Source organism: Streptomyces sp. NPDC029041 (assembly GCF_040637515.1).
Classification (GTDB): domain Bacteria; phylum Actinomycetota; class Actinomycetes; order Streptomycetales; family Streptomycetaceae; genus Streptomyces.
In genome coordinates, this window is sequence record NZ_JBEZWO010000012.1 from 171,101 (window position 1) to 222,171 (window position 51,071).

The following is a 51,071-nucleotide window of genomic DNA, read 5'->3' on the forward strand; positions in this document are numbered from 1 at the left end:
TATTAAAAACAACACCACGCAGTGCGCGGCCCGGCCCGGGGCGGGCTCCGTGACCTCGGCCGGGCCCCACCCCACCCCCCCCCCCCCGCGGCCGCGCCCCGCGCCCCGAAGGGGCGCGGGGAACTGCGCGACCAGCCACACAGGACCCGCACCCGCCCACGGCGATGAAGTGGCACCCACCCCCGCGGCCCCCTCCCGCCCGCGTCCGACCGGTCGGTCAAGAAACAGCAGGTCAGCGCTGGTTGACGTATGAGATCATGGCCGACCTTGCCGGTCCGACTCGGGGAACAGGCGCGATCATCATGAAGAACGTATCGACGGCGCTGACCATGCAGGACGCCATCCTCACCCTGCAGAAGTACTGGAGCGACAACGGCTGCATGATCACGCAGCCGCTGAACACCGAGGTCGGAGCCGGTACGGCCAACCCGGCCACGGCACTGCGGGTACTGGGTCCCGAGCCGTGGAGCGTCGCCTACGTGGAGCCGAGCGTGCGGCCCGACGACTCGCGTTACGGCGAGAACCCCAACCGCCTCCAGACCCACACCCAGTTCCAGGTGATCCTCAAGCCCGACCCGGGCAACCCGCAGGAGCTGTACCTGGGCAGCCTCCGGGCCCTCGGTGTCGACCTGAACGCCCACGACGTGCGGTTCGTCGAGGACAACTGGGCCTCTCCCGCCCTCGGCGCCTGGGGGCTGGGCTGGGAGGTCTGGCTGGACGGCATGGAGATCACCCAGTTCACCTACTTCCAGCAGGTCGGCGGCGTCGCCCTGGACCCGGTGTCAGTGGAGATCACGTACGGGCTCGAACGCATCCTGATGAACCTTCAGGGCGTGTCCCACTTCAAGGACATCGCCTACGCGCCGGGGATCACCTACGGCGAGGTGTTCGGGCAGAGCGAATACGAGATGAGCCGCTACTACCTCGACGACGCCGACATCGACACCAACCACCGGCTGTTCGAGTCGTACGCGGCCGAGGCCCGTCGCCTGCTGGACCTGGAGCTGCCCGTACCGGCGTACACGTACGTGCTGAAGTGCAGCCACACCTTCAACGTGCTCGACGCGCGCGGGGCGATCAGCACCACCGAGCGGGCCAAGGCGTTCTCGCTGATGCGCGGGCTGACGCACGAGACGGCCAAGCTGTGGGAGCGGCGCCGGGCAGCGCTGGAGCATCCGCTCGGGCTCGCGGCGGCGCCGGCTCCGGCCGAGCGGGCCATGCTGCCCAAGGTGCCCGGCGTCGAGACGCTGCTGTTCGAGATCGGCGTGGAGGAGCTGCCGTACGCCGACGTCCCCGCCACCACCGAGGCGGTGCGCGAGTCGGTCACCGCCAAGCTCGCCGCGACCCGGCTGGGACACGGCGCGGTCAACGTGATGGCCACACCGCGCCGGATTGTGATCACGGTCGACGGCGTGCAGCCGCGCGAGCGCGACACCATGCGGACCGTGCGCGGGCCCAAGGTCGTCGCCGCCTACAAGGAGGGTGCCCCGACGCCCGCGTTGCTGGGCTTCGCCCGCAGCCAGGGCGCCGAACCGGCCGACGTGCGGGTCGTGGAGGCCAACGGGGTCGAGTACGTGGCGGTCACCCGTCACGAAGAGGGACGTCCGGCCGTCGAGGTGCTCAGCGAGCTGCTGGCCGAAGTCGTCTCCGGGCTGCGGGCCGGGCGCAACATGCGCTGGAGCGACCCGGGGCTGTCGTTCTCGCGTCCCGTGCGCTGGCTTCTCGCGCTGCTGGGGCGCACCCCGCTGCCCGTGGTGGTCTCCTCCCTGTCGGCCGGCGACACCACGCGGGTGCAGCGGCAGGCGCCCTACCCGGAGGTCCGGGTGACCTCCGCCGAGGGCTACCCGCACTTCCTGCACATGCACGGCATCCTGCTCGACCGCGAGGCCCGGCGCGGCGCGGTCGTGCGGGGCGCCCTGGAGGCGGCGGCCGAGGTGGGCGGGCGCATCGACGTGGAGGACCAGGCCGGGCTGATCGACGAGATCACCGACATCCTGGAGTTCCCGTACGCCGTGCGGGGCTCGTTCGACGAGCGCTACCTCGAACTGCCCGCGAGTGTCCTGACCACCGTGATGCGCAAGCACCAGCGCTATCTGCCGGTGCTGGACGGCGACCGGCTCATGCCGCACTTCGTGACCTTCGCCAACGCCCTGTGCGACGACGACGTGGTCCGGGCGGGCAACGAGGCGGTGCTGCGGGCCCGTTACGAGGATGCCGCGTTCTTCTGGCGGGCGGACCTGAAGGTGGCGCCGGAGGAGTTCCGGCGCCGGCTGGACAAGCTGACCTTCGAGGACAGGCTCGGCACGGTCGCCGACCGCGCCGTCCGGCTCGCCTCCCTCGCCCAGGACCTGGCCGGCCGGGCCGGGCTCCCGGAGGAGTCGGTGGAGGTCGTGCGGAGGGCCGGCGCGCTGGCCAAGTTCGACCTGGCCTCGCAGATGGTGATCGAGTTCTCCGGCCTGGCCGGGGTCATGGCCGAGGAGTACGCCCGCCGGGCCGGGGAATCCGCCGAGGTCGCCCGCGCACTGGCCGAGATGGAGCTGCCCCGTTCCGCCGGTGGCGCCCTGCCGACCGGGGACGCGGGGGCCGTGCTGTCCCTCGCCGACCGGTTCGACCTGGTGACGGGTATGTTCCTGATCGGCGCCGCGCCGACCGGGAGCTCCGACCCTTATGGGGTGCGCCGGGCCGCGATCGGGCTGCTCAACGTGTTGCGGAGCGTGCCCGCCGTGGCCGGGGTGCGGGTCAGCGAGGGCCTGCGCGCGGCCGCCGTACGGTATGCCGCGCAGGGCGTCGAGGTGCCCGCCGAGCGGGTCGCCGAAGCCGCCGAGCTCATCACCCGGCGCTACGAGCAGCAGCTCACGGACGCCGGGCACGAGCACCGGCTCGTCCAGGCCGTCCTGGTGTGGGCCGACCGGCCCGCCCACGGCGATCGCACGCTCGCCACGCTGGAGCGGCACATCGGCAGCGAGGCGTTCGAGGCGCTCGCCGCCGCTTTCCAGCGGGTGGTGCGCATCCTGCCCGAGGGCGGTGTCGAGGCGGCCGACGGGTCCCTGCTGACCGCTCCCGCCGAACTGGCACTCGCCGAGAGCGCGCAGGCCGTGCGTCAGGCGCTGCAGGGACGGGAGGACGATCTCGGCGCGTTGATCGAGGTCTCCGCTCCCCTGGTCGAGGCGATCGGAACCTTCTTCGAGGAGGTGCTGGTCATGGACCCCGATCCTGCGGTCCGGGCGGCACGTCTGGCGCTGCTGACGGACGTGGCGGGGCTGGCGCGAACGACGCTGGACTGGCAGGTGCTGTAGGGCTGCGGGTCGCGAGGGACGTTTCACGTGAAACGCGCTGTTTCACGTGAAACACCGCCCTGCCGCGGAGGTCAGACCGCCATGAGGGGAGCGCCGGAGCGCCACTTCAGGACCTTGTCGAAGCTCACCACGGCTCCGCCCCGGCCCGGTTTGTTGCCGATGTGGACATGGTCGGCGAGCTCCTCGATGAGGCACAGCCCCCTGCCGTTCTCCGCGTCGGAGTGCGCGGGACGGATCGGCGGGCGGGACGGGCCGGCGGAGGCCGCGGGGAAGCCCGGGCCCGCGTCGGCGACCTCGATCCGGCACCTCTCGCCGTCGAGGTACGCGGTGACCCGGTACGCCTCCGAACCAGGGCCGCGCCCCGAGGCCCCACCATGCTCCACGGCGTTCGCGCACGCCTCGCTGAGGGCGACGGAGAGGTCGTAGGAGATGTCCGGGTCGACGCCCGCGGTCTCCATCGTGCCGATCAGGAGGCGGCGGGCGAGCGGCACGCTCGCAGCTTCGCGCCGCAGATGGAGTGACCACCAGATGCTCATGCTCCAGCCTCCTGGCTGCGGCTCGACATACCGTTACGTATTGCCCCGAGTCCCCCTGCGTAAGCGTGAAGTTGACGTGAGGCCGCCCATACGGCGGATGCGCGCTGGTCCTGATCGGTGTATATGGGGGGAAGGTATCGGCGCATCCGGGGGCGCGCGGGGCCAGAGCGTGATGTTCCGGTCGTAGGGCACCTTGTGGACCTGCCGCACGAGGCCTGCGGAGCCAGTGCGATGATGAGCCCGCCATGACTGCCCCCCACGCGCGCGCGACGCGCTCCGGACACACGCTCCGGATCCTGCGGGCCGCGGTGTTCGCCGCGGTCTGCGTCGTGCTGGCCGGGGCAGGTCACGCGCTCGCCTCCTGCGACGGCATCCCGCTGTGGACGCTGGGCGCCGGATTTCTCGGAGTGGCGGCGGTGGCTGCTCCGCTCGCCGGACGGGCGCGCTCGCTGGCGGGGATCACGGCGCTGCTCGCGGTCGGCCAGACGCTGCTGCACACGCTGTTCGGCCTCGGCCAGCACGGCACGGCCGCCGTCACGTCCTCGGCACCGACAGGTGGGAGTGACGCCGCGCTGGTCCAGCAGGCCGCGCGGTTCGTGTGCGGCACGACGGCGGCGGCGATCAGCCCGGCGCAGGCCCACAGGATCCTCACCGACGCCCGGATCCAGCCGCCTACGGGTGCGCACACGCATCCGGCCGCGGACGCCGTGTCCGGATCGTCGGCCTCGCTGTGGCCGTCCCTGCCGATGCTGCTCGGCCACCTTCTCGCGGCGCTCGCCGCAGGCTGGCTGCTGCGCCACGGCGACCTGGCTCTGCTGCGGCTCACCGAGCTCTCGGCACAGGGAGTCGCCGAGGGGGCGCTCATGCGCTCCCTGCGGGCCGCTCTCGCCCTGGTCCGCGCCCTGCGCGCCGGGCTTCCGGGAGCCCCGGACCTTGGTCCGCGCCCGGCGCACATCACCCGGTCCACGCCCCCGATGCCTCGGACGGCGGCGCTCCAGCACTCGGTGATCCGGCGCGGCCCGCCCACGACCACGGTTTCCGCAGCCGCACTCGCCCTCGCCGCCTGACGCGACCGCGACCACCACCACTCCGCTCCCACGGAGGAGGGGCCGCCGTCGTGCGGAACGCGCGTGTGCGCGCCCCCTCCTTCCACATCCAGACCGACTCACAGCGGAGTGCCCCTTCCATGAAGGCTTCCCGTATCGTCGCGGCCGGTGCCGCCGCCGGTATCACCGTTCTCGCCCTGTCCGCCCCCGCCTTCGCGCACGTCACCGTGCAGCCCGAGGGCACGGCCGCCAAGGGCGGCTACGCGGTCATCGACTTCAAGGTCCCCAACGAGCGCGACGATGCCTCGACGACCAAGCTCGAGGTCAACTTCCCGACCGACCACCCGCTGGCCTCCGTCATGCCGGAGCCCATGCCGGGCTGGAAGATCGAGGTCACCAAGTCCAAGCTGGACAAGCCGCTGGAGATGCACGGCGAGAAGATCACCGAGGCCGTCACCAAGGTCACCTGGACCGCCGACGGCAAGGGCATCGAGCCCGGCTACTTCGAGAAGTTCCCGCTCTCCGTCGGCCAGCTGCCCGAGGACACCGACCAGCTGGCCTTCAAGGCCCTGCAGACGTACTCCAACAAGGAGGTCGTCCGCTGGATCGAGGTGCCGCAGAAGGGCAAGGAGGAGCCCGACAACCCGGCCCCCGTGCTGGAGCTGGCCGCTGCCTCCGAGGACGGCCACCACGGCGCGGCCGCCGACGAGGACTCCGGCTCCGCGCCGGCCGAGAAGACCTCCGCCGACACCACCGCCGCCGACTCCTCCGCCGACACCGACACCACCGCTCGGGTCCTGGGCATCGTCGGCATCGTGGTCGGCGCGGCGGGTGTCGCCTACGGCGTGCTCGCCGGGCGCCGGCGGTCCGACGCCTGAGGCTGCTTCCGTTGACGGCGCGCGCCGGGCCCCCGCTTCCGGGCGGGGCCCCCGGTGCGCGCCGGGTCACCGACATCTGGGACATTTTTCTATGCGCACCAAGACCTTCGCCGCGGCCGCACTGCTCGCCGCCGCCTCCCTGACCCTGACCGCCTGCGGCAGCGGCGACGCCGGCGACAAGCCCGTCTCCGTGGTGTCCGAGGAGGCCGGTTCCGACAAGGCCGCGACCGTCCTCGACAAGCCTTTCGAGAAGCCGGACCTCGTCCTCACCGACACGCAGGGCAAGAAGTACGACCTCCGCAAGGAGACCGCGGGCAAGCCCACGCTGATCTACTTCGGCTACACCCACTGCCCCGACGTGTGCCCCCTGACGATGAACAACATCGCCGTCGCCAAGAAGCAGCTGCCCAAGGCCGAGCAGGACGACCTGCGGGTCGTCTTCGTCACGACGGATCCCCGGCGCGACACCCCCGCCGAGCTCGGCAAGTGGCTCAAGGGCATCGACCCCCAGTTCGTCGGCCTGACCGGCGACTTCTCGACCATCCAGGCCGGTGCCCGCACGCTCGGCATCTCCATCGAACCGACGCGCAAGGACAAGAACGGCAAGCTCGTCTCCGAGCACGGCACCCAGGTCATCGCGTTCTCCCCGAAGACCGACGGCGGCTATGTGCTCTACGGCGAGGACGCCACCGTCGACGACTACACCAAGGACCTGCCCAAGATCGTCAAGGGGGAGAACCCGTGAGGCGTCGACTCCTCCCGACGGCCCTCGTCATAGCCGGATCCCTCGCTCTGGCGGGCTGCGGCGGCTCGGACTCCGGCGGCGGAAGCGGCTCGGGCAAGCCGGACCTCTCCGCCGGCTCCGCCTACATGCCGCAGCCGGTGTCCGACGACATGGCGGCCGGCTTCCTGACCGTCACCAACAAGGGCGGCGCCGCCGACGAGCTCACCTCGGTCACCAGCGATGTCGCCGGGCAGGTCACCGTGCACGAGACCGTCGACGGGGTCATGCAGGAGGTCAAGAGCCTCAAGATCCCCGCGGGCGGACGGCTGGAGCTGAAAAGCAGCGGCGACCACCTGATGTTCGAACAGCTGAAGAGCAAGCCGAAGGAAGGCCAGACGGTCTCCGTCGAACTGCACTTCGCGCACTCCGATCCGGTGAAGGTCACGATGCCGGTGAAGGCGCCGACCTACACCCCGAAGACCGGACACTGAGGGAGGGACCCTGTGACGCAGACCATCGCCCCCCGCGTCCGGACACTGGTGCTGCTGCTCCTGGCCGCGGCCTGCGCACTGCTCGCCGGAGCCGGCCCGGCCTCCGCGCACGCCGCGGTGACCGGCAGCGACCCCGCGCAGGGGGCGGTGGTCGACAAGGCCCCGGCCCGGATCTCGCTCACCTTCTCCGAGCAGGTCGCGCTGTCCGACGACTCACTGCGCGTACTCGACCCCGAGGGCAAGCGCGTCGACACGGCCAAGCCGGCCAACGTCAGCGGCACGACCTATGCCGTGCCGCTGCACTCGGGTCTGCCCGACGGCACGTACACGGTGGCCTACCAGGTCGTCTCGGCGGACAGCCATCCCGTCGCCGGCGCCTACACCTTCTCCATCGGCGCCCCCTCCAAGACTTCCGTGTCGGTCTCCGCGCAGTCGACGGACGACGGCGTCGTGGGCTGGCTCTACGGCCTCGGGCGGTACGTGTCCTACGCCGGGTTCATCGTGATGGCCGGCGGCGCCGCCTTCGTGCTCGCCTGCTGGCGGCGCGGTTCCGGGGTGCGGCCGGTGCAGCGGTACGTCGTCTCCGGATGGGTCGCGCTCACCGCGGCGACTCTCGCGCTGCTGCTGCTGCGCGGCTCCTTCACGGGCTCCGGGAAGGTCGCCGACGTCTTCGACCTCTCCCTGCTCGGGCAGGTGCTGCAGACCAAGACCGGCGCGGCCCTGGTGTCCCGGCTGCTGCTGCTCGCCGCGGCGGCCCTGTTCATCGCCGTGCTGTTCGGCGCGTACGACAAGCGGGAAGACGCCCAGGAGAAGCGGGACCTGACCTTCGGGCTCGCGATCGGCGGTGTCGTCGTGTCGGCCGGGCTCGCGGCGAGCTGGGCGATGTCCGAGCACGCCTCCGTCGGCCTGCAGGCGGGCATCGCCATGCCGGTCGACGTGCTCCATCTGCTGGCCGTCGCCGCCTGGCTCGGCGGACTCGGCGCGCTGCTGGTCGCCCTGTACCGCGCGCCCGCCGAGACGCCCGTCGACGCACCTGCGGTACGCCGCTTCTCCCAGGTCGCCTTCGGCAGCGTCCTCGCCCTGATCGCGACCGGGACGTACCAGTCCTGGCGTCAGCTCGGCTCCTGGTCGGCCTTCACCGACACCCTCTACGGCCGGCTCCTCCTCGCCAAGATCGCCCTCGTGGTCGTCCTGGTCGGCATCGCGTGGATCTCGCGCCGGTGGACGGGGCGGCTGGCGGAGACGACGCCGGTTGCCGTATCGGCAGAACGGCAGAAGGAGCCAGTCGGCGCGCGGGCGGACGGCGCGGAGGGCACGGGGGACGGCACCGGAGACGGGACAGTCGCTGTCACCGGCAACGGGGTGGCCCCCGGCGAAAGCGCGGATGACGCCGCGTCCGGCTCCAGCGCCGACACCGACGAGCAGCCCGACACCGCCGCCGACACCGAGCCCGCCGACACCGAACGCGCCGCTCAGCTCGCCCGGCAGCAGGCCGCCCGTGACGCCGCACTGCGAAAGCGGATGCGGGACGCCGATCCGAACCGCTTCGGGCTGCGCCGCTCCGTGCTGGCCGAGGCGGGTATCGCGGTCGTGCTGCTCGCCGTGACCACCGTGCTGACACAGACCGAGCCGGGACGCACCGAACAGGAGGCCAAGGCGGCCGCCTCGTCCTCCGCGTCCACCTCCGCCGACCCGGGCGCGTCCGGGGCGCTGACCCTGAACATGCCGTTCGACACCGGCGGCGAGGACGGCAAGGGCATCGTCACGATCGACCTCGACCCCGCACGCGTGGGCGACAACGAGATGCACGTCTACGTGGAGCGTCCCAACGGCCGGGCCTTCGACATCCCCGAGGTCAAGGTCGAGTTCACCCTGAAAGCCAAGGACATCGGGCCCCTGCCCGTCGTCCCCGACCACCTCGCGACCGGACACTGGTCGGCGAACGGAGTGCAGATCCCCATGGCCGGCGACTGGCAGGTCGACGTGACCGTGCGGACCTCCGACATCGACGAGGTCACCGTCTCCAAGAACGCGCAGATCGGCTGAACGACCATGCCCGACCAGTCCCTTCCGAAGACCCGCACCCCCGAGGCCGGCCCGGGGGAGAGCGAAGCGGCCCCCGCCCACGAGGGCATCTCACGGCGGCGGCTGCTCGGTACCGCCGGGGCCACCGGACTCGTCCTCGGCACGGCGGGTGCCGCCGTGGGGTACGCCGCCGCTCCCTCCGAAGCAGCCGCTCCGCTCACCTCCCTCGGCACGGGCCGGGCGATGTTTCACGGGAAACATCAGCCCGGCATCACCGACGGCCTCCAGGCACGTGGTCATCTCGTCGCCTTCGACCTCGCGGCGGGTGCCGGCCGCACGGAGGCCGCCGCGCTGCTCCGCCGCTGGTCGGAGACGGCCCGGCGGCTGATGGCGGGCGAGCCGAGCGCCCACGAGGACACGGACGTCGCCCGCGACGCCGGGCCCTCGTCGCTGACGATCACCTTTGGCTTCGGCCACAGCTTCTTCGCGAGGACCGGCCTGGAGAAGCAGCGTCCGGCCGCCCTGGACCCGCTGCCCGAATTCTCCTCCGACCGCCTCGACAAGAACCGCAGCAACGGCGACCTGTGGGTGCAGATCGGCGCCAACGACGCCCTGGTCGCCTTCCACGCCCTGCGCGCGATCCAGAAGGACGCCGGCCGGGCCGCGAAGGTGCGCTGGCAGATGAACGGCTTCAACCGCTCACCGGGCGCCACCTCCCACCCCATGACGGCCCGCAACCTGATGGGTCAGATCGACGGCACCCGCAACCCCAAGCCGTCCGAGTCCGACTTCGACCAGCGCATCTTCGTGCCGGAGCAGCCGGAGCAGGGGCAGCCGGCCTGGATGGCGAACGGCTCCTACGCCGTCGTACGCCGCATCCGCATGCTCCTGGACGACTGGGAGCAGCTCTCCGTCAAGGCGCAGGAGGACGTGATCGGGCGCCGCAAGTCCGACGGGGCGGCCCTGTCCGGCGGAACCGAGACGACGGCGATGGACCTGGAGAAGACGGACGCCGAGGGCAACCTGGTCGTCCCGGTCAACGCCCACGCCCGCATCACCCGGCCCGACCAGAACGGCGGCGCGGCGATGCTCCGCCGACCGTTCTCCTTCCACGACGGCATCGACGCCGACGGGGTGCCCGACGCGGGTCTGCTCTTCATCTGCTGGCAGGCCGATCCCCTGCGCGGCTTCGTGCCGGTGCAGCGCAAGCTCGACCGCGGCGACGCCCTGTCGCAGTTCATCCGGCACGAGTCGAGCGGACTGTTCGCGGTGCCGGGCGGTGCCGCGGAGGGAGAGTACGTGGGGCAGAAGTTGCTGGAGGGGTGAGAGTTCACCCTTGTGTGCGCTTGTGGGGGATAGGGCCTCCGCGGGCCCATTAGGGTGAGGTCATGCCAGCGAGCTACGCGTATCTCGGTCCTGAGGGCACCTTCACCGAAGTCGCCCTGCGCACGCTTCCCGAGGCCGCCACCCGGGAGCTCATCCCGTACGTGTCCGTCCAGTCCGCGCTCGACGCGGTACGCGCCGGCGAGGCCGAGGCCGCATTCGTGCCGATCGAGAACTCCGTCGAGGGCGGTATCACCACCACCCTCGACGAGCTGGTGGCAGGCGCGCCGCTGATGATCTACCGCGAGGTGCTGCTGTCCATCACCTTCGCGCTGCTGGTCCGCCCGGGCACGAAGCTGTCGGACATCAAGACCGTCTCCGCTCACCCGGCCGCGCAGCCGCAGGTGCGCAACTGGCTGAAGAAGAACCTTCCGGACGTGCACTGGGAGTCCGCCGCCTCGAACGCGGACGCCGCACGTCTGGTCCAGGAGGGGCAGTACGACGCCGCCTTCGCGGGAGAGTTCGCCGCCGCCCGCTACGGTCTGGAGGCCCTGGAGACCCAGATCCACGACGCGGAGAACGCCCAGACGCGGTTCGTGCTGGTGGGCCGGCCCGCCCGGCCCGCGGCGCCGACGGGCGCGGACAAGACCTCGATCGTGCTGTGGCAGCGCGACGACCACCCCGGTGGCCTGCGCGACCTGCTGGGCGAGTTCGCCACCCGCGGCATCAACCTCATGCTGCTCCAGTCCCGGCCCACCGGCGCCGGCATCGGCAACTACTGCTTCTGCATCGACGCCGAGGGCCACATCTCCGACCGCCGGGTGGCCGACGCCCTGGCGGGTCTGAAGCGGATCTGCCTGCAGGTGCGCTACCTGGGCTCCTATCCGCGCGCGGACATGCGGCCGGGCGAGGTGCAGCCGCCGCGGCTGGGGACGTCCGACGAGGAGTTCGCGGGGGCGGCGGACTGGGTCGCGCGGTGCCAGGACGGGCGTTTCTAGTCCGGCTTCCCGCCCGCTCAGAGCCGGTCACATCTGCTGATGGTCGTTATCCACAGAAGTTATCCACAGGTCCGCTTCTCGACCTGGGGACAAGTCGACAACGAAGCGCGCGTCAGTCGACAAATCGCCCTACAAGCCCCTGATGCGCCCACCGCTGGGCAGGTCACCCTTCGTCCACCGTTTCCCCTTGCGTAACCCTTCGGGGTGACCCACTTCCACTCGAAAGTGAGGGTAGAGGGGGTTTGTCATGGGAATTCTTGGGACGGTCCGACCATTCGGAGTGATCAATTCCGTAGTCCACAGATCTTCCACACAGCCTGTGGATAACTCTTGCCGGGATGTGAATCGCTGTGGACAACTGAAACCCAAGTCCCTTGCCGCCCAAGGGATTAGAGTCAAGCGGACGCCCGCCGGATGCCACGTTCCGGGGAGAGGCGCCTTCTTTATTGACACTGCGCGCAATTCACTCATAACGGTACGTAAGCCGCCAGCGGAATAGTGAGTCGTGGGCGGCCACCGCGCACCGGTAGCCTTGGGCGCGTGATTGACCTTCGCCTGCTCCGTGAGGACCCCGACCGTGTGCGTGCGTCGCAGCGCGCCCGTGGAGAGGACGTCGCACTCGTCGACGCCCTCCTGTCTGCCGACGAGCGGCGCAGGTCGTCCGGCGTCCGCTTCGACGAGCTCCGCGCCGAGCAGAAGGCGCTCGGCAAGCTCATCCCCAAGGCGGCCGGCGACGAGAAGGCCGAGCTGCTGAAGAAGGCGGGCCAGCTCGCCGCCGACGTCAAGGCGGCCGACGCGGACCGCGACGCGGCCGCCACCGAGACCCAGGAACTGCTCCAGCGGCTCGGCAACCTCGTGCACCCGGACGTGCCCGTGGGCGGCGAGGAGGACTTCGTCACCCTCGAGACGCACGGCACGATCCGCGACTTCGACGCCGAGGGCTTCGAGCCCAAGGACCACCTGGCGCTCGGCCAGCTCCTCGGCGCGATCGACGTCGAGCGCGGCGCCAAGGTCTCCGGCTCGCGCTTCTACTTCCTGACCGGCGTGGGCGCGCTGCTGGAGCTCGCCCTGGTGAACGCGGCGATGGCGCAGGCCACCGCGGCCGGCTTCACCCCGGTGCTGACCCCGGCGCTGGTCCGCCCCCAGTCCATGGCCGGTACGGGCTTCCTCGGCCAGGCCGCACAGGACGTCTACCACCTCGCCGACGACGACCTCTACCTGGTCGGCACGTCCGAGGTGGCGCTCGCGGCGTACCACATGGACGAGATCCTCGACGCCGACCGCCTCCCGCTGCGTTACGCGGGCTTCTCGCCCTGCTTCCGCCGTGAGGCCGGCTCGCACGGCAAGGACACCCGGGGCATCTTCCGCGTGCACCAGTTCGACAAGGTCGAGATGTTCTCCTACGTCGCTCCCGAGGACTCGCAGGCCGAGCACCAGCGCCTGCTGGAGTGGGAGAAGCAGTGGCTGACCTCGCTGGAGCTGCCGTACCGCGTGATCGACGTGGCGAGCGCCGACCTCGGCTCGTCGGCCTCCCGCAAGTTCGACTGCGAGGCGTGGATCCCGACCCAGGGCAAGTACCGCGAGCTGACCTCGACCTCGGACTGCACCGAGTTCCAGTCCCGCCGGCTGTCGATCCGCGTCCGTGAGGGCAAGCAGGTCCGCCCGCTGGCCACGCTCAACGGCACGCTGTGCGCCGTCCCGCGCACGATCGTGGCGATCCTGGAGAACCACCAGCAGGCCGACGGTTCGGTGCGCGTGCCCGAGGTGCTGCGTCCGTACCTGGGCGGCCGGGAGGTCCTGGAGCCGGTGGCGAAGTGAGCGACACGGCTTCCCCGGACGCCTTCCCGTACCGGCTCGTCGCCACCGACCTCGACGGGACGCTGCTGCGCTCCGACGACGCGGTGTCGCAGCGCACCCGTGACGCGCTCGCCGCGGCCACCGCGGCGGGCGCCGCGCACATCGTCGTCACCGGCCGCGCCGTCCCGTGGACGCGGCACATCCTCGACGACCTCGGCTACCAGGGCCTGGCCGTCTGCGGCCAGGGCGCAAAGGTCTACGACGCCGGCACGCACCGCCTGCTGACGTCGGTGACGCTGGACCGGCAGCTGGCCGGGGTGGCGCTGGCCAAGATCGAGGCGGAGGTCGGCCCGCTCCACCTGGCGGCGAGCCGCGACGGCCTCGACGGCGAGGTGCTGGTGGGCCCCGGCTACGCGGTCACGGGCAGCCTGCCCGCCACACCCTTCACGGACGCGTCGGACCTGTGGGCCGCGCCCCTGAACAAGCTGTACATCCAGCACCCGACGCTGTCCGACGACGAGCTCTGCGAGGCGGCCACGCGCACCGCCGGCGGTTTCGTCACCGTCACGATGGCGGGCGCGGGCATCGTCGAGCTGCTCCCCCTCGGTCTGTCCAAGGCGACAGGGCTGTCCCTGGCGGCCCGTCGGCTCGGTCTGAAGGCGGCCGACACGATCGCCTTCGGCGACATGCCCAACGACATACCAATGTTCGCCTGGGCCTCCTACGGCGTGGCCATGGCGGACGCCCACGAAGAACTGAAGGCGGTGGCCGACGAGGTGACGTCCTCCCACGACGAGGACGGGATCGCGGTGGTGCTGGAGCGACTGCTGGGCTGAACCCCGGGGTCCGGTGGGCAGAGCCCGTTGTTCAAGACCAGCGCTCAAGGCCCGATGCTCAGGGCTCGATGGTGCTCGGCGGAGGATGCACGGATCGAACGTGCGCGGGCCTTTCCGACCCGACCACGGTTTAGCAAACCGGTGCCTTACCACTCGGCCAATCCTCCGGGTGGGCGGCCCACGCGATGTGCGGTTCGCGTGCTCGAAGCGGCCGCCCCGGGCAGCTCCCCGTTACGGCGGGTTCCACGGAGGGGTAGTGGCTACTCCGGATCCCGCCGCCGGCTGCCCTGAAGGGAGCTGGACGTACTGCCGTGCATGGACATCGTCCCGCTCCTCTCCCAGACGGTGGCACCGGGCTGCACGCCCGGCCTCGACGACAACCACTCTGCCCGCCGGGCGAAGGGGAGGCCACCGAATTAATCGGCGGCCGGGTCCGGCAAGGCCGCGGTCCCATACCGCTAGCGCCTGCGCCATCTGCGGCGGCGGGCCTTGCTGAAGAACCAGCCCGCGGGCGGCTCGTCGGACCGCCAGGGCTGCGGCTCCGGTTCCTCGCGGCTCCACTTCGCGGCGAGCATCCGGGCCCGGGCGGACGGCTCGGAGGTTCCGGCGGAGCGTATGAAGTCCTCGTCCAGGACGACGGCGTCGAGTTCGTCCCGGGTGCCGTCACCGGCCCCGGAACCGTACGTGCCGCGGTCGTCGTACGGAGCGCTCTCGCTCGCCATTGCCGTCCTCCCAGCCGTCCAACTTCCTTTGCTCTTCCTCTACATCCCGTCGGCCCAGTGTGCCCCGGCGGAGATGAAGCCACCGTCAAGGCCGGGGCACGTCACTCCTCGCCCGCGAGCGTCAGGGAGCGCAGCTTCTGCCCGGCGTACCAGGTGGCCAGCACCGTGACGGCGACGAGCAGCACCGTCGCCGTGGTCAGGCCCACGTCCGAGGAGACCAGGTCTCCGCCGGACACCTTCTGGGCCACCGCCAGCGACCACTGCTGGACGCTCAGCGTGCGCGCGCCCGGCACCAGGGAGCCGAACAGGGCCTCCCAGACGAGCGCGTAGACGAGGCCGAACACCACCGCATGCCGGGAGACCGTGCCGAGCAGCAGGAACAGGGCCGCGTAGGCGATGGACGCGACCAGCGCGGCCACCGTGTAGGCGACGGCGACCTGCTGGCCGTTGCCGTTCAGGATGAAGCCGGCGATGAGCGTCGGCACCGCGGAGAACACCATCGTCACGGCGATCGCGACGATCAGCTTGGTGAAGATGATGGTCGGCCGTTTGATCGGCTTGGACAGCAGGTACACCACCGAGCCGTCGTCGATCTCCGGGCCGATCGCGCCCGTACCGGCGATGACGCCGATGATCGGCACCATCGTGGCGAGGGCGAGCCCGCCCAGCAGGTCGGACGCCGTCTGGTCGTCCGCTCCGGCCAGAGCGCGCACCGCCACGGCGATCACGATCAGCAGCATCGGCAGGGCACCGAGGATGAGGGCCCGGCGCCGGCCGAGCAGGGCCCGGTAGGTGAGCCGGGCGACTGTGGGGTCGTACATCAGGGCCTCCTACGCCGCGACGAGGTACGAGAAGACGGACTCGAGGGACTCGTCGGAGGGCGAGACCGTGAGCAGCCGGATGCCGTGGTCCCTGGCCACCCGGGGCAGCAGGGCCGTGAAACGGCCGAAGTCGACGGCCTGGATGCGCAGCGCGCCCTCGGCGAGGTCGACTTCGATGCCGGCCGTCGACGGGTCGGCGATCAGCGCGGCCGCGAGGGCGCGGTCGTCGCTGGAACGCACCAGGTAGCGGTGCGGCCGGTCGGTCATCAGGCGGCGGATCTTGCGGAAGTCGCCGCTGGCGGCGTGCCGGCCGGCGACGACGACCTCGATGTGCCAGGCGAGCTGCTCGACCTCTTCGAGGATGTGGGACGAGAACAGCACCGTGCGGCCCTCGTCGCCCATGCGGCGCAGCAGGTCCATCAACTGCATGCGCTGGCGCGGGTCCATGCCGTTGAACGGCTCGTCCAGCAGGAGCAGCGAGGGGTCGTGGACCAGGGCGGAGGCCATCTTCACGCGCTGGCGCATGCCCTTGGAGTACGTCTGGATCTTGCGGTCCTGGGCGTACTCCATCTCCACGGTGGCGAGCGCCTTCTGGGCCGCCTTGGCGCCCAGGCCGTGCAGTTCGGCGTTGGCCAGGACGAACTCCTTGCCGGTGAGGAAGTCGTACATCGCCTCCCGCTCGGGCACGACGCCGATGTGCTTGTAGATCTGCTCGTTGCGCCACACGGCCTGGCCGTCGAGGGTGACGGTGCCGGTGGAGGGGGCCAGGAAGCCGCCCATCATGTTGATGAGGGTGGACTTCCCGGCGCCGTTGGGGCCGAGCAGGCCGGTGACGCCGGGGCCGATGGTCATCGTGATGTCGTTGACGGCGACCACGTTGCCGAACCAGCGGGAGACGTGGTCGATGTTGAGCGTGGTCACAGTCCCACCTTCTTGTAGCGGCGCATCAGGAGGCCGTAGCTCGCCGCGATGAGGCCCAGGGCGACGAGGACGTAGACGACGCCCTCGGCGGTGCTCGGGCCCACCCCGCTGGGGGAGGCGGACGTCGCGCCCAGGAACGCGGACTGCACACCGTCGACGATCGTGATCGGCGAGAACAGCCCGATCCACGGCACGGCGTCGCCGCTGCCCTGGGCGTCGGCGATGGCCTGGAGGGTGGAGACCGCGCCGTAGGTGATGGTCAGCACGGCGATCACGGCCGCGATGCCGAAGCCGCGGCGCGGGGTGAAGGACGCGATGACCAGGCCGATGCCGGCGAACAGCAGTGAGAGCAGTGCCACGGAGACGAGTCCCTGAGCGAATCCCTTGGTCTGGTCGGCGAAGTCGAGCTTGGCCAGCAGCGCGCCCACGTAGAGCACGAGCAGGGGCGCCGCGGTGAGGATGAACAGCGCCGAGGCCAGTGCCGCGAACTTGGCACGGACGTAGTCGGCGGTCTCGATGGGCCGCGAGAAGTACAGCGGCACGGTCTTGAAGCGCAGGTCCCGCGAGACGGACTGGGGTGCCTGCGAGGCGACGTACAGGCTGATGACCGCCTGCATGACGATGGCGTTGCGCGTGTAGTCCAGCGGGAGGGCGTTGGCCTTGGTGGCGACCGCCACGGCGACGATGATGGCCGCGGGCACGCACATCACCACGAACAGCAGCATCGGCAGCACCTTGGACTTGACCGAGCGACCGAGGCCGTAGGAGCCGCGCAGGGACTGCGAGTACAGGGAGCGGCGGGCGTAGGCGCGGCCGAGGCGCGGGCCGTCGTAGTTGCGGTAGCCGATGTTGTGGATGCGGGTCTGGTCACCCGGTGCCGGGGCGGGTGCCCCCGTGGAGTGCTCAACCGCCATGGCCGACCGCCTCCTTCCGCTGCTCGCGTTCGTCGCTGCTGGTGAAGACCTCGGAGATGTGGTGCCGGCGCTGCTCCATGCGCACCAGGCCGAGACCGAGGTCCGCGATCACGTCCCGGACCAGGTCGTACGTCTCCTCGCCCTGCGCCGTCAGCAGCAGGACGTGGCCGGCGCCCGGCAGGCCGCTGCCGTCCTCGACGCTCACGCCGCGCGCGTGCAGCGCCTCGCGGACCGCCCGGGTGCCGTCCGGGTGCTCGTCGGTGTCGGTGACCTCGATGGCGAGGGTCGTGGTGGTCTGCGTGAAGTCCGTGGTGGAACTGGAGCGCAGGAGCTTGCCGCCGTCCACGACGACGACGTGGTCGCAGGTGCGCTCCAGCTCGCCCAGCAGGTGGGAGGTGACCAGGACCGAGATGCCGAAGTCGGTGTGGATGCGGCGGATCAGGCCGAGCATCTCGTCGCGGCCGACGGGGTCGAGGCCGTTGGTCGGCTCGTCCAGGAAGACCAGCTGGGGGTCGTGGACGAGGGCCTGGGCGAGCTTGACGCGCTGCTTCATGCCCGTGGAGTAGCCGCCGATGGGACGGTAGCGCTCCTCGTACAGGCCGACGTGGCGCAGGGTGTCGGCCGTGCGCTCGCGCGCGGCGGTGGGCGGCAGACCCGACATGCGCGCCATGTGGACGACGAACTCGGTGGCCGAGACGTCCGGCGGCAGGCAGTCATGCTCGGGCATGTAGCCGACCCGCTCGCGGATGGCGGCGCCCTTGGTGGCGACGTCGAGACCGAGCACTTCGGCGCGGCCCTCGGTGGCGGGGGACAGACCCAGCAGGATCTTGATCAGTGTGGACTTGCCGGCTCCGTTGGCTCCGACGAGTCCGGTCACACCGGGCCCGACGTCCACGGAGAGCCGGTCAAGCGCGGTCACCCGGGGGAACCGCTTGCTCAGGCTTTCGGTCGCGATCACAGTCACCCTCCGAAGGTAGGAGCCGTGCGCGTGGTGGGCATCACTCCGCAGAGCTGTCTTCGGGTCAACCCTGAGTATTACGGGCCCCTAGGGGAGCTGGTTCTTCGGAGTTACCACGGCCGGGAACCCCCTATTGACGAACTCTCTAACAACTGCCAGATTCGCCGGATGACGTTGCGGACGGGCGCGCGGGAGCGCAGGGTACGGACCGGCGAAGTCGAGCTGTGCGTGGCCGAGATGGGGGATCCCGAGCGGCCGACGGTGGTCCTGGTGCACGGCTACCCCGACAGCAAAGAGGTGTGGTCCGAGGTCGCCGGTCGGCTCGCCGGACGCTTCCACGTGGTGGCGTACGACGTCCGCGGCCACGGCCGGTCGACGGCGCCGCGACCGCTACGGGGCGGGTTCACGCTGGAGAAGCTGACGGACGACTTCCTGGCGGTCGCGGACGCGGTGAGCCCGGACCGGCCGGTGCACCTGGTCGGACACGACTGGGGCTCGGTGCAGGCCTGGGAGTTCACCACCGTGCAGCGCACCAGGGGCCGCATCGCCTCGTTCACCTCGATGTCCGGGCCGTCCCTCGACCACTTCGGCCACTGGATCGACCGGCGCCTGAAGCGGCCCACTCCGCGCCGGATCGGCCAGCTGCTCGGGCAGGGCGCCCGGTCCTGGTACGTCTGCCTGCTGCACACTCCCGCGCTGCCCGAGATGGCCTGGCGCGGCCCGCTCGGCAAGCGCTGGCCGCGGATGCTGGAGCGCGCCGAGAAGGTGCCCCGGGGCGACTACCCCACCGCCTCCCTGCCGTCGGACGCGGCCCACGGGGCCTGGCTGTACCGGGACAACGTCCGGCCCCGGCTGCGGACGCCACGCCCGGACGCGCACGCCCACGCGCCCGTGCAGATCATCACGCCTCTTGAGGACCGGTTCCTCTCGGAGCGGCTCCACGACGAACTGGAGCAGTGGGTTCCGCAGTTGACCCGCAGGACGATCCAGGCGGGGCACTGGGTCCCGCGGACCCGCCCCGACCGGCTGGCCGCCTGGATCGAGGAATTCGTGACGTCCGTCGAGAGCGGGAGGCCCCCGGTGGCGGCCACCGGAGAGCACGCCCAGCGGTTCGGCGGGCAGCTCGTGCTGGTCACCGGGGCGGGCAGCGGCATCGGGCGGGCGACCGCGCTCGCGTTCGCCGAGGCCGGCGCGCGCGTCGTGGCCGCCGACCGGAACGCGGAGGCGGCGGGTCGTACCGCCGAGTCCTGCCGTCTGCTGGGCGCCCCCGAGGCCTGGGCCGAGACGGTCGACGTCTCCGACGAGCAGGCCATGGAGAAACTCGCCGACCGGGTCACCACCGAGTACGGGGTGGTGGACGTCCTCGTGAACAACGCCGGGATCGGCCTGTCCGGTTCCTTCTTCGACACCACCCCGGAGGACTGGAAGAAGGTCCTCGACGTCAATCTGTGGGGTGTCATCCACGGGTGCCGGCTCTTCGGCCGTCGGATGGCCGAGCGCGGGCAGGGCGGCCACATCGTCAACGTGGCCTCGGCCGCGGCCTACCAGCCGTCCCGGGCGCTGCCCGCGTACAGCACCTCCAAGGCGGCCGTGCTGATGCTCAGCGAGTGCCTGCGGGCGGAGCTGGCCGGACGGGGGATCGGGGTGACGGCGGTCTGCCCCGGCATCGTGAACACGGCCATCACGTCCACGGCGCACTTCGCCGGGGTCGACGCCCTGGAGGAGAAGCGGCTGCGGAAGCGCGCCGCCCGCCTGTACCGGCTGCGGAACTATCCGCCGGAGAAGGTCGCCCGTGCGATCCTGCGGGCAGTCACGCGCAATGAGGCGGTGACCCCGGTGACGCCGGAGGCGCGGGGTGCGCGGTGGCTGTCACGGTGGGCGCCGGGGGCACTGCGGGGACTCGCGCGGCTGAAGCCGCCCATGTGAAGCGAGGCCCAAAACCCCTGCGCTGAAGGGAAGTTGTCCACAGAACCGCCCCTCCCCCTGTGGATAACCATACTTGGCTGTGGATCAAACCTCGGTACGGAAACTCGATCGCGTGATTCACGTCTCTCCCGCACTCTGGTGGGATGGACGAAAGACGCACCGTGAAGGTGTCGAAGTACCTGTCGAAGCATCTGCGCCACCAGCCGGAACACATCGGACTCACCCTCGACGAGGCCGGCTGGGTCGAGATCCACACGTTGATCGCCGCGGCCGCCGCGCACGGCTTCCGGTTCACCCGCGACGAACTGGACCATGTCGTCGCCACCAACGACAAGCGGCGTTTCGCCGTCGAGGGCACCCGCATCCGTGCCAGCCAGGGCCACAGCGTGGAAGTCGACCTCGGGCTCGCGCCGGCCACCCCGCCCGCGCACCTCTATCACGGCACGGTCGCCCGCAGTCTGGATGCGATCCGAGCCGAGGGACTCCGTCCGATGAACCGGCATGCCGTGCATCTGTCGCCCGACCGGGAGACGGCGACACGGGTCGGATCGCGCCGGGGGCGGCCGGTCGTGCTCGGAGTGGACGCCTCGGCCATGGACGCCGACGGCCACGTCTTCCACGTCAGCGCCAACGGGGTGTGGCTCACCCAGGCCGTACCGCCGCGCTACCTGCGCTTTCCCGGACCGCACTGACCTGATCTGTGTGACCGGACACTCAGGGTGACTGGTTTCACGTGAAACACGGGTGGCCCACCGGCCTCCCTTAGGCTCGGTGTCATGAGTCTGCGTCTGAGCACCGTGATCCTCCCGTACCGCCGCTGGCACGAAGGCGGCCGCGCGGCCTGGACGCGCGCCGAGCAGCTCGGATTCCACACCGCGTACACCTACGACCACCTGTCATGGCGCACCTTCCGCGACGGTCCGTGGTTCGGCGCCGTGCCGACCCTCACGGCCGCCGCGAGCGTCACCGACCGGCTGCGGCTGGGCACCCTGGTGACCTCGCCGAATTTCCGGCACCCCGTGACGCTCGCCAAGGAACTCATCTCCCTCGACGACATCTCCCGCGGGCGGGTCACGCTGGGCATAGGCGCAGGCGGCTCCGGCTTCGACGCCACCGCGCTCGGCCAGGAGCCGTGGACCCCGCGCGAGCGCGCCGACCGCTTCGCCGAGTTCGTCCCGCTGCTCGACCGGCTGCTCTGCGAGGACGCCGTCTCCTACGAGGGCGACTTCTACTCCGCCCACGAGGCGCGGAACATCCCCGGCTGTGTACAGCGCCCCAGGCTGCCGTTCGCGGTGGCGGCGACCGGTCCACGCGGGATGCGGCTCGCCGCCCGTTTCGGGCAGGCGTGGGTGACCACCGGCGACCCCAAGCTCTACGAGAACGGCACGCCCGAGCAGTCGGTCCAGGCCCTCCGCGGCCAGGCGGAGAGGCTCGACGACATCTGCGCCGAGGTCGGCCGGGACATGACCGATCTCGATCGGGTGCTGCTCACCGGTTTCACGCCGGACCCTGTCCGCCCGCTCCAGTCCCTGGACGCGTTCGTGGACTTCGCCGGACGGCATGTGGAGCTGGGCTTCACGGAGATCGTGATCCACTGGCCGATCCCCGACTCCCCCTTCGCCGCGGACGAGAAGGTCTTCGAGCAGATCGCGATGGAGGCGCCGGCGCAGCTGCGCTGAGGCGGCGGAACGCACTCCGGCCGCTTCGGCGGCACCTGCTCAGGGGCCCGTGGGGAGCGGCAGCTCGTGAGGGGCTCCTGGTGGGAGCGTTGTCCACTCACCTGTGCGGAGCCCCGCACGCCCGTGCGGGCATGTGCGGGACAATGGCCGGGTGACCTCAGCGACCCGACAGCCCGAGACCGCGGCCGAGACCCTCCCGCCGCGACTGATCGCCACCGACCTCGACGGCACTCTGCTGCGCGACGACAAGTCGGTGTCCCCGCGTACCGTCGCCGCACTGGCCGCCGCCGAGGAGGCGGGCATCGAGGTCTTCTTCGTCACGGGCCGGCCGGCCCGCTGGATGGACGTCGTCAGTGACCACGTACACGGCCACGGTCTGGCGATCTGCGGAAACGGCGCCGCCGTGGTCGACCTGCACGGCGGCCCCGGTGCCCACCGGTTCGTGAAGGTGCGGGAACTGGCCCGGGAGAACGCCCTGGACGCCGTACGGCTGCTGCGCGAAGCGGCACCGGGCACGGTGTACGCGGTGGAGCAGACCTACGGCTTCTACCAGGAGCCGGCGTACCCGAAGCTGCACATGGAGACACCGGACAGCCTCGCCCCGGCCGAGGAGCTGCTGGGCCCGGACCACCAGGCCGCCGCCGAGCCGGTGCTGAAGATCCTCGCCTACCACCCCGACATCGACCCCGACGCCTTCCTGACCCTGGCCCGCCTCGCCATCGGCGAGCGCGCCAGTGTGACCCGCTCCAGCCCCAGTGCCCTCCTCGAAATCAGTGGCCCGGGCGTGTCGAAGGCCAGCACCCTCGCCCTGTCCTGCGCCGAGCGCGGCATCTCGCACGAGCAGGTCGTCGCCTTCGGCGACATGCCGAACGACGTGGAAATGCTGACCTGGGCGGGCCGCTCGTACGCGATGGGCAACGCGCACCCCGACGTCATCGCCGCCGCCTCGGGCCGCACGGTGGCGAACAACGAGGACGGGGTGGCGGTCGTGATCGAGCAGCTGCTGGCGGAACTGCCGTAGCCGGCGGAGCCGGGGTGTCTCAGAGGGACACCCCGCGCGCCGCCAGCCACGGGACCGGGTCCACCGACGAGCCCGACTCCGCTGTGATCCGGGCCTCGAAGTGCAGGTGCGGCCCCGTGGAGTTGCCCGTGGTGCCCGACTGGCCGATCCACTGTCCGGGGCTGACATGCTCCCCCGGGTCGACCGCGAGCGAAGCGAGATGGGCGTACTGCGTGTAGTAGCCGCCCGCATGCTCGAGCACGACCTCCATGCCGAAGGCGCCGCCGCAGGCCACCCTCACCACCCGGCCCGCACCCACGGCCCGCACCGGCGTGCCGATCGGCACCGCGAAGTCCTGCCCGGTGTGCCGGTTCGACCAGCGCGCACCGCCGCTGCCGTAGGACGCCGACAGCTCGTACGTCTCGACCGGCGCGACCCAGTCGCCCTCGGTGAACCCCGTCTCCGGCTGGTCGAGCCTGACGGCTCCGCGGCACGCCCCGGCGGCGGCCGCGGCGTCCGCCTCCCCCTGAAGCTGTGAGCGCGCCGACTCCAGCTTCCGCTCGATGTCCGCCTTCAGGCCCGCGAGTTGGGCCTTGCGCCGCTCCAGCGCCTGCCACCGGTCCGCCGCCCTGGCCTCGTCCGCCGCCAGCCGCGCCTCGGCCCGCCGGTTCCTGGAGATCGCGTTGTTCACGGCGAGATCCGCCTGCGAGAAGGCGCGCTGACCTCGCATCAGGCTGTCGGGACTGTCGGCGAGGATCATGTGCGCGGCCACCGGCAGGCCACCATTGCTGCGGTACTGGGCCCGGGCGATCCGGCCGAGGTCCTCGTGCAGTGCGGCGATGTGCCGCCGCTGCGCGTCCAGGAGTCCCTCCGCCCGCTGGACCTCGGCCCGCTGCTCCTCGGCCTCCCGGCGGCCGGCCTCGTACTGCTGCGTCGTCACCGCGGCCTCCTCGTACAGCCGCGCCACCTCGGCGCTGAGGCCGGTGCTCCCGCCGGTTCCGGTGCCGCTGCCGGGCTCCAGGGGCGCTGCCGCCGGCCGGGCCCCGAGCACGGCCAGCGCACACAGCAGGACCGGAACCAGCAGCCGATGGCGGCGATATGAGCGCATGTCAGCGATCGTCGCCCAGCACCGCGGGTCCGGTCCTGTTCAGGTCCTACGGCTGGGGGACCGGCTGCGCCGAACGGCCCAGTGGACACCGTTCCCGGCCGCTACCGCGCTCCCACCAGCGACTGCGCAGCCGCTTCCCGTTCCGCCATCTCGCGCAGCGGACCCTCCACCGCCAGCAGCTCCGCGTACCGGCCGCGCTGCACGACCCGCCCCCGGTCCAGCACGATCACCTCGTCGACCCCGTCGAGGCCCGCGAGCCGGTGCGTGATGAGCAGCGTGGTCCGCCCCTCGGTGACGGACAGCAGATCGGCGGTGAGCGCGTCGGCCGTCGCCAGGTCGAGGTGCTCGGCGGGCTCGTCCAGCACCAGGACGGGGAAGTCGGCGAGAAGGGCCCGGGCCAGCGCGAGTCGTTGCCGCTGGCCTCCCGACAGCCGCGCCCCGTGCTCGCCGACGAGCGTGTCCAGACCGTCGGGCAGGCCGTCCGCCCACTCCAGCAGCCGGGCGCGGCCCAGCGCGGCGCGCAACTGCTCCTCGGTGGCGTCCTTCCGGGCGAGCAGCAGGTTCTCGCGCAGCGAGCTGTCGAAGAGATGCGCGTCCTGCGCACACAGCCCGACGAGCCCTCGTACGTCGTCGCCGTGCAGCCCGGACGCGTCCACGCCCGCGAGGGTGTACGAGCCCGCCTCCACGTCGAGGAACCGCAGCAGCACCTGCGCCAGCGTCGTCTTGCCGGAGCCCGAGGGTCCGACCACGGCGATCCTGCGCCCCTCCTCGAGGGTCAGGTCGAGCCCGTCGAGCGCCTCCCTGTCCTGGCCGGCGTGCCGGGCGGTCAGCCCCCTGACGACGACCGGGAACGGCGACGCGGGTGCCTGCCGGGGCCGCTCCGGCTCCGCCACGGGCTCCGGGGCGTCGAGCACCTCGTAGACCCGCTGCGCGCTGCGGCGCACGCGTTGCCGGTACCGCACCGCGAGCGGCATCCCGAGCACGGCCTCGAAGGCGGCGAGCGGAGTGAGGACGACGACGGCCATGGCCACGCCGTCGAGCCGTCCGGCGGCGACCGCCTGCGCGCCGGCCAGCGCCGCGGCCGTGACGGTCAGCCCGGAGATCAGCGCCGTGAGGCCGTCGCCCAGTGCGGTGGCCGTGGCGGCCCGCGCGGCGATCCGGGTCAGCGCCCCGTCGGCCTCGCGGGTCTGGGTGGTCCGCGCGGGCAGCGCACCGGCGACGGTCAGCTCAGCGGTGCCGGTGAGCAGATCGGCCACCCGCGTCGCCAGCGCCCCGCGGGCGGGCGCCAGCCGGTGTTCGGCCCGGCGGGCCACCGCGCCGGTGATCAGCGGTACACCGACCCCTGCCGCCAGGAGTCCGGCCGCGAGCACCGCCCCGGCCTCCGGCAGCAGCCAGGCGGTGAAGCCGACCGACGCGGCGGACACGACCAGGGCGGCCCCGGCCGGCAGCAGCCACCGCAGCCAGTAGTCCTGCAGCGCGTCCACGTCCGCGACCAGCCGGGAGAGCAGATCGCCCCGGCGGACCCGGCGCAGTCCGGCCGGTGCCAGCCGCTCCAGCCTCCGGAACACCGCGACCCGGGTGTCCGCCAGCATCCGCAGCACGGCGTCGTGCGACACCAGCCGCTCGGCGTAGCGGAAAACGGCCCGCCCGATACCGAACGCCCTGGTCGCGGTGACGGCCATCATCAGATACAGCACGGGCGGCTGCTGCGAGGCCCGCGAGATCAGCCACCCCGAGGTGGCCATGAGTCCCACGGCACTCCCCAGGGCCAGGCTCCCGAGCAGCAGCGCGAGTCCCAGCCGCCCGCGCCGGGCACCGGACATCGCGCGGACGCGCGTGAGGACACCGCCCCGAGCCGGCCCACCGGCGGACTCGGCCGGGGCAGGCGGCTCGACCTCGGCGAACCGGACGCCCGACGACCGGGTCACGGCGGACGCCACCAACGGGGCGGCGGTCCCGGGCTCCGCCGGCCGCGCGGCCTGGTCCCTGCTCTCCAGCCGCACCACCCGGTCCGCGACGTCCAGCAGCGCCGGCCGGTGCACCACGAGCAGCACCGTCCGGCCGACCGCGAGCCGCCGCACCGCCGCGACGACCTCGGCCTCGGTGGCCCCGTCCAGCGCCGCCGTCGGCTCGTCGAGCAACAGCACGGGCCGGTCGGCGAGGAACGCGCGAGCCAGTGCGAGCCGCTGCCGTTGCCCGGCGGACAGCCCGGCGCCGTCCTCTCCCAGCACGGTCCGCACGCCCTCGGGCAGCGCGTCGACGAACTCCAGCGCCCCGGCGTCCCGCAACGCTTGCCGTACGGAGCCGTCGTCGGCACCGGGCCGCGCCAGCCGTACGTTCTCGGCGATCGTCCCCGCGTACAGATGCGGCCGCTGCGGCACCCACGCGATCCGGGAGCGCCACTGCTCCAGGTCCGCATCGACGAGGTCGACACCTCCGACCCGCACCTGGCCCTCGGCCGGTCGCACGAACCCCAGCAGGACGCTCAGCAGCGTCGACTTACCGGCGCCGCTCGGTCCCACGAGCGCGACCGTCTCCCCGGGCTCGACATCGAAGGTCACGTCGGCGACGGCGTCCGCCGACCGCCCCGGGTAGCGGACGGTCACTCCCTCGAACGACAGCGCACCCTCCGGCACGGCCCGGGAGCCGGACGCCGGCCGGGGCGTCTGAAGGACCTCGAAGATCTCCTCGGCGGCGGCGAGCCCCTCCGCCGCCGCGTGGTACTGCGCCCCGACCTGCCGCAACGGCAGATATGCCTCGGGCGCAAGGATCAGGATCACCAGACCGATGTACAGATCCATCTCGCCGTGCACCAGCCGCATGCCGATCGTCACCGCGACCAGTGCCACCGAGATCGTCGCGAGGAGTTCCAGGGCGAACGAGGAGATGAAGGCGATCCGCAGCGTGCGCATGGTCGCCCGGCGGTACTCGCCGGTGATGTGCCGGATCGACTCGGCCTGTGCCTTGGCCCGTCCGAAGACCTTCAGCGTCGGAAGGCCCGCGACCACGTCCAGGAAGTGCCCGGACAGCCGCGACAGCAACCGCCACTGACGGTCCATCCGGGACTGGGTGGCCCAGCCGATCAGCACCATGAAGACCGGGATGAGCGGCAGGGTGCCCACGATGATGGCCGCGGAGACCCAGTCCTCGGTGACGATCCGCGCCAGCACCGCCACCGGCACGACCACGGCGAGACCCAGCTGCGGCAAGTACCGCGAGAAGTAGTCGTCGAGGGCGTCAACGCCCCGGGTGGCCAGGGCGACCAGCGAGCCGGTCCGCTGCCCGCTCAGCCAGCCGGGCCCCAGCTCGGCGGAACGCTCCAGCAACCGCCCCCGCAGCTCGGACTTCACCGCCGCGCTCGCCCGGTGCGCGGCCAATTCGGTGAGCCAGCCGACCAGCGCCCGGCCGACCGCTACACCGGCCAACAGCACCAGGGGGGTGCCGAGTTCGGACACCGCCATGCGGTGCTGGAACGCGCCGACCACCACTTCGGCGATGAGCATCGCCTGGGCTATGACCAAGCTCGCGCCGACCGCCCCCAGGGCGACGACCGCCACCAGGAAGACACGGGTGGCGCGGGCGTACCGGAGCAGACGCGGATCGATCGGTTTCACGTGAAACACACCTCAGTGCGCGGTCTCGGCGATGTGCTGCGTACCGATCCGCTTGCGGAACACCCAGTACGTCCAGCCCTGGTAGAGCAGGACGACCGGGGTGGCGATCCCGGCACACCAGGTCATGATCTTCAGGGTGTACGGGCTGGACGAGGCGTTGGTGACCGTGAGGCTCCAGTCCGGGTTCAGCGTCGACGGCATGACGTTCGGGAAGAGCGTCAGGAACAGCATCGCCACTGTGGCCACGATGGTGAGCCCCGACAGCGCGAACGCCCAGCCCTCACGCCCGGCCCCGGCCGCGACCAGGGCCACGAGGAGCGAGGCCACGGCCACGACCATCGCCACGAGCGACGGACCGTCTCCCCGGTCGGACTGCGTCCACAGCAGGAAGGCGAACGCCAGCAGGGCGGTCACCGCTCCGACGCGCAGCGCCAGCTTCCGCGCCCGCTCCCGGATCTCCCCGACCGTCTTGAGCCCGACGAACACCGTTCCGTGGAAGGTGAACAGCGACAGCGTGACCAGGCCGCCGAGCAGCGCGTACGGGTTGAGCAGGTCCAGGACGCCGCCGGCGTAGTTGAAGTCCTGGTCGATCTTGACGCCCCGCACGATGTTGCCGAAGGCGACGCCCCACAGGAACGCGGGCAGCAGCGAGGCCCAGAAGATCGCCGTCTCCCAGTTGCGCTGCCACTTCTCCTCGGGCCGCTTCACGCGGTACTCGAAGGCCACACCCCGGACGATCAGGCAGACCAGGATGAGCAGCAGCGGCAGGTAGAACCCGGAGAAGAGCGTGGCGTACCACTCGGGGAAGGCGGCGAAGGTCGCGCCGGCCGCCGAGAGCAGCCACACCTCGTTGCCGTCCCAGACGGGACCGATGGTGTTGATCAGCACCCGTTTCTCGGGCCGGTTCCGGGCGAGCAGCTTCGTGAGCACCCCGACTCCGAAGTCGAAGCCCTCCAGGAAGAAGTAGCCGGTCCACAGGACGGCGATCAGGACGAACCAGACGTCGTGCAGTTCCATGACGGTGCAGCTCCCTCGGCCTAGTAAGAGAAGGCCATCGGCTTGTCGGCGTCACGGGAGTCGCCGCCGATCTTCGTGGGCGGGTTGAGGTCGGCCTCGGTGAGCTCCGGCGGCCCCGCCTTGACGTACTTGACCAGCAGCTTGACCTCGACGACGGCGAGGATGGCGTACAGCGTGGTGAAGACGACCATCGACGTGATCACCTCGGCCTGCGAGACGCCGGGGGAGACCGCGTCACGCGTCTGGAACAGGCCGTAGACGACCCACGGCTGGCGGCCCATCTCGGTGAAGATCCAGCCCCATGAGCTGGCGATCAGCGGGAAGCCCAGAGTGAGGATCGCGATGCGCCAGTACCACTTGGTGAGGGTCGGGCCGAGCGCCTTCTTCGGCAGCAGGACGAGATGCGGCACCTCGTCGTCGCCCACCCTGAGGTGCTGCGGCAGCATGAACTTCTTGCGGGTCAGCCACAGCCCGGCCAGACCGATGGCGAACGACGTCATGCCGAAGCCGATCATCCACCGGAAGCCCCAGTAGGCGACGGGGATGTTGGGCCGGTAGTCGCCGGGTCCGTACTTCTCCTGCTCGGCCTTGTTGACGTCGTTGATGCCGGGCACGTACGAGCTGAAGTCGTCCTTCGCGAGGAAGGACAGCAGGCCGGGGATCTCGATGGCGACCTTGTTGTGGCCCTTGTCGACGTCGCCGACGGCGAAGACCGAGAAGGGAGCCGGCTTCTCGCCGTCCCACAGCGCCTCGGCCGCGGCCATCTTCATCGGCTGCTGCTGATACATGATCTTGCCGAGGACGTCACCGCTGATCGCGGTGAGGAGGCCGCCGATGACGACGGTGACCAGGCCCAGCCGGAGCGAGGTCTTCATCACGGGGACGTGCTTCTTGCGGACCAGGTGGAAGGCGGCGATGCCGACCATGAAGGCGCCGCCGGTCAGGAACGCCGCGGTGAGCGTGTGGAAGACCTGGGCGAGCGCGGTGTTCTGGGTCAGCACCAGCCAGAAGTCGGTGAGCTCGGCCCGGCCCTTCGCCTCGTTGATCCGGTAGCCGACCGGGTGCTGCATCCAGGAGTTGGCCGCGAGGATGAAGTAGGCCGACAGGATCGTGCCGATGGAGACCATCCATATGCAGGCCAGATGGATCTTCTTCGGCAGCTTGTCCCAGCCGAAGATCCACAGGCCGATGAAGGTGGACTCGAAGAAGAACGCGATCAGTGCCTCGAAGGCGAGCGGCGCACCGAAGACGTCACCGACGAAACGCGAGTAGTCGGACCAGTTCATGCCGAACTGGAACTCCTGCACGATGCCGGTGACCACACCCATCGCGATGTTGATCAAGAAGAGCTTGCCCCAGAACTTGGTCGCCCGGAGGTACTTCTCCTTCTCCGTCCGCACCCACGCCGTCTGCAGACCGGCCGTGAGCGCGGCCAGGGAGATCGTCAGGGGGACGAACAGAAAGTGGTAGACGGTGGTGATTCCGAACTGCCATCGCGCCAGGGTCTCCGGCGCCAAAGCCAGGTCCACGTCGCCGCTCCTTACATACGCTTGTGAAAGCGTTCACATTCACAAGCCATTATGCAGCACGCACTTTCGAGTGACTTGAGGGGGTCCCTGTCTCCCCCGTCACAGTGGGACTCGTGGCTCCAACTTCAACATATTGTTGAATCAGTGGCATGCACACACCGCCACCGCTACAGATACGGATCTCCTGGCCCGCGGGCCATCTCACCGCCCGGCTCGACGACACCCCGACCAGCCACGCTCTCGCCAAGGCGCTGCCGCTCGCCTCCACGGCCCGCACCTGGGGGGCGGAGGTGTACTTCGACACGGGAGTGTCGGTTTCACGTGAAACAGACGCCCAAGAGGTCGTCGAGCCGGGCACCGTCGTCTTCTGGACCGACGGCGATGCCCTCGCTCTCCCCTACGGACCCACTCCGATCTCACGGGGCGACGAATGCCGCCTCGCCGGCCCGTGCAACATCCTGGGCCGCCTCGACGGCGACCCCGGACTGCTCGCGACCGTGCGGGACGGAGACCCCGTCCGCGTAGAACTCGTGGACGGCTGACCAGGCTCGCGGAGGACGGCAGCGCACTGCCTCCCGGCGGGCACTCGAAGCTCTACTGCTCCTTACGGAACCCTTCCGACACCTTCAGGAAGATGTCGTTCGCCTCGGCCTCCCCGACCGTCACCCGCACGCCCTCGCCCGGGAACGGCCGGACCACCACACCCGCCTGCTCGCAGGCCTGCGCGAACGCGACCGTACGCTCCCCCAGCCGCAACCAGACGAAGTTGGCCTGGGTCTCGGGCACCGTCCAGCCCTGCGAGCGCAGCCCGTCGACCACGCGCGTGCGCTCGCACACCAGCGAGCCGACCCGGCCGAACAGTTCATCCTCGGCCCGCATCGAGGCGATCGCCGCCTCCTGCGCGAGCTGGCTCACGCCGAACGGAACCGCCGTCTTGCGCAGCGCCGCAGCCACCGGCTCGTGGGCGATGGCGAAACCGACCCGCAGGCCGGCGAGACCATAGGCCTTGGAGAAGGTCCGCAGCACACAGACGTTGGGCCGGTCGCGGTAGAGCTCGACGCCGTCCGGCACCTCGGGGTCGCGGATGAACTCGCGGTACGCCTCGTCGAGGACTACCAGGACATCGCGCGGGACCCGGTCGAGGAAGCGCTCCAGCTCCGCTCGCCGCACGACGGTGCCGGTCGGGTTGTTCGGGTTGCAGACGAAGATCAGCCGGGTCCGCTCGGTGATCGCGTCGGCCATCGCGTCGAGGTCGTGCACATCCCCGGGCGTCAGCGGCACCTGCACCGACGTCGCGCCGCTGATCTGCGTGATGATCGGGTAGGCCTCGAAGGACCGCCAGGCGTAGATCACCTCGTCACCGGGGCCTGAGGTGGCCTGGATCAGCTGCTGGGCGACACCGACCGAGCCGGTGCCGGTGGCCAGGTGGGCAAGAGGCACCCCGAACCGCTCGGACAGCTCGTTCATCAGCGCGGTACAGGCCATGTCCGGGTAGCGGTTGAAGTTGCAGGCCGCCGCCGTCACGGTCTCCATGACGCCGGGCAACGGCGGATAGGGGTTCTCGTTGGAGGACAGCTTGTAGGCCACCGGACCACCTGCCGCGGCGGGCCTGCCCGGCTTGTAGGTGGGGATCCCCTCCAGCTCGGCGCGCAGCTTGGGGCTCGTCTCGCTCACCGCAGTCCTCCTCGTGAAGACCGGCGGCCCATGACCGCCGCCGACATCCAATACTCCTCACCTTATGAGGATTCGGCGCCGCTGCGTATAGGCATGCCCGAGCAGCCGGTTCCGTCCTTCCCCGTCCCACCGGCATCTGGGGCATCACCGCACCAAGGCGTACGAATGCGGGGGCGCGCCGCACATATATCTATGCGCCGGTGGTGTACGCCGTGGCGCGCGTCCCTCGTGCAGGTGAGTTGAGACCTCTTCGCAACCTGGGCCAGTTGGCAGGCCCGTGCGCGCCGACACAACACGTACTGCCAAGAAAGCGCTCAACACCCATGATTTCCAAGGCGGTTGGGGTTAAATGATCATGCAGAAACGTGCCTGTCAACGCGTGCATATGCGTCCGCACTACCCCACGGCATGAGCCCTACTATCGGCTCGCCATGACAGCAGCAGGGAAGCATCAGGTGAGCCGCGCGGAAACCTCACGGCGAGGCAGTCGACCGGGTCGGGCCGGCATCAGAGACGTGGCCGCCGCCGCCGGAGTCTCCATCACGACCGTCTCCGACGCCCTCAACGGCAAGGGGCGGCTCCCGGACGCCACCCGGCGCCATGTCCGGGAAGTCGCCGACCGCCTGGGCTACCGGCCGTCGGCCGCCGCCCGGACCCTCCGTACCGGGAAATCGGGCCTCATCGGCCTGACCGTGACCACGTACGGGGATGAACCTTTCACCTTCACGGAATTCGCGTACTTCGCCGAAATGGCGCGGGCCGCCACCTCCGCCGCGCTCGCCCGTGGTTACGCCCTCGTCATCCTGCCCGCCACCTCCCGCCACGACGTGTGGTCGAACGTCGCCCTGGACGGCACGGTCGTCATCGACCCCTCCGACCAGGACCCGGTCGTCAGCGAGCTGGTCCGGCAGGGCCTGCCGGTGGTCTCCGACGGCCGCCCGGCCGGTGCGCTGCCGGTCACGGCCTGGGTCGACAACGACCACGAAGCCGCAGTCCTCGGCATCCTCGACCACCTGGCCGACGCCGGCGCGCGCCGCATCGGCCTGCTGACCGGCACGACCACGGACACCTACACCCACCTGTCGACCACCGCCTACCTGCGCTGGTGCGAGCGCGTGGGCCAGGATCCGGTGTACGAGGCCTACCCGGCGCACGATCCGTGCGCGGGCGCCGTCGCCGCCGACCGGCTCCTCGCCCGGCCCGACCGGCCCGACGCGGTCTACGGACTCTTCGACCCGAACGGCACCGACCTGCTCGCCGCCGCCCGCCGCTACGGCCTGCGCGTCCCGGACGACCTGCTGCTGGTCTGCTGCAGCGAGTCCACGGTGTACGCCAACACCGAGCCGCCCATCACCACGCTCTCCCTGAAACCGCGCCGCATCGGCACCGCGGTGGTGCAGCTCCTCATCGACGCCATCGAGGGAGTGGAGGCCGACCACCCGGTGCAGCAGGTGATACCGACGGAGCTGATCGTGCGTACCTCGTCCCAGCGACGCCCGCCGCGCACGACGGTCAGCCCTCCGCGCTCATCCGAGGACACCTAGGGCCCCGCACGGGCAACAGGAAGGACCCCTTCCTGGGGAGAAACAGGGCCGGTCCCCCGGAGAGAAGGGATCGTTCTCGCGGAGAGAAGAAGAGCGCGGGCGGTCACACGGCGGTCGAAGCCCGGCCCAATCGGGGCGAAAGCCGCGGTGAACTGGACTCTTGCTCCGATTCACCACCCCTGGGTCATCACATGGCACGATCCGCATTCCTATGATGGGCCCACGACACCCGCGGGCCGCTACGACCAGGCAGTCCGATGCGGTGCAACGCGGCGCGATGGTGGAGGGGTCGATGACTCAGGGGGCCGGTCAGGGACCCGAGGTGGAGCGGACGGCGACGTTGCGCGACTTCCGGGTGCCCGCGTACGTCCACGAGGCCGGTCCGTACGTCCACAGCGTCCACCCCGGCGAGGTCGCCCCACCGCCCGACGAGACCTACCCCGAGGGATACACGCCGACCCAGCGCGACCTTCCCGTCATCAACCGGGGTGACACTGTTCAGGTGACCGTGGATCCCGAGACCGCCGCCCCTCAGTCCACCACCGGGCAGGGCCCGCTGTACGTCGTGGGTGACGTGCACGGCTACCTCGACCAGCTGGTGTCGGCCCTCCAGGAGAAGGGACTGCTCGACGCCGCCGGCAACTGGTGCGCGGGCACCGCCCGGCTGTGGTTCCTCGGCGACTTCACCGACCGCGGCCCGGACGGCATCGGCGTCATCGACCTGGTGATGCGGCTGTCCGCCGAGGCCGCCGCGGCCGGCGGTTACTGCAAGGCGCTCATGGGCAACCACGAACTGCTGCTGCTGGGGGCGAAGCGGTTCGGCGACACCCCCGTCAACTCCGGCGCGGGCACCGCCACCTTCCAGGCGGCCTGGCTGCTCAACGGCGGCCAGAAGACCGACATGGACCGCCTCCAGGACCACCACCTGCAGTGGATGTCCCGCCTGGACGCCGTCGAGGAGGTCGACGGCCACCTGCTCGTCCACTCCGACACCACCGCCTATCTCGACTACGGCCGCTCCATCGAAGAGGTCAACGACACCGTCCGCGAGACGATCACCCGCAACGACGCGGACGAGGTCTGGGACCTGTTCCGCAAGTTCACCAAGCGGTTCTCCTTCCGCGACGAGGGTGGCGCGGACGCCGTGCGCTCCCTGCTCGATACGTACGGGGGCACCCGCATCGTTCACGGGCACAGCCCGATCCCCTATCTGCTGGGCGAGGTCGGCTCCGAGGACGACGAGGACAACCGCGACCCCGTGATCGAGGGACCGCACGTCTACGCCGGCGGACTCGCCATCGCGATGGACGGCGGCGTGACCATGGCCGGAAAGCTGCTGGTCCAGCAACTGCCGCTGGATACGTGAACGTTCACCGGGCAGGCGTCCCCGGTCGGAGGACCGGGCCGGTGAGGGGGCAATTTCGGTAAACCCCCTGTCACCGCATACCCTCACCGCTCTACCATCGGCCTATCCGTAGCAGGCTCCCCTCCGTTTCTGCCCGACGGCTCGTCAGCATGCCGAGCCACAAGCCCTACGGAGCATCGGGGGATGCACATGAACAGCGTTCCGCAGCACCTGCTGAGCGAGGACCGCCAGGAATACGAGCGGATCCTCGATGAGGCGCTGCGCTCCGCACCACACCGTCCGGAACTGGCCGCTGTCGGACAGCGGCTCAACCCCGAACAGCTGCGCACGATGGCGCTGAGCGCCACCGCGCTCATCACGGCGGCCGCCTCGACCGAGTACCTGCACTACGTCAAGGTCCGCGACGAACTGCGTCAGCCGGCATCGGCCGGCTCACCCGCCCTGCGCGGGTCCGACTCCTCCGAGCCGGGCGCGGGTGCCTCGGGACTCGCTGCGACCGTCGGAGGAGTCGCCGAGACGACCGGCGCGGGCGCCGTCGCCGTCGTCGCCGTCCTGGCGCCCGTCCTGGCCGGTACCGCAGCGGCGATCTTCCTGCTCGTCGGCTACATCCTGCGGATGCTCGACCCCGAACAGGGGTTCGCCCGGACCATGCTCACCACGGGCTGGGTGTTCGGTGCCGTGACCGCGGTCGCGATCCTCGTCGCCGCGGTGGGGCTGCTGCTCACCGCTCTGCGCAACAAGCCCACGGCCGAGGGCGGGCCGTACGGCGAACTGCAGGGCGAGGTGGCCCAGGCCAAGGAGGCCTGGCAGGAGGCCCTGCTGGAACGCGGCATCCTGCCTTTCCTGCGAGAGGCGCTCGCCGACCCCGGCGCTGCCGCCGCACTGCACCACACGTCCTCGTCCACCCCGGTCAGCCGCATGCCGCACCTCGGCTACGACCGCCCGGGGTTCACCAGCCCGGACGACGGCGACCGCCGCTCACGCCCCAGCTTCAGCAGCCCGGACTACACCAGCCCGGACTTCGGAGGACCGGAGCACCAACCGGAGTAACCGCGGGAGCCCGTGTTCAGCGAACGCCCGTCGGCCTGCGCTCCCCCACGCAACGGCTCAGGGAACGCAAACCGGGCATCCGGGCGGTGCCACTCCGGCCCCCGGGCCACGCCCGGGGGCCGGCAGGCACGCTGGTTCACAGGCGGCGCAGGACCTGCGCCTCGACCCGTTCGACGGTGCGGCGGCTGAAGGCATGCACCAGCGCGAGGTGGTACAACGCCGGCGCCGTCGCCGCCCACCGGTGGACGCGGTCGTCGCGCAGCAGGTATCTGACCACCGTGGCCGGCCGGAAGGGGACGAGGTCGATGGTCCGGTGCTCCCACAGGTCGGCGACGCCCCTGCTCATCCGCGCTTGCAGATCCGTGCTTCTGAGATCCCGCAGTCTGGCGTGGAAATGCGCACTCCAGCCCCTCCTCTCCACGTCCAGCACGAAGGCCAGCAGGTCGAGCGAGTACTCATGGGCCTCCAGGGACAGTTGCCGGTGACAGTAGTGATCTTGGACCGTGACAGGTGGCGTCGTGCTGTTTCCGTTACGCGTTCAGCACCGCAGGCGCGGTCAGTCCGCGATGGGCAGGTACACGCGGTTCCCGCTCGCCGCGAACTCCTTCGACTTCAGGGCCATGCCCTCCTCGACCTCGGCCCGGGTGCCACCGTGTTCCCGGCGGATGTCCTGCGAGATCTTCATGCTGTAGAGCATTACTAGAACCCCCACATGCGCTACGGTCGTTCCAGCAGCCCAGCCATGGACCGAGGGGGAACACGTGGGCAAGCGCGAGGAGTTGGTCAGCAAGCTGCGAGGTACGCCCGAGGGACTGCCGTCCGTCGAGGAAGTGCGCGCCATGCTGGCTTCCGACCCGGAGCTGAAGTGCGTCGTCTGCTACGCACGAATCTCGTTCGACGGCCGGGTGAAGGACGCCCACGGCGTCGAGGACCAGCACCGGGACATGACCGAGACCGCCCGCAGGTTCGGATGGCTCGTCGTCTACCGCTACACGGACAACGACAAGAGCGCGAGCAAGGAGAACATCGTTCGCGATGACTTCGAGCAGCTGCTCGCCGATCTTGCTGCCGGGACGACGCCGGACGGGTACCCGATCCACGGCGTCATGGCCGTCAACGACGACCGGCTGTACCGGCGCCCGAGTGACTGGGAGCGGTACCTGAAGGCGTTCACTACGCAGGAAGGACGGGTCTACCACGACTCGAACGGCATCCAGGACCTCTACGCCGAAGGATTCGAGATCAAGGGGCTTCTGGGGGTCGCCATGTCCCTCAGCGAGACGAGGAAGAAGGAGCGTCGGAGCAGGAACAGCCACCGCAGCCGGGCGATCCGTGGGCAGTCGGTAGCGGCATGGCGCCCCTTCGGATGGGAGGACGACAAGGTCTCGTTGCGCCCGGACGAGGCAGAAGCCATCCGTCAGGCGGTGAAGGACGTGATCGCGGGTGCCTCCATTTCCGAGATCACGCGCCGGTGGAAGGAGGCCGACTTCATCACGAGTCGCGGGAACGCCTTCCAGTACCAGACCGTCAAGCAGGTCCTGGTGAACGCGCGGCTGTGTGGATATCGCGAGATCAAGGGCGAGCTTGTACGTGACGGCGACGATCAGCCCATCGTGGGCGAGTGGGAGCCGATCATCACTCCGAAGGAGTGGTTCGCGGTCACGGCCAAGATCAGGGAGCGTGGCCGAGGAACCGGGATGCCGCGCGGTGGCCTGGTCCACAAGTACCTGCTGACCGGCATCCTGCGATGTGGCCACGTGCTGGAGGACGGCACGGTCTGCAACAACAAGATGATCGGAATCAAGGCGAACGACTGGCTCAAGTACCGGCACGCCTACATCTGCAAGAAGACCGTGGACGGCGGCTGCAACAAGACCTACAAGCGGGGCGACAAGACGGACATGGCCATCGAGGAACTTGTCATCGCCAAGCTGGAGCGCGATGCGGCGAGCAAGGCCCAGGACGTTCCGGACTGGGACAAGGCCGATGCCCTGGAGCGAGCCGTCAGGAGCCGCAACGAGCTGGAGCGGCGTTGGCACGACGACGAGGACACGGACATCGATGATGAGACGTTCTTCCGCAATCTCCCGGTCCTCGAACGTCGGATCAAGGAGCTTCGTGCAGATCAGCGGGCGCACGAAGCTCTGAAGGCGGAGGCCGAGGAGGCCAAGGAAGACGTCAGGATCTCGTGGGGGTCGGAGACGCTCACGCAGAAGCGCGAGGCGATCAAGAAGGTTCTGAGCGCCGTGGTCGCAGTGCCGGGTGGCAAGGGCAACAGGACATTCGACCCTGAGCTTCTCAAGCCTGTGTGGCGGACTTCCGAATGAGCTGAAGTCCGAGGATCTCCCCCACGCTCCGCAGCTGATCATCGGAGAGTGGGCGAGAGTCGCGTAGCTGCCGCTCGATCCACGCTCGTACTGCTGCTTCCTCGCGCTCAGCGCTGGCCTTAGCCGAGGTAGTACTCAGTTGGCATCACCGCCAGCTCGGAGAGCTTCCCGCGCGACGGCGCGGTTTTCAGCGATGTCGTCTGCGATTCCGGCGGCGATGAGCGCAGCGCCCGGGGTGTGGCCGGAGCCGACGTAGCGCCAGTGCTTGTCCGTGACCGTCCCGGGGGCGTCGGCACCGCCTACGTGCTGGGCGCGTTCGGCCCGCAGAGCCGCGAAGGTGGTGGAGTAGGCGCGGGACTTGGTGAGGATGTGGCCCCGGTAGCCGAGCGTGTGAGCCCACGTGCGCAGGTTCAGGGGTTCGTACTCGGGCAGGCCGCCCAGGCGCCAGCAGGTCTGCATGAGAGTGCGGACGTGTGCGTTCACGGACGCAGCCTCGATGTCATCCCTGGTGGTGACCCTGTGGTCGATGCCGGCGCCTGTCTCGCTAGCTCCCTTGGTGACGTACTTGGCCACGTAGGCGGCTACGGCATCATCGTCAGGCCCGTCGCCCTCGGCGTGTAGTGGGCGAACGTCGACCTGGGCGCCCCAGCGCAGAACCAGCTCACCCACCGCGGGGCTATACGGCGTACGGACCAGGACGCGGCGAGCGGAGGAGCGCACGGCCTCGATGAGTCGGTCCGCGGACCAGGGCGGAGGTTCGTCCGCCGGTCCGTTCGGGCCGTCGAGGCGGACGACTGCATGCACGTGGACGGCCGCCCGCTTCTGGTACTCGGCGACCCGGGCAAAGGACAGCCGGGCGTGGTCCCGGAAGCGGGACTGTACGAGACCGACCGAGGAAGCAAGCCGCCGTCGGACGTCGATGACGAACCGATCCCATAGCTTCGACGCATGCGCGTGCCACAGCACGTGACCGGTGTAGTCGTAGCAGTCAGCGCACAGGGGCTTGCCGACAGAGGGATCATCGGGACCGTGGACAGCGCCGCAGCTCCGAGGACGGTCGTGCTCGCATGTCACACAGTCACGGCGGGGGCGGCACAGCTCCCCGGCTCGGTGCACGTTGCCGAAGGACGGGGCAGTCAGGGTGACGAAGAGCCGGGGCCGGTGGCGGACTGTGGCAGGGACGTTCTTGCCGCCGAGGAGCCCCGCGCGGACGAGGTGGAAGGTGTCGCCCGCGTGGAGGCGTGAGCATGCGGGGCAGACGGTTGCCCGGCGATTGCGGCAGCGCACGAGAAGGCGTTCACCGGGTTCGGTGCCGGTGTCGTAGTGGCGGAGGATTTCGCCGGTTGGGCCGTCCAGGATGGTGGTCGAGCCGGTGAGGTGGACGGGGCGGGAGCAGCCACCGGTGGCAGTGATCTGCTCCAGCAGGCGGTGGAATTTGGGGTCTTGGGCGAGGCCGATTGCGTCGCGGTCTGCTTCGGACAGCTGACGCAGGCGCGCCGCGCGGTTGAGGACGACGCGCCTGTCAGCCGGGGTGAGCTCCGGTGTGATGGTGGGGACCTTCCAGGGTGGGCCGCCGCAGCGGCACGGTGGGTGGGTAGGTGCGCGTTGTCGGTCATGGGGATCGCCTTCCTTGTGGGGTCGGGCGGAGCGAAGTTCAGCGGATGGTTCCGGTGCCCCGGCAGACGCGACAGCGCCGCTGTCGTCCGGTCCAGGTCCTGCGGGCTCCGTCGCCCTTACAGTGGGGGCACCTCACGCGGGGCATGGGCATGCCGTTGCGTTCCCTTCTCTGGTCAGGTGTGGGAGAAGCCGTTGATCAGCCACGTGACGAGGCCGTGGACGGTGTAGATCACCGGGGTCTGGCCGAGGTAGAGGCCGAAGAGGCCGACGCAGACCGCTTCCCAGGCCCGCACGTCACGGGAGCGGACGAGGAGGACGGTGATGATCCCGAAGACCACCGCGAACGTGAACGCCGTACCTTCGCTGATCACTTGTCGTCTCCTTCCGGCGCCGCAAGGGCACGGTTGAGCGCGGGCAGATCCGGGGTGAGTGCTGCGTGCTTCCGAGCCGTCGAGACGGCCTCTTCCGTGGACGTGAAGTGGGAACGGGCGCGGCTCCAGCTGCCGTCCGGGCCGGTGCACACGGCCACGCCCCGTTCCTCTGCCGTGATGGCTTGCGCGACAGCCACGGCGTCCTTGTTCAAGTCGCCCAGGGTCATCTCCGCCGTGCCGGGATCGTTCACCCGGTGGCAGATCCGGCCGCCGAGCTGAGCCCGCAGGGCGGTGACGCCGGGCCCCAGGTCGGAGCCGACCCGCTGTCCGGCCACCACCAGGTGGACGCCGAGTGCTGCCCCGAGCTGGGCCAGGCGCAGCAGCAGCGTGGAGCACTGCTCGGTTTCCGCTTTGCTCTCGCGGCGACCGTCGGACAGGTACAGCTCTGCGATCTCGTCAACGATCACGACGACCGGCACCGGCCGAAGCTTGTCGGGCAGCTCCCAGATGGAGCGCACGCCGGCCGACCGGCACACGCTCATTCGCTCCTGCATGTCGAGGGCGAGCGCGCCGAGCACCGCGACCGCTTCCCGTCGGCTGGTTGCCAGTGCACTCAGCCGTCCGGCGAACAGGCCGAGTTCCATGCCTCCCTTGCAGTCGATGCCGACCAGGGCGACGGGCTGCGGCGCGAGCTGGTTGATCAGCCGGGCCAGCAGGGTGGACTTGCCGGACCGTGTGGCCCCGACGATGAGCCAGTGCGGCACGAGCCGCAGGTTCATCACCCAGGCGCCGCCGCTCTCCAGTGCGCCGATGAGCGCGGAGAGCAGTTCGGCTGGGGCGGTGGCTAATCCGGGCCGCTGTAGCGGATCACTGGCCATCGCCGTCAGCAGGACGAGCCCGCGTTCCGGCGAGGTCACACGCACCGCGTGAACCTTCCACGCATGGACGAACGCGTCGGCCGCCTTCAGGTAGGTCGCCGGAGTCTGCCCCGCGTGCAACTGGACAGCAACGGTCAACCCCATGCGGGTAGCCCGCGGAAACGAGAGCCGCGGAGCCGCCGGCCGAACCGGATCCCCCTTGACCAGCAGGTGCCCGATGAGCGTTCGCGCCGGAAGGCGCGAGACGGACAGGTCGTTCAGCAGGGCAACCCTGCGCCAGGTGAACACCACCCGGCACGCGGTCACGGGGTACCCGACCACGTACCAGTGCCAGGCCGGACGGTGGCGCCGCACCAGGTCACCGACGACCAGCGCCCAGGCCAGTACCGCCAGGGCGAGGGCGAGCAGGGTCGGCCCCATCACGCGTCACCACCCTTGTCCTGCGCCGCCGGTCCGTGCGCGGGCGTGATCGTGTCGGCGCGGAAGCTGACGCCGTTACGGTCGCCCATCGACCAGACGAACGCCGTCAGCCCGGTGACCTTGACGACCTGGCCTGCTTCGAGCCCTTTGGGCTCACCACTCACGGCAATCTCGATCACGGAGATACGCCGTCCGTCCGGCCGCACGGTGACGGCCACGCTGTAGACGGCGTTGCCGTCCCGGTCCTTCTTCACCTCCTGCGTCTCGGAGTTGCTGAACTTCACTTCGGGCGCGTTGGCACACCGCAGTACGCCGAGCCGCGCCGTGTCCACGGGAATGGACTGCATTGGTTTTGGCCTCCCTGGCCAGTCGGGACGCCAGCGAGATACTGACGTCACTTGTCCTTACGAGTTATGACTATGGAGTGCTGTACGGCAGGGGCGCAACTACTTATGCTGACGAGTGATGTCGCGCGTGCGACGTACCTACGACCTCACCCGGAGATTGCCGAGATGACGGAGATCCAGCGCCCCGGAGCCCTCTACCAGCAAGTCGCCGCCGCCATCCGCGCAGCGATCCTGTCGGGTGAGTTCGCCCCCGACTCCCTGCTTCCATCGGAAGCCCAGCTCATGGCCCGCTACAGCGTCTCCCGCCCCACGGTCCGCAACGCCATCGCCGCACTGCGGGCTGAAGGTCTGATCGACGTGCGCCACGGCAAGGGCAGCTTCGTGCGCTCCAGCGGCCAGCCCACGCTCACCCTCGAACGCCGCATCAACCGCACCACCGACAGCAAGTTCGTCATGCCCAACGGCGACGCCTGGCAGGAGGCCGAGGAGCCGAGCAGCTACCGCACCCGGACCACGAAGGCCACAGGTCGGCTGCTCGGACTCGGCGAGGAAGAGGCCGTGTTCGGCTGCGACCGGCTCTTGATCGACGAGGCCACGGGTGCCCGCGCCATGCACCGCACGCTGATTCCGTTCGAAGTGGCCGAGGCGGTTCCGGTGCTCGCTGATGAGCCGTGCCAGCCCCCGGCAGCGATCTACCGAGTGCTCACCCAGGACGGACACAAGCTGTGGTGGTCGGAGACGGTCCGCGCCCGAATGCCGCTGCCCGACGAGCGGACCACGCTCCAGCTCCCCGACGCGACCCCGATCCTGCACGTTGCCCGCGTCGCGCACGGCGCCGACGATCGCCCGCTGGCCCTCGAAGAGCTCCGCATCGGCGCGGACCGTGCCGAACTCGCCTACCGGATCACCGCCGACAAGCAGTCCGCGCGACGCACCCGCGCCTGAGCGGCAACCGGCATCGGTCGAAACAGCCTTTACTTCCTCAAGGGCGCGCCTGCGGCGCGCCGGGCCGCCCCGCCGCCCCGGCCGGGCGTGCGGCGTGGACGCCGGTCCCGGCCAGTCGCCGGGCGCCCCCGCCCGCAGCACGCCCGAAGAGTCATGGCGTCGACCCACTGTCGCGGGCAGGGGCGTGGTGGGCTGGGGGTCGACGGCCTCCGAGACTTTAGGCAGCCACCATGGGGCGAGCCTCGAAGAACAGGGGGCCAATCGGGCACTACAACGGGCAGGGCAACTGCCTGCCCGATTCGCCGGGCCAGCGTAAGGCCCCCTGTTCACTCGCCCCATGGCAGCTCCAGCCCAAAGTCTCTCCGGCCGGCGACTTGCCCACGCGCCCCACTCACCAGCGAAAAGGCGCCTCATGCTGCACCGCCGTCGCCATCCGAGCGCGCCTCCAGGAGCTGAGCGAGGCGATCCACGGTGTCCGGCCAGCCCGCCAGCCGCACCACACCGCGCCCGTCCTCGTTCGTCGAGGCGACGGCCCGTACGGCGGACAGCTCGAAACCCACGCTCAGAAGCGCTCGGTTAAGGCGATCGGCCGCCACTCGCGCCTCACGCCATCCCGCGATGTAGTCGACCCCGGACACCCAGAGACCGGAGTCCGCGCCCGTCACGTTCAGACCGTCGCTCAGCCAGTCCTCACCCGAGCCAGTCACGTTGCCACCTCTGCCCTGATCTAGTAACGGATCGTCAACTTCCTTGGACCAGGGCACAAACGCAGCACGGCGGCCCCGGTACCATCAGGCACCGGGAACCGCCGCGTTCCCAGCCGGGCCACCCTTCGCTTTCCAGGGCTGATGGGGTGGCCCGGTCTCGGTTTGTGGTTGTCAGGCGCGGCCCTCCGGTGTGGAGGGGAGCTCCCAAAAGTCCGGAGGAGCCGCGCCCTGGCCGAAGGGGTCAGACTCCGGCCGGTTACCGGGCCGCCGCTCGCTCCCGATCGCGAGGGAGCGAGCGGCGGCCCGGAGATCACGAGCGCGGTACGGGCTCCATTCCGTCGTTCAAGTCGAAGCGACACCAGACCGTCTTTCCGCCGCGCTCTTCCGGTGTCCACCAGACCGCCGCTGCCAGACGCTGGGCGATGAGCAGTCCACGACCGCTGTCGGGTAGCACCGCCTCAGCCAGATCTCCGATCAGCCCTGGAGGGAACACCTCTCCCACAGGAAGCAGCGGAGGGGTCGAGTCCTCATCAGCGACACCGATGAAGAGCCACTTCGGAAACATCTTGAAGATCACGTCGATGCGTCGGCAGGCACCGGGGGCGGCCAGGTGCTGGTCTGGCACGGCATGGTTCACCACGTTGCCGACCAGCTCGGACACGACCAACCGGGCGTCGTCCACGACCGCACTAGCGCCAGCGCCCCGAAGGAACACAGCCGTCATGTCGCGAGCGACGCGCGCTGTGTCACCGAACTCGGCGAAGAGCGTCAGCGTCAGGAAGTGGCCGTCGGAGGACGGCTCCGGTGTCACGAACCAGTGCGCGTACGCGTCCAGCTCACCCGCCAACCGTTCAGTCTTCCCGGCATCCATCGCTTTCCCTTCCGAGGCCCCGCGGCTCTCACGGCACCGCTTGCTTCACGCAAGCCAGTACACGGCGAGACGGACGTGACCGGGAGCGTTCACCAGGGGGTTCACGTGAACACGGGCAAAGGCAAAGGGGGTTTATCAATGAACCCCCACGGTTGATACTGCTGTGACACGATGAACACTCGCCGTCATTCTCGGGTTGGCAGGGGAGCATGAGCCGAGAGCCGAACGCGCAGTTAATCGCCGTCATGGACGAGGCGAAGGTCTCGAACAAGGGCCTGGCGAAGCGCATGAAGGACGCCGCCGCTCAGCGGGGCATCAGTCTCGGAACAACGCACGTATCAGTACAGCGATGGCGGGACGGCGCGGGCATCCAGCCTCAGACAGCGGCACTCATGGCCGACGTGCTGAGCGCCAAACTCGGCCGCCGCATCACTCCCGGTGATCTCGGCTTCTTCGACCACACACGGCCGGCCACTCCTGAACCGTTCGGTTATCCCAGTACGGTCCCCGACGTGCTGTCGATGCTGGATGGACTCGCCCAGGAACGGGCCGACACCATCACATCCGAGCAACTGACCGTCTCGGACTCGGATCTCAGCTCCGCCGTCCTGTCGTGGATGATCGCGCGCCCGGACGGCATCCAGACCGACAGGCCCGCTCAGCAACGAGTCGGCATGCGCGACGTCCGGGCAATCAGGGACGCCGCCGCCACCTTCATGCAGCTCGACTTCAAGTACGGCGGAGGCCACGGCCACAAGGCACTACGCCACTACTTCCGCCATGAGGTCCTGCCTCTGCTCAGCGCCAGCTACAGCGAGAAGGTGGGCACGGCCTTGTTCGGCGCCGCCGCCGAGGTCTCCCAGTTGCTCGCGTGGACCGCATACGACTCCGGAAACCACAGGCTCGCCCACCGCTATCTCACGTCGACACTGCGACTGTCCCAGGTCATCGACGACCGCATGTTCGGCGCCCGCATCCTCGGGAACCTCAGCCACCAGGCGAACTACCTCAGCAACCACACCCAGGCCATCCAGCTAGCCCGCGCCGCAGTCGAGGGTGCCAAGGGCCGGGCAACCCCGCGTGCCATGGCGAATTACTGGGCCATGGAGGCCCGGGCACTCTCCAACGCGGGAGATCGCACCGGGGCGTCACTCGCCATGAACCAATCTGAGCGCCACTTCGAGCGCGCTGACAGTGCCGATGACCCGCCGTGGTTGAGCTACTTCGACGACGCGGAACTCTTGGGCGAGTTCTGCCACTGCTTCCGCGATCTGCGGATGCGCCGTGAGGCGGTCGAGCATGCACAGCGTGCTGTGGACAGTACCGATCCGCAGTACGCCCGCACCCTCGGTTTCTGTCGCATGGTGCTCGCACAGAGCCAGCTCCTGAACGGAGAGTTGGAAGCCGCCGTCACCACAGCCAGCCTTGCCGTGGACGGCGGCGACTCCCTCCAGTCCTCCCGCTTCCAGCGCTACGTAACCGACTTTCAGGCGGAGGTCAGTGCGTACGCGGCCAACCCCGCCGTCGTGGCCTTCAATGAGCAGGTGAACGAAGCGCTCGCCCGTCTGGACGAGGACGAGTAACAGCTAACAAGGACGCCAGTCGCGCGGTGCATCATCGTTCCGCAAGCCAGCGATGCGCCGGCGGTACTCGGCTGCCGTCTCCTCGTCCTCCTGCACGTTCTGCATCAGCCACGTGGTCATGCCGAACTCTTGGAGCCGCCGGAGCGTGTCGTAGCCGTGCCAGTCGTGCAGGTCGCGCCCGTAGGCCCGCACGAAGTCGGCGTACTGCTCGTCGGTCTGCCACCCCAGGCTGTGGTACTCCGTGGCCGTAACCATTAGGTCCCACTCAGGGTGATCGAAGCAAAATGCCTCGAAGTCGATCAGGATGACTTCTCCCCGGTCGTTCACCATGAGGTTCTGCACGTGAGCGTCGCCGTGGACCGGCCCCTTGGGGGTCTCGAACCGCAGGCCTTCGAACTGGTCACGCAGCTCACTCCACCGTTTACGGAGGAAGACCCTGTCATCTTCCGGGATCGCTGCCTGGCTGATCCGCAGTTCCTGCTTGTCGAAGGGGTTGAACGAGGGCAGCACCAGACCAACGGGCAACGTCATGGAGTGCAGGTCCCGCAGGATGCCGCCAAGTTCCCCATATGTGGCTTTACGGCTGCCCTCGACGATGAGCCGCCAGAAGGTCACCGGGTGACCATCGATCAGGAACGGTTGCTCCAGCCCGCGGACCAGGCGCGCGGCAGGGAACCCTTCCTCGGCCAACCACTTTGACACCGCAACCTCAACGCGTGCCTTGGGCAACCACGGTTCTCCCCGCGCCACTCGCACGATCACTGGCTCTGTGTCCAGGCGGAAGAGCGCGTTCTCTCCCAGCCGGATCAGCTCGGCCCCTCTGTCGTCCAACCCGGCCGCCCGGCATGCCGCACTCATCACCTGCGCGGCCCTCGTCGATGTGAACCCCTCTTGCGATCGAGCAGCGTCAAGCGCCATGCCCGTACCAGCTCCCTAGTCGCGCGCGATCAACCGACGCACGCATACGGGGGACCAACCCGACGTGCGCCAGACACGACCATGACCGTACCCAGGACAAGTCCTACGTGTCCGCCCTTACGAGGCCCTCATCGGGCTCACGTACAGCAGCGCTGTTGGTGGTCGCGTCGCTACCTCAGGGTCCGATTTCCGAGAGTGGCATGGCGCTTAGCGCCTCCGGACGACCCCTCTCGTGCTTGTTGCGTGGACTGAGATCTGTCGAAAGCCACCCGCGCGACGAGACCACACTGTATGATCGCCTATTTGATAGGGCGCGAGATACGCGATGAGGGGGAGTAATGGCGCTGCGTGAGACCCGATTCTGGAAGCTGTTCGAAGAACAGGTCGGCACAAACGCGGAGCGCGAGGCCCGGAGACTTAGCGAGCAACTAGAGAGCAGCCGTCGACGTGCCGAACTAATCGCCGCAGAAATTAATAGAGACTCACCCAATCTTACACAACACGACATTTCCCACCTCGATGCCCTTTGGGAATACGCGGAAACCATCTGCGGCGCCTCCTATAACTTGAACCCGGCAGAGCTCTTTGTCCTGGGGATCTCTTTCCTTATTCATGATCTTGCTAATGGCGTGGCGGCCATCCCTGGAGGATTGGAAGAGATTTCTACCGATGTTAGGTGGAGAGACGTCGTAGCATCCGAATATCACTCCGAGTATGGGAGGTACCCCACACCTGGCGAGCTTGAGGATGTAGAACCTCGAGTTCGTGACAAAGCGATCTCGAGATACCTACGTGAGACACATGCGGACTACGCTGCCAGAATTCCGCAGATCGAATACAAGGATCCCGCGACGGGCACCCCTTACTATCTGATTGAGGATGCCGACCTGCGAAGTCAATATGGCCACCTCGCCGGAAGAATTGCCGCAAGCCACTGGTGGCCTTCCAAATCACTACGCCATGAATTCGAGGTCAAAATTGGTGCGCGCGGCCACATGCCCAACACTTGGGAAGTTGACCCACTGGCTCTCGCTTGTGTCATGCGATGTGCGGATGCGAGTCACCTCGATTCTCGACGCGCGCCCGCCTTCCTGCGCGCTATCCGTAAGCCGCAAGAGGAGTCATTGCCGCATTGGGTATTTCAGGATAAGTTGCAGAAGCCGCGCACAAAAGACGATAGGTTGATCTATACAAGCCTCAGTCCATTCACCAGGCAGGAGGCAGAGGCTTGGTGGCTGTGCCATGACACACTAACGATGCTGCATGGTGAACTTTCTGCGGTCGATAATATCCTTTCCGATACAGGGCGACAACGGTTTGCAGTCCGCGCGGTTTCGGGAATCAGTGACCTCGAGGAGTTTTCCCGGAGTATCAGGACTGAAGGCTGGCACCCAATTGATGCAAAAATTAAGGCGACAGACGTCGTAACCCTTGTACGCCGCCTGGGCGGAGCAGAGTTGTATGGCAACGACCCAACAGTTCCGATCAGAGAAATCATCAGCAACGCAGCCGATGCAGTGAGAGCAAAGAAAGCAATCCTTTCAGCTTCGGGAGTACCCGATTGGGAAGTAACCGGAGATGTTACGGTTGCTTTCAACGAGGCTCCGGATGGAGTATGGCTGCACGTTCGTGACACCGGAATTGGAATGTCAAAAGAGGTCTTGACGAATGCGCTTTTGAATTTCGGGACCTCATATTGGGATTCTGCACATTCACGGCGAGATCTGCCCGGTCTACTGTCGTCCGGATTTCGGCCGACGGGCCAATATGGAATCGGATTCTTTTCAGTCTTCATGATTGGGAGCTCGGTACAGGTCATATCGCGACGTCATGACGCAGCAGCATGCGAAACTCTCGTGCTTGAGTTCAGGGATGGTCTAACCAGTCGGCCTATGCTGCGAAATGCCGACGCGGCCGAGCAGCTGATTACCGGCGGAACCGAGGTGCGTGTTCTGCTAAATAAATCGGTAGACAATATTCTGAATATTGGACACTCTGACACAGGCAAGGAATTGAGGACTCTGTCCGAATTCTGTGCTTGGCTATGCCCCGCCCTTGACGTGGACCTATACGTCGTAGAGCAGGCCGGACGGAGACGGCTGGTCGTTGAGGCAGATGATTGGAAACATCTGAGCGGTGACCGCCTAATCGAAAGGCTATATGTAACATATGAGCCGCCGGTTATTGATCACCTGAAGACCATGGCGGGAAGCTTTGAGCAAGTACTTTCGTCGGACGGGGAAACTATCGCGCGTATGACACTGGCCTCACAGGTACGCGAAACCCAGGATGAGATCGATGAAGGGGACCATCCCCGTATGCAGTCCTGGATCCAGTTTGGTGCCCCACTTGTTGTAGGGGGTGTTCGATCAGGAACACACTTTTCCCACGCAGCCGGCCTCGTTCTAGGACGAACCGTGAGGGCGGCTCGTGATATCGCTGTCCCAATCGCGTCAGTACAAGAATTTTCAGAATGGGCCACATCGCAAGGCCAAGCATGGGCAAACGCACTCCCAGAAGAGGATAGTGGAAGAGCTGAACTTATTTCGGCGGTGGCTGAGCTTTGCGGCGCCCCCACCACCTTGCCTATAGCAAAAACGGCCGACGGTGAAAAAACGTACGACGAGCTGGTCTCGTTCATTTCAAAACGGCCCCGCATCATTCTCGTCCACGACGCAGCATGGTGGAATTACTGTTACAACTCCCCCGGGAATAATTCGTTGGGTGAGGAAGTGATTCTCATGTACCCAGGCCGAAGGTCTCTTCTATCGGCGGGACCGGCCTATCACGGCCGAGATTCCGTCCTCTTCAACTGGGGCAGGCTGCAGGCCAGGTTTGCCGGCCCAAACTCGATGGCAGGCTGGGTCTTGAAGGCAGTTGGCGAAGCATGGGGACTGAACGAATCAGTTGCGTCCTCGCAATACGAAGGTAGGGACCGAATGCTCGCTGTTGTGGGCCATAAGGGCGACAAAAATATCCGCCTTCGAGCGCTCGCTATCTTTGTCCGATCAGAACTCGAAAACCTGTGACGGTATCGACCCCTAGCAGGTTCAAACAGTCGAGTACACATCTCGCAGCATGCGGAACCTCATGGCTTGCATCGTAGTTTGGGTGTACGACTCTAGTGCCGCGACGATGACCCATGTGATGCCAGCTCAGGAGTGAGGAGCTATGACAGCCCCCGGAGAGACCAGAGCAGAATCAGATTCAGTGCGGAATGATTTCGCCTTGGAGCGTTACAGGTACATTCTGCAACAGATTCATGCCGTGAATGAGAACGCTCACCGATTCCTTGCCATCTATCAGACGCTCGCGACAGGACTTGTTGGTGCAGCACTTGCACTCTTTGTCGGTTACGACAAGTGGGGCCTGTCCCCGAGCACTGCACGTGGCGGAGTGCTCGGTTTACTTATACTCACCACAGTAGTGGCTGCCTTCACAATTACTTTGATCGTGGTAGGGGCTATTTCCTGGATCGACTACCGCAACGAAGAATGTGACCTGACTGAATCCATGATAGGGCCAGACTTCCGTAAGCGCCCAAGCCCCAGGAATTTCATCCGATGGTACGAGACTTACGTGTTATCGTTTATAGTCGCGTCGCTGATCGCTATGTGGTTGCTGGCTGCCCTTTTTCTTCTTCCGGCTATCAAATGATCATTCTTAGTGCACAAGTCGGGTTTGCGCTCTAACCTCGATGTGAAAGCAGGTGCGAAAGCGCACGGTTCGCAGGGGCCGTCATTCCGCGACCGGCAGATAAGTATGGTCCCAAAATGTCGCGGACCCATGCGACTAACGCATAATTCCCTCGACGACCTCCTCAATCGCGGCTCCCTCTGTGGGGGCAGGATCATGCCGAGTATCCCCGCTTTGCAGAACTCGTCACTGCAGCGAGCACAGAGATTCGCCTGACTGCTCATCTCGCCGGGTGAGGGGGCAACATGGAAGTACGGAACGGGTGACGAGGCCCGCTGCTCTCGCGATGAATGGAGTGCTTTTCGTCTAGAAAGCCGACGGTGCTCCCCTGACCGAGCGCTCAGGGGAGCAGGAATCCCCGCCGTCAGTCCGTAATAGGCAGGTACACCCGGTTCCCGCTCGCCGCGAACTCCTTAGACTTCTGGAGCATCCCCTCGGCGATCTCCTCGGACGAGGCTCCCTCAGCCGCCGCACCACCGAACCGCTCTGTGATGCTTTGGCTAATCTTCATGCTGCAGAACTTGGGACCGCACATCGAGCAGAAGTGAGCTGTCTTGGCGGGCTCCGCCGGCAGGGTCTCGTCGTGGAACTCCCGTGC

The 51,071-nt window shown here is 68.9% G+C and carries 42 protein-coding genes, 1 tRNA gene and 2 pseudogenes; 23 read left to right on the top strand and 22 right to left on the bottom strand.

Annotated elements, in window-relative coordinates:
• Nucleotides 1-302: 302 nt before the first annotated feature.
• Nucleotides 303-3,296: a glycine--tRNA ligase gene (locus AB0F04_RS29270; RefSeq protein ID WP_362046650.1), complete on the top strand. Its 2,994-nt coding sequence runs from the start codon at nucleotides 303-305 to the stop codon at nucleotides 3,294-3,296.
• 71 nt (nucleotides 3,297-3,367) lie between these two features.
• On the opposite strand, the gene AB0F04_RS29275 is transcribed toward AB0F04_RS29270, so the two are convergent.
• Nucleotides 3,368-3,832: an ATP-binding protein gene (locus tag AB0F04_RS29275; RefSeq protein WP_362046653.1), complete on the bottom strand. Its 465-nt coding sequence runs from the start codon at nucleotides 3,830-3,832 to the stop codon at nucleotides 3,368-3,370.
• 245 nt (nucleotides 3,833-4,077) lie between these two features.
• On the opposite strand from AB0F04_RS29275, the gene AB0F04_RS29280 reads away from it, so the two are divergent.
• The 9 genes from AB0F04_RS29280 to AB0F04_RS29320 all read left to right on the top strand — a co-directional run bounded on the left by AB0F04_RS29280 (nucleotide 4,078) and on the right by AB0F04_RS29320 (nucleotide 13,950).
• Nucleotides 4,078-4,899 (top strand): hypothetical protein, encoded by an 822-nt coding sequence (locus AB0F04_RS29280; RefSeq protein WP_362046656.1) that lies wholly within the window; start codon nucleotides 4,078-4,080, stop codon nucleotides 4,897-4,899.
• Between the two features lie 119 nt (nucleotides 4,900-5,018).
• Nucleotides 5,019-5,756: a YcnI family protein gene (locus AB0F04_RS29285; RefSeq protein WP_362046659.1), complete on the top strand. Its 738-nt coding sequence runs from the start codon at nucleotides 5,019-5,021 to the stop codon at nucleotides 5,754-5,756.
• Nucleotides 5,757-5,847: 91 nt separating this feature from the next.
• Nucleotides 5,848-6,501 (top strand): SCO family protein, encoded by a 654-nt coding sequence (locus AB0F04_RS29290; protein ID WP_362046662.1) that lies wholly within the window; start codon nucleotides 5,848-5,850, stop codon nucleotides 6,499-6,501.
• Complete coding sequence (locus AB0F04_RS29295) at nucleotides 6,498-6,971, top strand: copper chaperone PCu(A)C (protein ID WP_362046665.1); 474 nt, start codon at nucleotides 6,498-6,500, stop codon at nucleotides 6,969-6,971. Before AB0F04_RS29290 ends, AB0F04_RS29295 begins: the two co-directional genes overlap by 4 nt.
• A 12-nt stretch (nucleotides 6,972-6,983) precedes the next feature.
• On the top strand, nucleotides 6,984-9,017 hold the full coding sequence (locus AB0F04_RS29300; protein ID WP_362046668.1) for a copper resistance protein CopC: 2,034 nt from the start codon (nucleotides 6,984-6,986) through the stop codon (nucleotides 9,015-9,017).
• Nucleotides 9,018-9,023: 6 nt separating this feature from the next.
• Nucleotides 9,024-10,322, top strand: a complete 1,299-nt coding sequence (gene efeB, locus AB0F04_RS29305; protein ID WP_362046671.1) for an iron uptake transporter deferrochelatase/peroxidase subunit — start codon at nucleotides 9,024-9,026, stop codon at nucleotides 10,320-10,322.
• Between the two features lie 62 nt (nucleotides 10,323-10,384).
• Nucleotides 10,385-11,317, top strand: coding sequence for a prephenate dehydratase (pheA, locus tag AB0F04_RS29310; protein ID WP_362046674.1), 933 nt, complete (start codon nucleotides 10,385-10,387; stop codon nucleotides 11,315-11,317).
• A 540-nt stretch (nucleotides 11,318-11,857) separates the two neighbouring features.
• Entirely contained in the window at nucleotides 11,858-13,135 is a 1,278-nt protein-coding gene (gene serS, locus AB0F04_RS29315; RefSeq protein WP_362046677.1) for a serine--tRNA ligase, read from the top strand.
• A complete protein-coding gene (locus AB0F04_RS29320) occupies nucleotides 13,132-13,950 on the top strand; it encodes an HAD family hydrolase (protein WP_362046680.1) in 819 nt (272 codons plus the stop codon). The genes serS and AB0F04_RS29320 overlap by 4 nt, the downstream gene beginning before the upstream one ends.
• A 79-nt stretch (nucleotides 13,951-14,029) precedes the next feature.
• On the opposite strand, the gene AB0F04_RS29325 is transcribed toward AB0F04_RS29320, so the two are convergent.
• From AB0F04_RS29325 to AB0F04_RS29350, 6 genes are all read right to left on the bottom strand, one after another.
• A tRNA-Ser gene (locus tag AB0F04_RS29325) sits at nucleotides 14,030-14,117 on the bottom strand.
• A gap of 291 nt (nucleotides 14,118-14,408) precedes the next feature.
• A complete protein-coding gene (locus tag AB0F04_RS29330) occupies nucleotides 14,409-14,672 on the bottom strand; it encodes a hypothetical protein (protein WP_362046682.1) in 264 nt (87 codons plus the stop codon).
• Between the two features lie 101 nt (nucleotides 14,673-14,773).
• Nucleotides 14,774-15,493 (bottom strand): ABC transporter permease, encoded by a 720-nt coding sequence (locus AB0F04_RS29335; RefSeq protein ID WP_053670093.1) that lies wholly within the window; start codon nucleotides 15,491-15,493, stop codon nucleotides 14,774-14,776.
• A gap of 9 nt (nucleotides 15,494-15,502) precedes the next feature.
• Nucleotides 15,503-16,414 (bottom strand): ABC transporter ATP-binding protein, encoded by a 912-nt coding sequence (locus AB0F04_RS29340; protein ID WP_097217810.1) that lies wholly within the window; start codon nucleotides 16,412-16,414, stop codon nucleotides 15,503-15,505.
• Nucleotides 16,411-17,328 (bottom strand): ABC transporter permease, encoded by a 918-nt coding sequence (locus tag AB0F04_RS29345; RefSeq protein WP_362046687.1) that lies wholly within the window; start codon nucleotides 17,326-17,328, stop codon nucleotides 16,411-16,413. The genes AB0F04_RS29340 and AB0F04_RS29345 overlap by 4 nt, the downstream gene beginning before the upstream one ends.
• Complete coding sequence (locus AB0F04_RS29350) at nucleotides 17,318-18,286, bottom strand: ABC transporter ATP-binding protein (RefSeq protein WP_053670096.1); 969 nt, start codon at nucleotides 18,284-18,286, stop codon at nucleotides 17,318-17,320. The genes AB0F04_RS29345 and AB0F04_RS29350 overlap by 11 nt, the downstream gene beginning before the upstream one ends.
• 168 nt (nucleotides 18,287-18,454) lie before the next feature.
• Between AB0F04_RS29350 and AB0F04_RS29355 the strand changes: the two genes are divergently transcribed.
• The 4 genes from AB0F04_RS29355 (at nucleotide 18,455) to AB0F04_RS29370 (ending at nucleotide 22,912) form a co-directional block, all read left to right on the top strand.
• On the top strand, nucleotides 18,455-20,212 hold the full coding sequence (locus tag AB0F04_RS29355; RefSeq protein WP_362046689.1) for an SDR family oxidoreductase: 1,758 nt from the start codon (nucleotides 18,455-18,457) through the stop codon (nucleotides 20,210-20,212).
• 143 nt (nucleotides 20,213-20,355) lie between these two features.
• The gene (locus AB0F04_RS29360) at nucleotides 20,356-20,904 is read left to right on the top strand and encodes an RNA 2'-phosphotransferase (protein ID WP_362046692.1); all 549 of its coding nucleotides are present in this window, start codon (nucleotides 20,356-20,358) and stop codon (nucleotides 20,902-20,904) included.
• 84 nt (nucleotides 20,905-20,988) lie between these two features.
• The gene (locus AB0F04_RS29365) at nucleotides 20,989-21,891 is read left to right on the top strand and encodes an LLM class flavin-dependent oxidoreductase (RefSeq protein ID WP_362046695.1); all 903 of its coding nucleotides are present in this window, start codon (nucleotides 20,989-20,991) and stop codon (nucleotides 21,889-21,891) included.
• 151 nt (nucleotides 21,892-22,042) lie between these two features.
• Nucleotides 22,043-22,912 carry a Cof-type HAD-IIB family hydrolase gene (locus AB0F04_RS29370; RefSeq protein WP_362046697.1) on the top strand — a complete coding sequence of 290 codons (870 nt, stop codon included), beginning with the start codon at nucleotides 22,043-22,045 and terminating at the stop codon, nucleotides 22,910-22,912.
• A gap of 19 nt (nucleotides 22,913-22,931) precedes the next feature.
• On the opposite strand, the gene AB0F04_RS29375 is transcribed toward AB0F04_RS29370, so the two are convergent.
• From AB0F04_RS29375 to AB0F04_RS29390, 4 genes are all read right to left on the bottom strand, one after another.
• Nucleotides 22,932-23,999, bottom strand: a complete 1,068-nt coding sequence (locus tag AB0F04_RS29375) for a M23 family metallopeptidase (RefSeq protein WP_362046700.1) — start codon at nucleotides 23,997-23,999, stop codon at nucleotides 22,932-22,934.
• Between the two features lie 101 nt (nucleotides 24,000-24,100).
• Nucleotides 24,101-27,613, bottom strand: coding sequence for a thiol reductant ABC exporter subunit CydD (gene cydD / locus AB0F04_RS29380; RefSeq protein WP_362046703.1), 3,513 nt, complete (start codon nucleotides 27,611-27,613; stop codon nucleotides 24,101-24,103).
• Between the two features lie 12 nt (nucleotides 27,614-27,625).
• Entirely contained in the window at nucleotides 27,626-28,630 is a 1,005-nt protein-coding gene (gene cydB, locus AB0F04_RS29385) for a cytochrome d ubiquinol oxidase subunit II (protein WP_362046705.1), read from the bottom strand.
• A gap of 20 nt (nucleotides 28,631-28,650) precedes the next feature.
• Nucleotides 28,651-30,159, bottom strand: coding sequence for a cytochrome ubiquinol oxidase subunit I (locus tag AB0F04_RS29390; protein WP_362046708.1), 1,509 nt, complete (start codon nucleotides 30,157-30,159; stop codon nucleotides 28,651-28,653).
• A 149-nt stretch (nucleotides 30,160-30,308) separates the two neighbouring features.
• Between AB0F04_RS29390 and AB0F04_RS29395 the strand changes: the two genes are divergently transcribed.
• Complete coding sequence (locus AB0F04_RS29395) at nucleotides 30,309-30,701, top strand: cyclophilin-like fold protein (RefSeq protein WP_362046711.1); 393 nt, start codon at nucleotides 30,309-30,311, stop codon at nucleotides 30,699-30,701.
• A 52-nt stretch (nucleotides 30,702-30,753) separates the two neighbouring features.
• Here AB0F04_RS29395 and hisC read toward each other — a convergent pair whose 3' ends face one another.
• On the bottom strand, nucleotides 30,754-31,833 hold the full coding sequence (gene hisC, locus AB0F04_RS29400) for a histidinol-phosphate transaminase (protein ID WP_362046714.1): 1,080 nt from the start codon (nucleotides 31,831-31,833) through the stop codon (nucleotides 30,754-30,756).
• 431 nt (nucleotides 31,834-32,264) lie between these two features.
• Between hisC and AB0F04_RS29405 the strand changes: the two genes are divergently transcribed.
• The 3 genes from AB0F04_RS29405 (at nucleotide 32,265) to AB0F04_RS29415 (ending at nucleotide 35,793) form a co-directional block, all read left to right on the top strand.
• The gene (locus AB0F04_RS29405) at nucleotides 32,265-33,377 is read left to right on the top strand and encodes a LacI family DNA-binding transcriptional regulator (RefSeq protein ID WP_362046717.1); all 1,113 of its coding nucleotides are present in this window, start codon (nucleotides 32,265-32,267) and stop codon (nucleotides 33,375-33,377) included.
• A 277-nt stretch (nucleotides 33,378-33,654) separates the two neighbouring features.
• Entirely contained in the window at nucleotides 33,655-34,743 is a 1,089-nt protein-coding gene (locus AB0F04_RS29410) for a metallophosphoesterase (RefSeq protein ID WP_362046784.1), read from the top strand.
• A 183-nt stretch (nucleotides 34,744-34,926) separates the two neighbouring features.
• Complete coding sequence (locus AB0F04_RS29415; RefSeq protein WP_362046720.1) at nucleotides 34,927-35,793, top strand: hypothetical protein; 867 nt, start codon at nucleotides 34,927-34,929, stop codon at nucleotides 35,791-35,793.
• Nucleotides 35,794-35,929: 136 nt separating this feature from the next.
• Here AB0F04_RS29415 and AB0F04_RS29420 read toward each other — a convergent pair whose 3' ends face one another.
• Together AB0F04_RS29420 and AB0F04_RS29425 are read right to left on the bottom strand one after the other, a co-directional pair.
• On the bottom strand, nucleotides 35,930-36,139 hold the full coding sequence (locus AB0F04_RS29420; protein ID WP_362046723.1) for a hypothetical protein: 210 nt from the start codon (nucleotides 36,137-36,139) through the stop codon (nucleotides 35,930-35,932).
• Nucleotides 36,140-36,349: 210 nt separating this feature from the next.
• Nucleotides 36,350-36,481, bottom strand: a pseudogene (locus AB0F04_RS29425) (thiamine biosynthesis protein ThiC); the annotation flags it as partial.
• Nucleotides 36,482-36,554: 73 nt separating this feature from the next.
• Here AB0F04_RS29425 and AB0F04_RS29430 point away from each other — a divergent pair.
• The gene (locus AB0F04_RS29430; RefSeq protein ID WP_362046726.1) at nucleotides 36,555-38,120 is read left to right on the top strand and encodes a recombinase family protein; all 1,566 of its coding nucleotides are present in this window, start codon (nucleotides 36,555-36,557) and stop codon (nucleotides 38,118-38,120) included.
• A gap of 135 nt (nucleotides 38,121-38,255) precedes the next feature.
• Here AB0F04_RS29430 and AB0F04_RS29435 read toward each other — a convergent pair whose 3' ends face one another.
• From AB0F04_RS29435 to AB0F04_RS29450, 4 genes are all read right to left on the bottom strand, one after another.
• Nucleotides 38,256-39,668, bottom strand: coding sequence for a replication initiator (locus AB0F04_RS29435; RefSeq protein ID WP_362046787.1), 1,413 nt, complete (start codon nucleotides 39,666-39,668; stop codon nucleotides 38,256-38,258).
• A gap of 242 nt (nucleotides 39,669-39,910) precedes the next feature.
• Complete coding sequence (locus AB0F04_RS29440) at nucleotides 39,911-40,108, bottom strand: hypothetical protein (RefSeq protein ID WP_003991451.1); 198 nt, start codon at nucleotides 40,106-40,108, stop codon at nucleotides 39,911-39,913.
• Complete coding sequence (locus tag AB0F04_RS29445; protein WP_362046790.1) at nucleotides 40,105-41,406, bottom strand: FtsK/SpoIIIE domain-containing protein; 1,302 nt, start codon at nucleotides 41,404-41,406, stop codon at nucleotides 40,105-40,107. The genes AB0F04_RS29440 and AB0F04_RS29445 overlap by 4 nt, the downstream gene beginning before the upstream one ends.
• Nucleotides 41,406-41,753: a hypothetical protein gene (locus AB0F04_RS29450; protein WP_362046729.1), complete on the bottom strand. Its 348-nt coding sequence runs from the start codon at nucleotides 41,751-41,753 to the stop codon at nucleotides 41,406-41,408. Before AB0F04_RS29450 ends, AB0F04_RS29445 begins: the two co-directional genes overlap by 1 nt.
• A 165-nt stretch (nucleotides 41,754-41,918) precedes the next feature.
• Between AB0F04_RS29450 and AB0F04_RS29455 the strand changes: the two genes are divergently transcribed.
• A complete protein-coding gene (locus AB0F04_RS29455) occupies nucleotides 41,919-42,698 on the top strand; it encodes a GntR family transcriptional regulator (RefSeq protein ID WP_362046732.1) in 780 nt (259 codons plus the stop codon).
• 410 nt (nucleotides 42,699-43,108) lie between these two features.
• Here AB0F04_RS29455 and AB0F04_RS29460 read toward each other — a convergent pair whose 3' ends face one another.
• Together AB0F04_RS29460 and AB0F04_RS29465 are read right to left on the bottom strand one after the other, a co-directional pair.
• Nucleotides 43,109-43,405 (bottom strand): hypothetical protein, encoded by a 297-nt coding sequence (locus AB0F04_RS29460; RefSeq protein WP_003991455.1) that lies wholly within the window; start codon nucleotides 43,403-43,405, stop codon nucleotides 43,109-43,111.
• A gap of 310 nt (nucleotides 43,406-43,715) precedes the next feature.
• On the bottom strand, nucleotides 43,716-44,276 hold the full coding sequence (locus AB0F04_RS29465) for an ATP-binding protein (protein WP_362046736.1): 561 nt from the start codon (nucleotides 44,274-44,276) through the stop codon (nucleotides 43,716-43,718).
• Nucleotides 44,277-44,485: 209 nt separating this feature from the next.
• Between AB0F04_RS29465 and AB0F04_RS29470 the strand changes: the two genes are divergently transcribed.
• Nucleotides 44,486-45,859 (top strand): sporulation protein, encoded by a 1,374-nt coding sequence (locus AB0F04_RS29470; protein ID WP_362046739.1) that lies wholly within the window; start codon nucleotides 44,486-44,488, stop codon nucleotides 45,857-45,859.
• A gap of 3 nt (nucleotides 45,860-45,862) precedes the next feature.
• Here the strand turns inward: AB0F04_RS29470 and AB0F04_RS29475 are convergent, their stop codons facing one another.
• Entirely contained in the window at nucleotides 45,863-46,777 is a 915-nt protein-coding gene (locus tag AB0F04_RS29475) for an aminoglycoside phosphotransferase family protein (RefSeq protein WP_362046742.1), read from the bottom strand.
• 338 nt (nucleotides 46,778-47,115) lie between these two features.
• Between AB0F04_RS29475 and AB0F04_RS29480 the strand changes: the two genes are divergently transcribed.
• Complete coding sequence (locus tag AB0F04_RS29480) at nucleotides 47,116-49,806, top strand: ATP-binding protein (RefSeq protein ID WP_362046745.1); 2,691 nt, start codon at nucleotides 47,116-47,118, stop codon at nucleotides 49,804-49,806.
• 238 nt (nucleotides 49,807-50,044) lie between these two features.
• Nucleotides 50,045-50,434, top strand: coding sequence for a hypothetical protein (locus AB0F04_RS29485; protein WP_362046748.1), 390 nt, complete (start codon nucleotides 50,045-50,047; stop codon nucleotides 50,432-50,434).
• A 403-nt stretch (nucleotides 50,435-50,837) separates the two neighbouring features.
• Here AB0F04_RS29485 and AB0F04_RS29490 read toward each other — a convergent pair.
• Nucleotides 50,838-51,071, bottom strand: a pseudogene (locus AB0F04_RS29490) (phosphomethylpyrimidine synthase ThiC); the annotation flags it as partial.

Coding starts and splice junctions, on each gene's coding strand:
- AB0F04_RS29270 (WP_362046650.1), top strand. CDS start 303: ATGAAGAACGTATCGACGGCGCTGACCATGCAGGACGCCATCCTCACC.
- AB0F04_RS29275 (WP_362046653.1), bottom strand. CDS start 3,832: ATGAGCATCTGGTGGTCACTCCATCTGCGGCGCGAAGCTGCGAGCGTG.
- AB0F04_RS29280 (WP_362046656.1), top strand. CDS start 4,078: ATGACTGCCCCCCACGCGCGCGCGACGCGCTCCGGACACACGCTCCGG.
- AB0F04_RS29285 (WP_362046659.1), top strand. CDS start 5,019: ATGAAGGCTTCCCGTATCGTCGCGGCCGGTGCCGCCGCCGGTATCACC.
- AB0F04_RS29290 (WP_362046662.1), top strand. CDS start 5,848: ATGCGCACCAAGACCTTCGCCGCGGCCGCACTGCTCGCCGCCGCCTCC.
- efeB (WP_362046671.1), top strand. CDS start 9,024: ATGCCCGACCAGTCCCTTCCGAAGACCCGCACCCCCGAGGCCGGCCCG.
- pheA (WP_362046674.1), top strand. CDS start 10,385: ATGCCAGCGAGCTACGCGTATCTCGGTCCTGAGGGCACCTTCACCGAA.
- AB0F04_RS29330 (WP_362046682.1), bottom strand. CDS start 14,672: ATGGCGAGCGAGAGCGCTCCGTACGACGACCGCGGCACGTACGGTTCC.
- AB0F04_RS29335 (WP_053670093.1), bottom strand. CDS start 15,493: ATGTACGACCCCACAGTCGCCCGGCTCACCTACCGGGCCCTGCTCGGC.
- AB0F04_RS29345 (WP_362046687.1), bottom strand. CDS start 17,328: ATGGCGGTTGAGCACTCCACGGGGGCACCCGCCCCGGCACCGGGTGAC.
- AB0F04_RS29355 (WP_362046689.1), top strand. CDS start 18,455: ATGACGTTGCGGACGGGCGCGCGGGAGCGCAGGGTACGGACCGGCGAA.
- AB0F04_RS29360 (WP_362046692.1), top strand. CDS start 20,356: ATGGACGAAAGACGCACCGTGAAGGTGTCGAAGTACCTGTCGAAGCAT.
- AB0F04_RS29365 (WP_362046695.1), top strand. CDS start 20,989: ATGAGTCTGCGTCTGAGCACCGTGATCCTCCCGTACCGCCGCTGGCAC.
- AB0F04_RS29375 (WP_362046700.1), bottom strand. CDS start 23,999: ATGCGCTCATATCGCCGCCATCGGCTGCTGGTTCCGGTCCTGCTGTGT.
- cydB (WP_362046705.1), bottom strand. CDS start 28,630: ATGGAACTGCACGACGTCTGGTTCGTCCTGATCGCCGTCCTGTGGACC.
- AB0F04_RS29395 (WP_362046711.1), top strand. CDS start 30,309: ATGCACACACCGCCACCGCTACAGATACGGATCTCCTGGCCCGCGGGC.
- AB0F04_RS29405 (WP_362046717.1), top strand. CDS start 32,265: ATGACAGCAGCAGGGAAGCATCAGGTGAGCCGCGCGGAAACCTCACGG.
- AB0F04_RS29410 (WP_362046784.1), top strand. CDS start 33,655: ATGGTGGAGGGGTCGATGACTCAGGGGGCCGGTCAGGGACCCGAGGTG.
- AB0F04_RS29415 (WP_362046720.1), top strand. CDS start 34,927: ATGCACATGAACAGCGTTCCGCAGCACCTGCTGAGCGAGGACCGCCAG.
- AB0F04_RS29420 (WP_362046723.1), bottom strand. CDS start 36,139: ATGAGCAGGGGCGTCGCCGACCTGTGGGAGCACCGGACCATCGACCTC.
- AB0F04_RS29445 (WP_362046790.1), bottom strand. CDS start 41,406: ATGGGGCCGACCCTGCTCGCCCTCGCCCTGGCGGTACTGGCCTGGGCG.
- AB0F04_RS29450 (WP_362046729.1), bottom strand. CDS start 41,753: ATGCAGTCCATTCCCGTGGACACGGCGCGGCTCGGCGTACTGCGGTGT.
- AB0F04_RS29455 (WP_362046732.1), top strand. CDS start 41,919: ATGACGGAGATCCAGCGCCCCGGAGCCCTCTACCAGCAAGTCGCCGCC.
- AB0F04_RS29465 (WP_362046736.1), bottom strand. CDS start 44,276: ATGGATGCCGGGAAGACTGAACGGTTGGCGGGTGAGCTGGACGCGTAC.
- AB0F04_RS29470 (WP_362046739.1), top strand. CDS start 44,486: ATGAGCCGAGAGCCGAACGCGCAGTTAATCGCCGTCATGGACGAGGCG.
- AB0F04_RS29475 (WP_362046742.1), bottom strand. CDS start 46,777: ATGGCGCTTGACGCTGCTCGATCGCAAGAGGGGTTCACATCGACGAGG.
- AB0F04_RS29480 (WP_362046745.1), top strand. CDS start 47,116: ATGGCGCTGCGTGAGACCCGATTCTGGAAGCTGTTCGAAGAACAGGTC.